Source organism: Microbacterium luticellae, assembly GCF_050408645.1.
Lineage (GTDB): Bacteria > Actinomycetota > Actinomycetes > Actinomycetales > Microbacteriaceae > Microbacterium.
Genome location: NZ_JBNTKE010000001.1, coordinates 1,095,760 through 1,139,337, shown reverse-complemented (window position 1 = coordinate 1,139,337; position 43,578 = coordinate 1,095,760). Strand labels below are relative to the sequence as shown.

At 56.6% G+C, this 43,578-nt stretch carries 40 protein-coding genes (1 of these 40 only partly in view); 21 read left to right on the top strand and 19 right to left on the bottom strand.

What is annotated here, in order from left to right; all coding sequences use genetic code 11:
- The 3 genes from ACQUSW_RS05550 to ACQUSW_RS05540 all read right to left on the bottom strand — a co-directional run.
- The coding region (locus ACQUSW_RS05550; protein WP_428931234.1) for a cation transporter at nt 1–623 on the bottom strand (623 nt) is incomplete at its 3' end.
- Complete coding sequence (locus tag ACQUSW_RS05545; protein ID WP_428931233.1) at nt 620–2,689, bottom strand: cytochrome c oxidase assembly protein; 2,070 nt, start codon at nt 2,687–2,689, stop codon at nt 620–622. The genes ACQUSW_RS05550 and ACQUSW_RS05545, both read right to left, overlap by 4 nt.
- Complete coding sequence (locus tag ACQUSW_RS05540; RefSeq protein ID WP_428931303.1) at nt 2,686–2,895, bottom strand: heavy-metal-associated domain-containing protein; 210 nt, start codon at nt 2,893–2,895, stop codon at nt 2,686–2,688. Before ACQUSW_RS05540 ends, ACQUSW_RS05545 begins: the two co-directional genes overlap by 4 nt.
- Before the next feature lie 210 nt (nt 2,896–3,105).
- Here ACQUSW_RS05540 and ACQUSW_RS05535 point away from each other — a divergent pair, with 210 nt between their 5' ends.
- The 3 genes from ACQUSW_RS05535 (at nt 3,106) to ACQUSW_RS05525 (ending at nt 4,923) form a co-directional block, all read left to right on the top strand.
- Nucleotides 3,106–3,492 carry a BlaI/MecI/CopY family transcriptional regulator gene (locus ACQUSW_RS05535; protein ID WP_428931232.1) on the top strand — a complete coding sequence of 129 codons (387 nt, stop codon included), beginning with the start codon at nt 3,106–3,108 and terminating at the stop codon, nt 3,490–3,492.
- A gap of 6 nt (nt 3,493–3,498) precedes the next feature.
- Complete coding sequence (locus ACQUSW_RS05530) at nt 3,499–4,311, top strand: M48 family metalloprotease (RefSeq protein ID WP_428931231.1); 813 nt, start codon at nt 3,499–3,501, stop codon at nt 4,309–4,311.
- 135 nt (nt 4,312–4,446) lie between these two features.
- A complete protein-coding gene (locus tag ACQUSW_RS05525) occupies nt 4,447–4,923 on the top strand; it encodes a DUF2867 domain-containing protein (protein ID WP_428931230.1) in 477 nt (158 codons plus the stop codon).
- Between the two features lie 127 nt (nt 4,924–5,050).
- Here ACQUSW_RS05525 and ACQUSW_RS05520 read toward each other — a convergent pair whose 3' ends face one another.
- Both ACQUSW_RS05520 and ACQUSW_RS05515 read right to left on the bottom strand, forming a co-directional pair.
- A complete protein-coding gene (locus ACQUSW_RS05520) occupies nt 5,051–6,637 on the bottom strand; it encodes a hypothetical protein (RefSeq protein ID WP_428931229.1) in 1,587 nt (528 codons plus the stop codon).
- Nucleotides 6,634–7,485 (bottom strand): glycosyltransferase, encoded by an 852-nt coding sequence (locus ACQUSW_RS05515; RefSeq protein WP_428931228.1) that lies wholly within the window; start codon nt 7,483–7,485, stop codon nt 6,634–6,636. The genes ACQUSW_RS05520 and ACQUSW_RS05515 overlap by 4 nt, the downstream gene beginning before the upstream one ends.
- Before the next feature lie 53 nt (nt 7,486–7,538).
- Between ACQUSW_RS05515 and ACQUSW_RS05510 the strand changes: the two genes are divergently transcribed.
- Nucleotides 7,539–8,012, top strand: coding sequence for a GtrA family protein (locus ACQUSW_RS05510; RefSeq protein ID WP_428931227.1), 474 nt, complete (start codon nt 7,539–7,541; stop codon nt 8,010–8,012).
- A 95-nt stretch (nt 8,013–8,107) separates the two neighbouring features.
- Entirely contained in the window at nt 8,108–9,685 is a 1,578-nt protein-coding gene (locus tag ACQUSW_RS05505) for an AMP-binding protein (RefSeq protein WP_428931226.1), read from the top strand.
- Between the two features lie 222 nt (nt 9,686–9,907).
- Here ACQUSW_RS05505 and ACQUSW_RS05500 read toward each other — a convergent pair whose 3' ends face one another.
- A complete protein-coding gene (locus ACQUSW_RS05500; protein ID WP_428931225.1) occupies nt 9,908–10,780 on the bottom strand; it encodes an IS3 family transposase in 873 nt (290 codons plus the stop codon).
- On the bottom strand, nt 10,777–11,127 hold the full coding sequence (locus tag ACQUSW_RS05495) for a transposase (RefSeq protein WP_428931224.1): 351 nt from the start codon (nt 11,125–11,127) through the stop codon (nt 10,777–10,779). Before ACQUSW_RS05495 ends, ACQUSW_RS05500 begins: the two co-directional genes overlap by 4 nt.
- Before the next feature lie 133 nt (nt 11,128–11,260).
- Here ACQUSW_RS05495 and ACQUSW_RS05490 point away from each other — a divergent pair, with 133 nt between their 5' ends.
- Nucleotides 11,261–11,548, top strand: a complete 288-nt coding sequence (locus tag ACQUSW_RS05490) for a hypothetical protein (RefSeq protein ID WP_428931223.1) — start codon at nt 11,261–11,263, stop codon at nt 11,546–11,548.
- Nucleotides 11,549–11,564: 16 nt separating this feature from the next.
- Here the strand turns inward: ACQUSW_RS05490 and ACQUSW_RS05485 are convergent, their stop codons facing one another.
- The 3 genes from ACQUSW_RS05485 to ACQUSW_RS05475 form a co-directional block, all read right to left on the bottom strand.
- Nucleotides 11,565–14,363 carry an AAA family ATPase gene (locus ACQUSW_RS05485; protein WP_428931222.1) on the bottom strand — a complete coding sequence of 933 codons (2,799 nt, stop codon included), beginning with the start codon at nt 14,361–14,363 and terminating at the stop codon, nt 11,565–11,567.
- 486 nt (nt 14,364–14,849) lie between these two features.
- Complete coding sequence (galE, locus tag ACQUSW_RS05480; RefSeq protein WP_428931221.1) at nt 14,850–15,869, bottom strand: UDP-glucose 4-epimerase GalE; 1,020 nt, start codon at nt 15,867–15,869, stop codon at nt 14,850–14,852.
- A gap of 113 nt (nt 15,870–15,982) precedes the next feature.
- Nucleotides 15,983–17,872, bottom strand: coding sequence for a DUF4012 domain-containing protein (locus tag ACQUSW_RS05475; protein WP_428931220.1), 1,890 nt, complete (start codon nt 17,870–17,872; stop codon nt 15,983–15,985).
- Nucleotides 17,873–17,932: 60 nt separating this feature from the next.
- Between ACQUSW_RS05475 and truA the strand changes: the two genes are divergently transcribed.
- The 6 genes from truA (at nt 17,933) to ACQUSW_RS05445 (ending at nt 24,630) form a co-directional block, all read left to right on the top strand.
- Complete coding sequence (truA, locus tag ACQUSW_RS05470) at nt 17,933–18,784, top strand: tRNA pseudouridine(38-40) synthase TruA (RefSeq protein WP_428931219.1); 852 nt, start codon at nt 17,933–17,935, stop codon at nt 18,782–18,784.
- A 10-nt stretch (nt 18,785–18,794) separates the two neighbouring features.
- On the top strand, nt 18,795–19,511 hold the full coding sequence (locus ACQUSW_RS05465) for an endonuclease/exonuclease/phosphatase family protein (RefSeq protein ID WP_428931218.1): 717 nt from the start codon (nt 18,795–18,797) through the stop codon (nt 19,509–19,511).
- A 1,501-nt stretch (nt 19,512–21,012) separates the two neighbouring features.
- Nucleotides 21,013–21,459 carry a 50S ribosomal protein L13 gene (rplM, locus tag ACQUSW_RS05460; RefSeq protein WP_428931217.1) on the top strand — a complete coding sequence of 149 codons (447 nt, stop codon included), beginning with the start codon at nt 21,013–21,015 and terminating at the stop codon, nt 21,457–21,459.
- Between the two features lie 26 nt (nt 21,460–21,485).
- Nucleotides 21,486–21,971 (top strand): 30S ribosomal protein S9, encoded by a 486-nt coding sequence (gene rpsI, locus ACQUSW_RS05455; RefSeq protein ID WP_428931216.1) that lies wholly within the window; start codon nt 21,486–21,488, stop codon nt 21,969–21,971.
- Nucleotides 21,972–21,988: 17 nt separating this feature from the next.
- The gene (glmM, locus tag ACQUSW_RS05450) at nt 21,989–23,350 is read left to right on the top strand and encodes a phosphoglucosamine mutase (protein WP_428931215.1); all 1,362 of its coding nucleotides are present in this window, start codon (nt 21,989–21,991) and stop codon (nt 23,348–23,350) included.
- Between the two features lie 143 nt (nt 23,351–23,493).
- Nucleotides 23,494–24,630 (top strand): nucleotidyltransferase family protein, encoded by a 1,137-nt coding sequence (locus ACQUSW_RS05445; protein ID WP_428931214.1) that lies wholly within the window; start codon nt 23,494–23,496, stop codon nt 24,628–24,630.
- A 34-nt stretch (nt 24,631–24,664) separates the two neighbouring features.
- Here ACQUSW_RS05445 and ACQUSW_RS05440 read toward each other — a convergent pair whose 3' ends face one another.
- Complete coding sequence (locus tag ACQUSW_RS05440; protein ID WP_428931213.1) at nt 24,665–25,672, bottom strand: Stealth CR1 domain-containing protein; 1,008 nt, start codon at nt 25,670–25,672, stop codon at nt 24,665–24,667.
- Nucleotides 25,673–25,809: 137 nt separating this feature from the next.
- Between ACQUSW_RS05440 and ACQUSW_RS05435 the strand changes: the two genes are divergently transcribed.
- From ACQUSW_RS05435 to ACQUSW_RS05415, 5 genes are read left to right on the top strand one after another with little or no spacing between them, the layout of a single operon-like run.
- Nucleotides 25,810–26,961, top strand: a complete 1,152-nt coding sequence (locus ACQUSW_RS05435) for a glycosyltransferase (protein WP_428931212.1) — start codon at nt 25,810–25,812, stop codon at nt 26,959–26,961.
- Nucleotides 26,958–27,968 carry a hypothetical protein gene (locus tag ACQUSW_RS05430; protein WP_428931211.1) on the top strand — a complete coding sequence of 337 codons (1,011 nt, stop codon included), beginning with the start codon at nt 26,958–26,960 and terminating at the stop codon, nt 27,966–27,968. Before ACQUSW_RS05435 ends, ACQUSW_RS05430 begins: the two co-directional genes overlap by 4 nt.
- An 8-nt stretch (nt 27,969–27,976) precedes the next feature.
- Nucleotides 27,977–29,266: an O-antigen ligase family protein gene (locus ACQUSW_RS05425; RefSeq protein WP_428931210.1), complete on the top strand. Its 1,290-nt coding sequence runs from the start codon at nt 27,977–27,979 to the stop codon at nt 29,264–29,266.
- Nucleotides 29,263–30,747: an MOP flippase family protein gene (locus ACQUSW_RS05420; protein WP_428931209.1), complete on the top strand. Its 1,485-nt coding sequence runs from the start codon at nt 29,263–29,265 to the stop codon at nt 30,745–30,747. The genes ACQUSW_RS05425 and ACQUSW_RS05420 overlap by 4 nt, the downstream gene beginning before the upstream one ends.
- Nucleotides 30,713–31,882, top strand: a complete 1,170-nt coding sequence (locus ACQUSW_RS05415; RefSeq protein WP_428931208.1) for a glycosyltransferase family 4 protein — start codon at nt 30,713–30,715, stop codon at nt 31,880–31,882. The genes ACQUSW_RS05420 and ACQUSW_RS05415 overlap by 35 nt, the downstream gene beginning before the upstream one ends.
- Before the next feature lie 28 nt (nt 31,883–31,910).
- Here the strand turns inward: ACQUSW_RS05415 and ACQUSW_RS05410 are convergent, their stop codons facing one another.
- The 5 genes from ACQUSW_RS05410 to ACQUSW_RS05390 form a co-directional block, all read right to left on the bottom strand.
- Entirely contained in the window at nt 31,911–32,978 is a 1,068-nt protein-coding gene (locus ACQUSW_RS05410; protein ID WP_428931302.1) for a glycosyltransferase family 4 protein, read from the bottom strand.
- 64 nt (nt 32,979–33,042) lie between these two features.
- Nucleotides 33,043–34,080 carry a glycosyltransferase gene (locus ACQUSW_RS05405; RefSeq protein ID WP_428931207.1) on the bottom strand — a complete coding sequence of 346 codons (1,038 nt, stop codon included), beginning with the start codon at nt 34,078–34,080 and terminating at the stop codon, nt 33,043–33,045.
- Between the two features lie 8 nt (nt 34,081–34,088).
- Nucleotides 34,089–35,192 (bottom strand): glycosyltransferase, encoded by a 1,104-nt coding sequence (locus tag ACQUSW_RS05400; RefSeq protein ID WP_428931206.1) that lies wholly within the window; start codon nt 35,190–35,192, stop codon nt 34,089–34,091.
- Nucleotides 35,193–36,503, bottom strand: coding sequence for a UDP-glucose dehydrogenase family protein (locus ACQUSW_RS05395; RefSeq protein WP_428931205.1), 1,311 nt, complete (start codon nt 36,501–36,503; stop codon nt 35,193–35,195).
- A 54-nt stretch (nt 36,504–36,557) separates the two neighbouring features.
- A complete protein-coding gene (locus ACQUSW_RS05390; RefSeq protein ID WP_428931204.1) occupies nt 36,558–38,036 on the bottom strand; it encodes a sugar transferase in 1,479 nt (492 codons plus the stop codon).
- A 253-nt stretch (nt 38,037–38,289) separates the two neighbouring features.
- Between ACQUSW_RS05390 and ACQUSW_RS05385 the strand changes: the two genes are divergently transcribed.
- A complete protein-coding gene (locus ACQUSW_RS05385; RefSeq protein WP_428931203.1) occupies nt 38,290–38,736 on the top strand; it encodes a VanZ family protein in 447 nt (148 codons plus the stop codon).
- Here the strand turns inward: ACQUSW_RS05385 and ACQUSW_RS05380 are convergent.
- Entirely contained in the window at nt 38,705–39,352 is a 648-nt protein-coding gene (locus ACQUSW_RS05380) for a helix-turn-helix transcriptional regulator (RefSeq protein ID WP_428931202.1), read from the bottom strand. The two genes, ACQUSW_RS05385 and ACQUSW_RS05380, sit on opposite strands and share 32 nt — an antisense overlap.
- 17 nt (nt 39,353–39,369) lie before the next feature.
- On the opposite strand from ACQUSW_RS05380, the gene ACQUSW_RS05375 reads away from it, so the two are divergent.
- Nucleotides 39,370–40,011 (top strand): hypothetical protein, encoded by a 642-nt coding sequence (locus tag ACQUSW_RS05375; protein ID WP_428931201.1) that lies wholly within the window; start codon nt 39,370–39,372, stop codon nt 40,009–40,011.
- A 73-nt stretch (nt 40,012–40,084) separates the two neighbouring features.
- Here the strand turns inward: ACQUSW_RS05375 and ACQUSW_RS05370 are convergent, their stop codons facing one another.
- Nucleotides 40,085–40,753 (bottom strand): hypothetical protein, encoded by a 669-nt coding sequence (locus ACQUSW_RS05370; protein ID WP_428931200.1) that lies wholly within the window; start codon nt 40,751–40,753, stop codon nt 40,085–40,087.
- 118 nt (nt 40,754–40,871) lie between these two features.
- Between ACQUSW_RS05370 and ACQUSW_RS05365 the strand changes: the two genes are divergently transcribed.
- Complete coding sequence (locus tag ACQUSW_RS05365; protein WP_428931199.1) at nt 40,872–41,966, top strand: MauE/DoxX family redox-associated membrane protein; 1,095 nt, start codon at nt 40,872–40,874, stop codon at nt 41,964–41,966.
- Here the strand turns inward: ACQUSW_RS05365 and lepB are convergent.
- The gene (gene lepB / locus ACQUSW_RS05360) at nt 41,929–42,642 is read right to left on the bottom strand and encodes a signal peptidase I (RefSeq protein ID WP_428931198.1); all 714 of its coding nucleotides are present in this window, start codon (nt 42,640–42,642) and stop codon (nt 41,929–41,931) included. The genes ACQUSW_RS05365 and lepB overlap by 38 nt on opposite strands.
- A gap of 303 nt (nt 42,643–42,945) precedes the next feature.
- On the opposite strand from lepB, the gene ACQUSW_RS05355 reads away from it, so the two are divergent.
- Nucleotides 42,946–43,578 carry the 5' portion of a helix-turn-helix domain-containing protein gene (locus ACQUSW_RS05355; RefSeq protein WP_428931197.1) on the top strand. Its footprint extends 228 nt past the window's final position, so only the first 633 of its 861 coding nucleotides appear in the window; it begins with the start codon at nt 42,946–42,948; the stop codon falls past the right edge of the window.

Genomic DNA, 43,578 nt, shown 5'->3' with positions numbered 1-43,578 from the left:
ACATCGAGGTAGATCGAGTTCGCGCCCTCAGGTGCGATGCCGAATCCAAGCCAGTACCCGGCGCCTTCGACCCCAACCCCGAAGAGGAGCGTGACGACAGCCCACCCGAAGGACGCGGCGATACCGAGCGACACGAGCGTATCCATGCTCACGTTGCCGTGTCGGAGATTTCGCACGGTCGCTTTATGAAAAGGCCATGCCGCCCACGTGACAATCGGCACCGCAAATGCCACACAGAGCCATTCCCAGCCCGGGAAGCGCCAACCAGGAACGAGAGCGAGAACAATCGTGATATCCATGAGCGGCACGGTAAGGATCGCGGCAACGATCAGCCGTCGTCGAAGCGAAGTAATCCGCACTTCGGTAGCGCGGCGAGACCACGCATCATCCGCGTCATCATGGAGACGCGCCGCATACCCTGCCTTTTTCACCTGCTGAAGTGCTTCGGGTATTTGGTCACCGCCCAAACCTGTGACGAGTGCTCGTTCGGTCGCATAGTTAACACTTGCGGTCACTCCGTCGAGCTGATTCAGGGCACGCTCGACCCGACCTGCGCACGCCGCGCAGGTCATTCCCGACACATCCAACTGCACCGGTTCAGCGAGATCCTGTTGCAAAGTCATGAGTTCGTGTCCTTCGTAACATGTGGTCCGCCCTGCATCGAGTGGGAGCGGGCTTGTCGGTCGGTGAGAGTTTCGAGCATCCGGTTATAAGCGTCGAATTCATCGTCTCTGCCGGTGTCAAAGTGGCGATCTTTCCGACGAGCGTCTTTCTTGTCCTGACGAGACCATTGAACTCCAAGCGTGAAAATCACTAGCAGTAGCGGCAGCTCGCCGCCGGCCCAGGCGACCCCGCCCCCGAAATACTGAGACTCGGCGAGGTTTGCCCAAGGTAGGTCGAGGTAACGGTAGAAGTTCTCGGCGATTATTTTCCCGCCGCTGGTCATGAGGATTACACCGAAGAAGGCGTGGAAAGGCATCGCCGCCAACACAAAGCCGAGCTTGCCGATATGCGGAAGCGGGCGCGGTGGTCGGTCGACGCCGATCACGAGACCGTAGAAGAGATACCCGGCGATTAGGAAGTGCACGTTCATCAGCTGATGCGCCCAATGGAACCGCATGTACTCGCCAAATATTCCAGAGAAATACAGTCCGTAATAGGAGCTGACAAACAGGATAAACACGAATAGTGGGTTATAGACGAATCGGAGAACCTTCCACTGCAACACCCAGAGGAGCCAATCATGCACTCCCGCCGGCAATGAAGGGTTCGAACTGGTCGCACGCAGCAACAGCGTGACCATGCCACCCATGACTAGCAGGATCGGTGCAAGCATGTTCAGGCTCATATGCACGATCATGTGGATCCCGAAATCAGGAGCAGAGTATTTCCCGAGCCCAGAACTCGTCACGAACACGACCACGAACCAGCCGAGGATCCATGCGATGATGCGCCCAACTGGCCACGCGTCGCCACGACGGCGAAGGGTCTGCACGGCAGCTAAATAAACGGTGACAGCAGCAGCGGCAAGCACAAGGAAAAGAATGTTCAGCCGCCAGTGTGTGAGTAGCACTATCGGTGTCGGGGCGGCATCAACCTCGAATCCCAGCAACACCTGAGAGATGCTCGTTGGAACGAAGTATTGTGGCGGCGGAATGCGAGTCATCGCCGCAGTTACACCCACCCAGCCGGAAATAGCGATCGTGGCGATAAAAATCAACACAGTGACGTGGCGTTCCACAAGCCGAAGTCGTCGCCAGTTCAACCATCCCATCGCGAGAACTCCGACCAAAATTGTGAAGAACAGTCCACGGCACGCGATCTGCCAACCGGTCGTTGAGTCGAGTAGAATAGTGCCCGCTAGCTTGAACCACGTCAGGAGAGCATCTGTGGCCATTGTCATGATCACTGCGATCGACAGAGACTTGAACAAGCGGATCAGGTTCTCTGGTGCTACGAACCTTCCAGATGCGACGCGAAGAGCGGCAACCAGCACTGCGCCGAACGCTGCATTCGTTACAAGTGCTTGATAGACACCCGCATCCCAACCAAAGTCGTGCTCCGGCCCAACTAGTATCTGCCCGACAGCGACCGGTGCCAGTATCCCGAAACATGAAGCCCACAGTGGAATCAGCAGACCGGTCCAACGCTCGACCACCATGCTTAGCAGGAACGTCACTAGCGCGGCGGCAAGCGACACGGTCCATGCCTTCGGGAACGCGCTGGCTTCATAAAGGAATGACCAGGCACGCCCAGTCAGCAAAATGGAGAAGGGAAACCCGTTCTTGCTTAGCATTTCCAGTATGATCATCGCCGCCGATGACGTTGCCCAAATACCGGATGCAACCCGGAGCACTGACAGCTCAAATAGGGAACCTAGCCGGTCGGCTGACCTCCCCCGCGCATCCCGAAGAAAAAGCAGCGACAGTAGCGCACCTATGGTTACCATTGACGACAGATCGGCTATCCCTTGCCCGACAGCAGTGAGGATGGCAACTGTAAGTCCCGGGAAGCTCGTGCGAAGCGCCTCATAGGGCGCTGGGCCCGCGACCACTGCGGTGACCGGTGCGGGTAACAGCACCAGAAGGGCTGACGCTAATGCACATACAACAACAAAACCCCGGTGGCGGGCGATCACAGGACGATCGGCGGGAACCAGTGCCTTCGACTCGACAGCCTGTCGACTCAATGGTCGTCGTCTCCTGACTCTAGCTCGTATCCAGCCTCTGCAACGGCGGTCGCCAGTACGGAACGTTCTACGAACCCACCGACGCGAACGGCCACTCGACCGGTAATCGCGTCTATCTCTGCATCCAATACACCCGGGGCACGGCCCAGCTCTGCGGCCAACGCCCGCTCGCAATGCGAACATGTCATCCCATTGATTTGGAGCACCAAATCACTCACCACGCCATACCGTCCTTTACGTTGGCACACCCGTCGCCCGCAAGTCTACAAGATGTCGAGTTGGGTCGCACTGAGAGTCGGGACAGTCACCCACTACACGTTGTAGACTAAACCTTGAAGCCAAAGTCCTCACATATGCAATCAGAGGTCAATGGACTGAGGGTCTACAGCTGTAGATGTCTAATGGAACCCAAGGAGATGAGAGAAGTTACCGGAACACGTACCCGCAGACCGGGAGAACTCGAAGAAGAAATCATGCGACTGTTACGTCAGCATGATCGCCCGCTAAGCGCGCGAGAACTACAGGACATGTTCACGGGACGTACGCCCGCGTATACGACGCTCATGACCGCGCTCACTCGGCTGGAACACAAAGATCAAGTCATCCGTTCAGGTGAGTCTCCCCGGAAAGTACGGTTCCATGCTGCCCGCTCCGACGAGCAGCACGCGAGCGAGACGATGCTGACCGCCCTTGGCAAAGCAGGAGACCGGAAGGCGGCGTTGCTCGCCTTCGCTGGAAACCTCGACGACGAAGAAGTCGCTCTTCTTAGTGCCGCTTTTGGGAAATCTCGCGGGAAGAGCTAGCCTGCAGTGCTTTGGTGGATTCTGCTGTGCTTCACTGCCGCTGCAGCGACTGCACTCTTATCGCCGTGCGTGCTCACTCTCGGTAGATGGCAGCTCTTGCGCCCCCGAATCGCATTGACGGCATGGTTCGGGGCATTTTTTCTCGGCCTTCTCTTTATCCTCGCTGGACTCGTAGGGAGTGTCCTTGGTGCCATTGGCGCGTCGGAGGCAGTCTCCACGAGGGAGTCAGTTCTTCTTACCGTGGCCGGCTGGCTCGGGCTCGGAATTTTCGGGGCAATCATCGCGCTCGTTTCAGTCTCGGTCGAACCCCTAGTCGAGCTGAACAAACTGCGAACGGTTGCTCTCGTACCGATTGCATCATCTCGTAAGCGCCACGGTCGCCTTACGTTAGTGAGGTTCCATTCAACTGAACCAATCGCGTTCGCATTGCCAGGACGGAGACCGGAAATTTTTCTATCCTCCGCAGTGGAACAGCTTCTTACCCCAGCGCAGATTCAGGCCGTAATCGCGCACGAGTACGCACACCTGCGGCAGCACCACGGATGGGCTCTCCGAATAGCTCACATCAACACAATGTGCCTCGCCGGACGCTGGCCTGGGCGAGCATTCCAACCCGCCATCACGCTTCTTGTCGAGCTCGCCGCCGATGACGCTGCCGCGCGCCAAGCTGGCGCAGCGCACCTCGCGAATGCTCTCACCATCCTCGGCGAAGCATCCGGTGACCAGGGCATGCGCCTCCGAGCCAGTCGGCTCACTGAAAGGCGCTGGCCGCGAGTCTCACAACGACGCCTCCCCGAAGTAATTCAGCACATTGCTTAGTCCTGAGGGCCATTACAAAACGTGACCTGGTCAGTAAAATCTACCTGTTGACTGCACTTGATTTGATCCCTGGTGACGCCCGTGCCGCGCCAGATTGCCAGAACTCTCGTGGAGTCCTTGCAGAACGATTGTGTAATGAGTGAGCAGGAAATAGATCAGCGGATCAGCCCACCGCCCCCAGGGCTGACAAACTATCGCGCGGTCGTAAGATTTGCGCTCGGCCGTATAGCTGTTGACAGCATCGAGACCAGCTGGGTCGACACTCGCGTCCCGCGAGCCCCAAGCGACCCGTTGCCAAGTGATCCCGTTTGGGCGGGGCGCAAATTTTTCACGGACGAGCGGAGTCTTGAAACCTCAGTCACGCAGGAGGCGTTGTGGCAAGTCATCTCGCAGATCGGAGGCGCGCAAGGCTGGTACTCAGCTCAGACGCTGTGGTCACTGAGAGGAATCCTGGACCGCGCTCTCGGCGGAGTGGGACTGGCGAGAGCACGACGCACGAGCTCACAGGTGAGAGCCGGTGATGCAGTTGATGTGTGGAGAGTGCTCCCGTTTCACGGGCTCATTTTTCGCAGCATGGCTCACCGAATCGTCTCGAAAGCAGAACAAACATAGGAATAGGTTGTTCGGGCCAATCCGCAACGCTGCCGTCGAGGTTCTACCTACGCAGACGAACGGGGATCTGTCAGACAAGTGACGGGCCGCGGGCGCAGCGACAGCCACGGCACCGGATGCCGCACCTTTAGCGGGCGCAGATGCGGTAGACGCGACCCTCGACGAGTATGTCGGCGGGGCAGGCGCCGTTGGTGAGGGTGGGGGTGTTGCGCATGGCGGGGGCATCCCACAGGCCCACGTGGGCTCCGGTGAGGACGACGGCGGCGACGTTCGCGCCCCACGGGTTGGCGGCGAGCCATTCAACGTCGTTGGCGTGCACCCATTCGGCGAGGGGTTCGATGGCTTCGCGTTGGCTTTCGAGGGTCATGGCGAAGGGGCCCGGTGAGCCGACCTGCGCGACGCGACCCACCGCGCCGGCGGTGAGCGGTGTGGCGACGGCGAGGGCGGCGAGGGCGGCCAGCATCCGGAGCGTGAAGCGGCGGCTGCCGCGCAACGGCGATCGCGCTGACACCACGAGTACCCGTATGGCGTGTACGGCGGTGGCGGCGATGATGGGGGTGAAGGCAAAGACTCCGACTGCCGGATGCCGCACCCACAGCGGCGTTTGCGATGCCTGTGCCCACCACCCAACAAACGCGAACAGGCCGACCACGGCTCCGGCTGCCAGGGCGATGCGTACGTCACGAGCAGGCTCGGCAGAAGGAGCAGAATCATCTGACGCAGCATCCGGATGCTCGTCCTGAGCGTTTGACTCGAATCCAGCCCTGCCCGCGAACCCGCCAACGCCCATGCCCACGCCAACGCGAACGGCCACGCCCACGGCCACGGCAATCACGATGGCGGCCGCGAACACGATGATGCTGGGCAAGAACCAGGCTTCGGCGAAGACGACGATTTTTTGGGGGATGGTGGTGGGTTCGCCGATTTGTCCGCTGCTGAGCATGAACCAGGCGAGGTCGCGCAGATGCTGGTAGTAGCCGGCGAGGCCGAGTGTGGCGAGGGCCGCGAGTTCGAACAGCAGGGTGGGAAGGGCGACGAAGGCGAGGGGTAGGAGGCTGCTGCGGAGCACCCGGGCCCATCGCTTGCGTCGGGTGCCGGGCGTGAGAATAAAGAGCGCGACGGCAAAAGCGGGCAGTGCTAGCAGGGCGATGAGTTTGGTTTGCACGGCGAGGCCTACGAGGAGCCCTGCGAGCCACCATCGGCGTCGTGTGCCGGTGAGAACGACCAGTGCCCATACGATAAATGCCGCGGCGGGAATCTCGCCGAGCAGGTCGGCGGGGCCTTGAATAGGAGATATGCCTTCGGTGGTATTAAACGCCAGCGGGGTTGCTGCGGCAACCAGTGCACCCCAGCGCCCGGCGATGCGATGCCCGAGCACGATGAGTCCGCCGAGCAAAACAACCCAGTAGGCGAGTGGAATCAGCCGTGCCGCCATCACCGGGTCGAGCCCTAAACCGAGCAGTGCCGCGACGGGCAGCAGAACGATGGGGCCGGTCGAGATTCGTGTATCAAATGGTGTGAGCTGCGAGCCCGACAGCGCCCCGTCGCTCGTGTATCCCCAACCGGCAATGAGGTTGCGCGGCACGGTGAGGTTGAAGGCTTCGTCTTCCCAAAAGTGCATGATGGTCAGGCTGTGCCACATCACAGCAACATTGGCGGCAACGAGCAGTGCCGCGGTCAGCCACAGCAGGGTTCCGCTGAGCCGGGTTTTCATGGCCGCGATGCCCCGCCGTCGCCACCACCAGAAGCACCAGCCCCAGAAGCACCAGCTCCAGCCCCCACGGGTAGCCGGATGCTCCGCAGCGGCGCCCCTGCTCGCAGTGACTGCTGCCATACTTCGCGCAGTGCGTTGCGGGTGAATTCGCGTAGGCGTGCGGGCGGCAAGGCGATGCGTACTCCGCTGCCCCACATGGTTCCTGAAGTCGATGATCCGCGGCGGGGGATGCTGCGCACTTTCACGTAGCGGACGACGGCGTTGCTGCGTACTTCGGCGAGTGAGAAGTGGATGTGGGGGACGAGGGCGTCGGGGCCGACCGCGTCGACGAGGGCCTGGGCGATGGCGGGCTGGTATACGCGCAGTGGTGTGTTGACGTCGGGTACACCTCGGCCGATGGCTGCGGCGACGAGTAAACGCACGGCCGCGGTGAGTGCTTTGCGGTACCAGGGGTCGGTGCGTCCGCGGCGTACTCCGTGCACGACGTCGGCGCCCGTTGAGACGAGGGCGCGTACGGCGTCGGCAATATCGGCACCAAGAAATTGGCCGTCGCCGTCGACGTGCACGAGCACGGTGGGGTCGAGAGCGAGGCCTTCGCGGTAGGCGGCGAGTGCTGTGGGGCCGTGGCCGCGGTTGCGAGTTTGGGTGTGTACGGCGACATCCGGGGTGGTGGTGAATAGTGTTGCGGTGGTGTCGGTGGAGCGGTCGTCGGCGATGACGAACGAGAGTTTGTGGGCGAGGGGTGTGAGCGAGAGCCGGATTTCGTCGATGAAACCGGTGATGCCTTCTGCCTCGTTGTAGGCGGGCATCACGATGACGATGTGGGGTAGCGGCACGCTGGTCCTCATGGGAATGATTCGGAACGCGTGGTGGGTACGCGCCCGGGTAGTCTAGTTTAGTTATGAATTTTCGTGCTCGATTGCGGCGGCTTGTTGGTGTTGGCAGTCGTTTTCTTATTGTTGGTGCCGTGAGCACGGTTATTGAGGTGGGCGTTTTTAATCTGCTCGCTTTTGTTTTTGGCTGGGGTGTGGTGTCGGCGAAGATTGTGGCTTCGCTGGTGGCGCTGATTAATGCCTATATCGGTAACCGTGAGTGGGCTTTTCGGGGCCGTGATCGGCGGGGCCGCACATCAGAGATTGTGCTTTTTTTGGCGGTTAATCTTGCGTGCACGGTGTTTGGTGCGGCGCTGGTGTGGGCGGGTGTTGAGGGTTGCCGGATGCTACTGGGTAGCGAGCCGGGTGTTGTGCTGGTGAACATTATTAATCTTGCGAGCATTGTGATTGTTGTGCTGGTGAGGTTTGTGCTTTATCACAAGGTCGTTTTTCGGGTAACGAAGCCCGCAACTGAGGGTGGCACTGCGTCTCATTCTGTGTGAGACTGAATCGCACAGCACGACGGCGCTGTTATCTCGAAGCAACGATGCACAGATACGAACAGGTGCCGGCGACTTACTCGATCAAAGGAGATCGCATGGTCCGCAGTACGTTTGACGACATTGAGATTCCTGAGCTGTCGATCTACGACTATCTTTTTGGTGACCTTGATGAGGCCACTCTCGATCAGGTTGCCGTTATCGATGGCATGAGCGGGGCCGAAACCACGTTTCGCCAGTTGATTGGCCAGATCAACCTGTTTGCGGGTGCGCTCGCAGCACGCGGCGTGGGCGTGGGCACGGTGTTGGGTGTTTTGTGCCCGAATGTGCCGGCGTTTGCGACTGTTTTTCATGGCCTGTTGCGGGCGGGTGCCACGGCCACCACGATCAATTCGCTGTATACGCCTGATGAGATCGCGAGCCAGTTGAAAGACGCCGGTGCTGAGTGGCTGATTACTGTTTCGCCGCTGCTGGAGGGTGCGAAGAAGGCTGCGGCGGCGGTGGGTCTCGACGACGACCATGTGATTGTGTTGGATGGTGCCGAGGGGCATCCGAATCTTATGCAGCTTTTGCAAGAGGGTAATGCTGCACCCGCGGTGTCGTTTGATCCGGCGACGCATTTGGCGGTGTTGCCGTATTCTTCGGGCACGACCGGAACACCCAAGGGCGTTATGCTCACACACCGTAATCTGGTGGCGAACGTGCATCAGTCGCGGGTGACGATTAGTCTCGGTCCGACCGATCGCGTGTTGGCGGTGCTGCCGTTTTTCCACATTTATGGCATGACAGTGCTGTTGAACTTTGCGTTAAAGCAGCGTTCAGGTTTGGTCACGATGCCGAAGTTTGATTTGCAAGAGTTTTTGCGAATTATTGCTGAGCATCGTACGAGTTGGGTGTTTATTGCTCCGCCGATTGCTGTGGCGCTAGCGAAGCATCCGGTTGTTGATCAGTACGATATGTCGGCGGTTAAAGTTATTTTCTCGGGGGCTGCGCCGCTGGACGGTGCGCTGGCCGAGGCGGTCGCGAAGCGCCTTGATTGTATTGTTGCGCAGGGTTATGGCATGACCGAGACGAGCCCGGTTGTGCATGCGATTCCTTATGACCGTGCCGATATTGACCGTTCGAGTATTGGTTTATTGCTGGCTAATACTGAGGCTCGCGTCGTTGATCCTGATTCGGGTGCCGATGTTGAGGTTCCGGCCGAGGGGCAGAGCGCGCCGGGTGAGTTGTGGGTGCGTGGGCCGCAGGTGATGGTCGGCTATTTGAATCGCCCGGATGCTACGGCAGAAATGCTGGATGCTGATGGCTGGCTGCACACGGGTGACATTGCAACAATGACGGCCGATGGTGTGTTTTATTTGGTTGACCGACTGAAAGAGCTTATTAAGTACAAGGGTTATCAGGTGGCGCCGGCTGTGCTGGAGGCTGTGCTGCTCGATAACCCGGCGGTTGCTGACGCCGCGGTCGTGGGCACTCTTGACGATGATGGCCAAGAGGTGCCGAAGGCGTTCGTGGTGTTGCAGCAGGGTGCTGAGCAGTCGGCCGAGCAGATTATGGAGCACGTGGCTGCCCGGGTTGCCCCGCACGAGAAGGTGCGTGTGGTGGAGTTTATCGACGTGATTCCGAAGTCGAGTTCGGGCAAAATTTTGCGTAAAGATTTGCGTACGCGAAACTAACGTCGGCCTGGTTGGCTGCGGTTCTGTGTGAGGTTCGGGATGCCGCAGCGGCCAGTCCGCGCCCTACGGGGCCAGGCGCCGCACACTCGGGGGTTTGTGCGGCGCCTTCATATTTCCGGCGGGTGCCGTACCCCCTCATTTGTCCGACAGATCTGCATTTGTCCGACAGATTTGGTTGGGGTGGCCCGCGTGTCGTGGAGTGTTGTCGTGTTCCTTTCTTTGTTAGGCCGGGGCCGGGTTGGTCGGGGCGGTGAGACGGGCCATGGTCTCGGCTGGTGTTGCGTAGCCGAGTGATTGGTGGCGCCGTTTGTGGTTGAAGTTGTTGATGTAGTCGCGCACTTCCCAGGCTGCGGCTTGGCGGGTTGTGAAGGTGAGCCAGCGCAGCCGTTCGTTTTTGAGTTTCGCGAAGAAGGATTCCGCGACAGCGTTGTCCCAGCATTCGAACTTCGCTCCCATGGAGCGGCGGATTGCGTGCTGTCCGCAGAAACGGCTGAACCGTTTCGAGCGGTATTGGGTGCCGTGATCGGAGTGGAAGATCGCGCCTGCGGTGACAACCCCGGTGCGAATCGCTCGCTGTAACGCCGTCACGACCAGGTCCACGGTCTGTCGTTTCCCGCACGCATATCCAAGGACCATGCGGGTTGCCAGATCGATCACTGTGGCAACATGCAGCCACCCCTGCGCGGTCGGAACATAGGTAATATCACCGACCAGCACCGTTCCAGGAACCGTGATCTGGAACCGACGATCCACCAGGTCAGGCGGATCAGAAACCACCCGTGCTCGCTGCGCAGCCCGCCGAAACGCGGCCTGCGCAGCTGGGGGCATCAACCCCATACCCCGCATCGCTTTCAGCACCGTCTTCCGATTCACCACCAGACCATGATCAGCAGCAAGCGTTGCCGTAATCTTGCGATGCCCGGCAGCACGCCCAGAACCAATGAACGCACCCAACACTTTCGCCAACAACACCGACCGACGCCTGCTCGACACCGACGGCGAACGGCCCCGCCACGCATAAAATCCGGACTCAGAAACCTGAAACCGTTCACACAAATACGCCACCGGGAAGTCTGCCTTCGTCCTCTCGATCACCGCGAATCGCTCCGCCGGTGCAAGTTCTGCCGGATGAAGGCCTTCGCTTTTCTCTCGAAATCAAGATCCCTCCGCAGCCGAGCATTCTCCCGCTCTAACTCACGGATCCGCTGCTTCGCCGCATCCGACATCGACCCATCAGGATCAATCTGCGCATCACGAGCCCGACGAACCCAACGCGCCAACGTGTCTTCTTTCAACCCAAGATCCGCCGCAATCGACCGAATCGTCCGCCCCGGCGACTCCCGCACAATCTGCACCGCAGCCATCCGCACCTCAACCGGATACTTACGCCGATCCGTCAACCGCGGACGCCGATCCACCCGCCGCTTTCTCTCATCACTCATCACATCACCAAGACAAGACTCCACCATCCAAGGGCCACACCAAGCCCAATCTGTCGGACATTCGGGGTTTTGTCTGACGTTTGATGCGCCTCTCGGCAAAGCCCGCCGCCCGGCCCGCCATTGAGGCTCCCGGATGCTACTCACCCAGCCATCTCCCGAGCCGCGCCGTTTTTGGTCGGCAACCGTAGCGCAGCGGAGGGCGGCAGCCTTCGCGGGAGTGGGCAGCATCACGTTTCCGGATGCTATTCACCTCACCGGCGCAGGTTTCTTGTCGGCCCACATTTTTAGTCGGCAACTGCGCCGCTACGTCATTTTGGTGCGATTCGTGCAGAAAGAGTTGGGCCCCTCCGATTTCAGGAAGCCGAAGCTCGAGCCTTGGCGGGGCACTGTCTCGAATCATCTTATGCGGAGGCCCTCCTGAGACTGCAATGCGCGTGTTATATTTTGTGGCCGGTGTTCAGTGCCCATTCCAGAAAGTCTTCGGCGGCGATAATCGGCTTACGCCATTCGGCAGCTTTCTTCGCTTTGCCGGATTGGGTGCCTCGCTCAGCAACGACCAGGACGTCTGTCTTAGTCTTGGTCATGTTTGGTGAGATGACTAGCCCACGTTCTTCGGCGAGACGGTTCATCTGATCACGGCTGAAAACACCGTGCTTCGGTGACAATACTTCGCCGGTAAAGCAGACTCTCGTGTTGGGAACTAGAAGTACCTCTGCAGATATATTTAAGGCGAGCTCGAAGTCTGTAGGTAATACCTGCACACCAAAGTGCTTTTCGACGTCGCGCAACCAATCGACGATCTCGCTTTCGGGATCAACTATTCGGGCCCACGCGTTGGTCAGGTGCTGAGTCAGAATCTGGGCGGGGTCGTCTTCGACAGCGAGATTGCCTCCGACTGTGAGGGATTCAGGGCCGGGCCGATGGTTTGGCGCAGGTGCGCGCTGCAGCAGATAGCCATGGCCAGCAGAACTACTGTTGAAGGTAGTTCCTTCGGTCAAACAGGGCACGCTCGGTGACTGTGAGTCCAGCCTACGGGCGATGTCGCGAAGCGCTCGTGCTCTAGTCATTGCATCGGGCGCTTGTAACAACAGCCGTTCGGTATCTGTGAATGAAGCTTCAGGCAATTCGGCGCCGAGTGGCATCTTCTCCACTGTCCCGTTGCGTTTCAACTCGTAGTCGATGATTCCAAGTGTGTTGTCTATATCAACCCCGGTAGGCACACGTCTGTTGATTAACGGAGCAAGAGCAGCCCAAGCTTCAGTAAGAACAGGGGCAAGAGCGACATCTCGAACAGTGATACCAAAATCGCGCTGTGCGGAGAACAGGTCACTCATCGGGTTGATGACTGTACTAGCTTCATCGCAGTCATCGGTGATGACAGCGATTTCAATGGGGCGAGGCCGATAACGATCTCCCTCATTGCCTACTTTCAGGACCGAGATAAATACTTTACCCAGCGAGTCCGGAGCGGTTTCTCCTGTTTCAAGAAAACGGCGTACGAGGATGTCAGTCTTTAGATCACGAGGTAGCACATCACGCTTCAGTACAAGGCCTGCCAAACTCGTGCAGCGGCTGAGCGCGACATAGAGCTGTCCGTTGGCGAAGGTGCCGCCGGTAAGGTCAACAACTACTCGGTCGAGTGTCTGTCCTTGGCTCTTATGAATCGTAATTGCCCATGCGAGTTTCATCGGTAACTGCGTAAACGATCCAATCACCTCGTGGCGGAGAACCCCGCCCTCAACGTAGGGGCTGGTGATTTCCCAAACGTGGGGGCGAACATCGACGCGGCTTCCGTCGCGCAGTAACACTATGACGACTGCTTCGTTTCCACTTTCATCGATCTCTTCGATTTTTCCGATGGTGCCGTTGACCCAGCGGCCCGAGTCATCATTATTGAGCAGCATTATCTGAGCACCAACAGCAAGATACAGAGTCTCGTCAGTTGGGAATTCAAAACCATCGGTGTCGCCCGAAATTATTGCGGAGAAGACACTGGGCTGGTCGGTTATCCGCTCGAGCATTTGACGGTTTCTCGCGCTTACTATGCGGTTGGTCGTCGCAAGAGTCAGCCAGAATTCGTCGAGTGAAGGATCAAAGTCCGGGTTGGTCTGTCGATTGAGATCCGTTCTGGCCTTTTCGAGTAGTGCGCCTGAGCGCACAGCATTGAGCAGGTCTACAAGACGGCTGTCTCCGATTTGGCGAAAAACGGTGGTGAGTTCAACGGTTGGAAATTGGTTACGATCGTATGATTTTGCGGAGAAAAAGTACGGGGTGCCGTAGGTCTCTGAGATGTAGGTAGCTTCGCGCTCGGTGACAACAGGGGGTAGTTGGTAGAGATCGCCAACGAGTACGAGTTGCACACCTCCAAAAGGGGTGCCGGGTTTTGGTCCGAAGCGTTCGAGTGCGGCGGCAAGTGTGTCAAAGAGGTCGGCTCGTACCATCGACACTTCATCAATGATGAGAGTGTCGAGTTCCCGGAGAACCTTGGCAAAACGACGCGGGTAATACTCGCCGTTTCGTATTTCGTCCTCGTTGGACCCAGCCCAAAATGAAAATAGTCGGTGGATCGTGTATCCGTTGACGTTAAGTGCAGCTATACCGGTTGGTGCGACGGTAACTGTATTGCGTGCCGTTGTGGAGACGAAATGGCGGATAAGCGTCGACTTGCCGGTACCGGCCTTTCCTGTGAGGAAAATATTGCTGCCACTGTGCAGTAGTTCGAGGGTATGTGCGAACTCTGGTGTGATTTCAATACTCGGAGTTACTCCAGTGCGCTCTTCAGCAGTACTCACTGAGCGCGGCACAGGCTCACGTTGACTTACTCGTGAATGGCTGGTCTGGAGGCCTCGGTATAGCGTGTGAAAGTGATGCCGGTAGCACTGTTCAAAATAGTTGCGCGAGGCGTCAATGGCCTCGTTAATGGCCTTGGCGGTAACGGCAATTCTGCCCTGGGTGAGCTGGGAGAGAAACGTCTGAATTATTTGTTCACTTTGATTTACTGTGTGGTCCAATGCGGGTGGGTCATACTTCAACGCTTCTGCAGCGAGTCTGAATGCCTCTGCGTCCAGATCAACGTTGAGTGCGCCATACAGTTTCTCAAAGTTCATGATCGCGCATCCGTGATGAGAATTACGCGCTGAATTGAGCGGCTTCGTGATTGTTGCGCTCCCGGGGCTTCGCCCGATGTTAACAACGTCGCCTGCACCTTTGCTAGGCTCATCATTTTCAATCAGCACTCCCTTGCCGAGTATCTTATTTAAGCGTCCTCGCCCGGTGTCCTCTGCGACATCGAGCGGTTCTGAATAGTTTCTTCGACTCTATTCAGAACAGCGTTTCTCATGAATTACTGGGATCTTAGCGCTGTATAACACTGGATCAAGGTTTCAGAGAGAGTAAAACTCTATTGTCGCGTGCATGCGACGGGCGCTTTCCACCGCAACTCCTGTATTTACAACTGCCTTGACTATGCAGCTGCCCCGGTTTTTGGTCGGCAACCGTAGCGCAGCGGAGGGCGGCAGCCTTCGCGGGCGTGGGCAGCGTCAAGTTCCCGGATGCTACTCACCCCGTTTGTCCGACACTTTCTCGTTTGTCCGACAAATATGCCCCAATTTGTCGGACATTCGGGGTTTTGTCTGACATTTGATGCGCCTTTCGGCAAAACACGCCAAAAACACGCCAAAACGCCCCCCAAAAACCAACAAAAGCCCCCGGATGCTACGCCCCTACGCCCCCGCGTACCCGTCGGGGTTTTCTGATTGCCAGCGCCAGCCGTCGCGGGCCATGGCGGTTATGTCGCGGGTGGCTTTCCAGCCGAGTTCTTGTTCGGCGCGGGTGGTGTCTGCCCAGCTTTGGGGGAGGTCTCCGGCGCGGCGGGGTTTGATGCTGTAGGGGATGGGTTTGCCGATGGCTTTTTCGAAGGCGGCGACGACGTCGAGTACCGAGGTGGGGGTGCCGGTGCCGAGGTTCCAGGCGTGGGCGCCGGTGGTGGTGGCGAGTTTTTCGAGGGCGGCGACGTGGCCTTCGGCGAGGTCGACGACGTGGATGTAGTCGCGTTCGCCGGTGCCGTCGGCGGTGGGGTAGTCGTTGCCGAAGATGCCGAGTTCGTTGAGGCGGCCGACGGCGACTTGGAGGATGTAGGGGGTGAGGTTGTTGGGGATGCCGTGGGGGTCTTCGCCGATGAGTCCGCTTTCGTGTGCGCCGACCGGGTTGAAGTAGCGCAGGATGCCGATGCTCCAGTCGGGTTCGGCGTGGGCGAGGTCGGCGAGGATTCTTTCGATCATCACTTTTGTTTGCCCGTAGGGGTTGGTGGCGTTGAGGTGTCCGCCGTCTTCGGAGTAGGGGGGTTGTTGTTCGTCGCCGTAGACGGTGGCTGATGATGAGAAGACGAGGCGGTGCACGTTGTGTTCGCGCATGACGTCGACGAGGTTGAGTGTTGTGCCGATGTTGGTGGCGTAGTAGCGCAGGGGTTGGGCGACGCTTTCGCCGACGGCTTTGAGTCCGGCGAAGTGGATGACGGCGTCGGGGGTGTCGGCGGCGAAGACGTTGGTGAGTGCTTCTTTGTTGAGTAGGTCGACGGCGGCGATGGTGGGCCGGGTGCCGGTGATGCGTTCGATGCGGTCGACAACGACGGGTGAGCTGTTGTCGAAGTTGTCGGCGATGGTGACGCGGTGGCCGCGTTCGATGAGGGTTACGGCGGTGTGTGATCCGATGTATCCGGCGCCGCCGGTGACGAGTACGTGCATGGTTCTCCTGTGGTCGGGCCGGGTCAAAAGTCGGGTCAAAAGCCGGTTACGAATCGGGTCAAATGTCGGGCGGAAGTCACGTCAAAAGTAGCGCAATTTCCGGCACACGCGGGCTACTGGCATCCGGGTGCGTCGATTGCGGTGGGTGTGTCGCGCACCATGGGGGTGTGCCGGATGCTGAGGTCGCCGTATTCGCCCGGGGCGCCGGCGTAGGTTGCTGTCACGGTGGCTGTGGCGCCGGGTTTAGTGATCACGTTGACTTTGATGGCGGTGCGGCCGAGGTGGGGGTAGGCGGTGGTTTTTACGGTTTTGCCGTTGACGGTGACGGTGTCGATGGTGGCGTCGACGGGGCCGTAGATGACGAGGTCGGTGGAGACGTCGCCGGGGGTGAAGAAGCGGCCGGGGGCGATGTATCGGGCGAGGCCGTCGACTTCTTCGGGGGTGAGTGTGTTGGTGAGTGTTGCTGTGGTGGTGAAGGTGGGGGAGTCGGGTGCTTCACACTGTGTTGTTGTGGCGGCGATGTCGAGCTGCATGTAGTAGTCGAGTTTGCCTTCGGTGATGTCGTTGACGTAGACGGCGGTAATGGTGTCTTCGCTGTTGTCGGTGGGGAGGGTGCCGCTGACTTTTGTTCCGGCGATGAGTGCTGCTTCGGCGTCGTTATTGGGTGCGTACATGAGGCGGCCTTCGTCGGCTGCGCGGATGAGTTGTTCGAGTAGTTTTTTGGGTTCGGGGTTGTTGTCGAGTATGGCGTCGAACACGCTGGCTGCTGCGGCGGCGAAGAAGATGTCTTGTTCTTGGTTGGTGGGGTAGTCGAAATACACCTGGTTGAGCAGCAGTGATACGGCGTTGTCGCTTGTGAGGGTTTCGCCGGTGGGTAGTTCGACGGGGCCGGTGGCTTCGAGTAGGTAGCTGAGTGCCACGGGGTCGAACGAGGCGACGCCGTCGACGGGCGTGCCGTATGACTCTGCCCAGAAGGCTTGTACGAGTTCTGAGGTGTAGGGGAAGTCGGGTGTGAGGGTGGTGTCCATGACCCAGCGGCCGATTTTGTCGCCGTAGAGCGCTTCGGTTTCGGGGTCGAGGGGGACGATGGGTTGGTTGCGTTGGTTGTTGAAGTCTCCGGATGCTGCTTGATCGGCCATGGAGATGTGTCCGTCGTTGGCGGTGAGCATGGCGATCGCGGCGGGGTTTCCGCCGGTGCCGCGTGATTCGGCGTTGTTTTGAAACAGCAGGAGGTAGTTGCGGGGTCCGTCGCCGCCGAGTGCTGCGGGTAGCACGCTGAGTGCTTCGTGGGCGGGTTCCAACACGGGCTCGATGGTGTCGATGGCTTTGTCGAGGCGGCCGACGGCTGTTGATACTTGGTCGATGAGGGCGTCGCGGTTGATGGTCGCGAGGTTGTTTTGTGCGTTTTCGACGCTGGTGGCGGCTTGGGCGACGGTGTCGGCGAGGCCGCGTACGGTGTCGATGTTGATGGCGCCGTCGCGGGGTGCGAGGGCGTCGAAGCTGATGTCGGTGAGGGGGACGACGGCGTCGCGTACGAGCGTGTTGGCGGTGGCGGCGGCTGTGCGTACGGCGTGAAGGTTGGGGCCTGCTACGGGCACCCATTCCATGTTTTGCCACAGGTCGCTGCTGGTTTTGCGTGCGGCCGATGCCGTGTATTCACCGATTTTTTCGGCGGTGGTGCGTGCTTTTTCGCTGTCGCCTTCGAGCATGGCTTCTTGCACGGTGTCGACGAGCGGAAAGGCTTTTTCGAGGTCGTCGCGGGCCGAGAACGCGTCGTCGGCGAGCTGTTTGGCTACCCATGCTCCTGCACCGAGTATCACGAGCAGTATGAGAATGATCGCGGTCGGCACCCAGAAGCGAGCACGGCGCAGTAGTGGTTTGCGGGGGCGATCCGCACGATCCCCACGATCCGCATGATCGGTACGGTTGTGGCGCTCGCGGCGTCGGGTGCCTGAGGTGTCGTCATGCTGTTGCGCCTGGCGGGCCTCGCGTCGGGTAGTCACGCACTGATTCTAGAAGGGTGCACTGACAACTTGCGCAGAGTGCGGGCTTAGTCTGGCTGGGTGCGTATTCGGTTAGATATTGCTTATGACGGCACTCATTTTCGTGGGTGGGCCAGGCAGCCTGGTTTGCGTACGGTGCAGGGTGTGCTCGAGGCTGCGGTGGAGCGCATTGTTGGTGGCGCGGTGCAGTTGGTGGTGGCGGGGCGTACGGATGCTGGTGTGCACGCTTCGGGCCAGGTGGCGCACGTTGATCTTAATGATGAGCAGTGGGCGCGTGTGGTGGCGGCGTCGGCGCGGTCGGGTGTAGACGCGGCGGGTTCGGCACGGTTGTTGGCGGCTCGCATCCGGGGTGTTTTGGGGCAGTACAGCGATGTGACGGTGCGTTCATCTGCGGTGGCGGCCGAGGGTTTTGATGCCCGTTTTTCTGCGGTGTGGCGTCGGTATCGGTATCGGGTGGCCGATGGTGCGGTGGGGTATTGGCCGCAGATGCGGCATGACACGACGTGGGTGCGGGCTGATCTTGATGGCGATGCGATGAATGCGGCTGCGAGGTCGCTGGTGGGTTTGCACGATTTTGCGGCGTATTGCAAGCCTCGCGAGGGTGCGACAACGATTCGTACGCTGCTTGATTTTGGTTGGCGTCGTAATGACGAGGGTGTGCTGGTGGCCGAGGTGCGGGCTGATGCGTTTTGTCACAGTATGGTGCGTGCTTTGGTGGGTGCGTGTGTGGCGGTGGGCGAGGGCCGTTTGGCGGTCATTGATGTGGCGCGTTTGCGTGATGAGCTCACGCGCACGAGCGCTTTTAAGGTGTTGCCTGCGCGGGGTTTAACGTTGATCGAAGTTGGGTATCCGGCTGATGATCTTTTGGCGGCGCGGGCTGTGCAGACCCGGCGTCGGCGTGATCGGGAGTAGGTTGAGAATTGTGCGCATCATTTCGTACAACTTGCAGAAGCATCGTGCTGCGACCGAGTTAGACGCTCTGGTCGAAGAGCATGCTGCGGGTGTGTTGTGCCTGCAAGAGGCCGATGTCACGGCGCTGCCAGAGTCGATTGGCGGTTTGGTGTTGGCCGAGGCGACGCGCGAGAACCGGCTGGGTTTGGCGGTCTATTACCGTGCCGATATGTATCGTGCGGTGGAGTCTCGCGTTTTGTCGCTCAAGAAGTCTTTGCATGACCGGATGCTGCGGCCCGCACATGAACGCGTGGTTGCTGTGCGTTTGCACGATATTGATGATGGTTATGACTTTGTGGCGGCGTCTTTTCATGCTTCGCCGTTGACGGCGTTGAATTCTTTGCGGCGGCATCAGATTCGCGTGGCTTTGCAGCAGTTGTCGTCGATGGGTGAGGCGTTGCCGACGGTGATGGTGGGCGACTATAACTATCCGGTGTTTAAAGAGAGCTTGGGGCAGACGATGCGTCGCCGGGGCTACATGCTTACCATCAGCGATGCGCACACGTATACGCGGTATCGCGTTTTTCGTGGTCATTACGATTTTGCGACGTCGGTGGGTTGCCGTATTGATCAGGTGCACACTCTGCCGCAGGGCCGCAGTGATCACCGCCCGATTCTGGTGACGGCCACTCCGGCGCGTGCTTCGCAGGTGCGTGGCGACGGCGAGCGCTCTCACAGGAGCGTGTGAGTCGGGCTGAGCTTCACTTTTATCCGGACAGATGCGATTCCCACAACGGCCAATATTGGTATCGGCGGTCGGGTGCGCGCGACGAGCGGAAAGCCGAGTGCAGAACGTGAAGGCACTATCACCGCCCCGGGTGACAGCTTCGAGATGTCGTACTTTGGGTCCTTGAATGGTGGAACGGATAGTCGTCCGTATGGCGAGGGGACGATTGGCCTTCGTGCTAGACTTTGCGGTGACGCCCCGGTGGAGCGCTGGCTCTGGCAACAGAGCTACATCTCGCCGGGGCTTTGACATACCCGCCGCCCATCGAGAGTAGCCGGATGACCGAACCTGCGCCCGACCGCCAAGCGGCGGCAGCGTGGATTGAGACATGGCTTTCACCCCCAAGGTTCGCCCGGTACCTACGGGAAGCAGGGGGCGACCACGAGCGCGCACTGGCGCTCTATGAATGGAACTTGCAGCTCGGTGCCGCACTCATGCGCGACATCGCGCACGTCGAGGTCGCTGTCCGCAACGCCTACGACTCCGTCATGACGGCGCGGTGGCAAGGCGCGCAGCACTGGCTCTTCGACCCCGCCTCACCCGTGCTTGCACCGCTCTGGCGCACTCGGCGTGGCCATCGCGCGGACTTGAACGCCCGGAACCGCGCAACTGTCGCTGAGGCGATCCGCCGCTGTGGTGGTGCCTCGGCCAAGCCGGGGGAAGTGATCGCTGAGCTCTCGTTCGGCTTCTGGCGGCACTGCACCGATGCTGCACACGAGAAGACGCTGTGGGTGCCCTATCTGCATCTCGCCTGGCCGAAGAAGACCAGCCGCGTTGTGCTCGAACGCTCGCTAACAACGATCAACAACGCTCGCAACCGTGCCTCGCATCACGAGCCGCTGTTCGGCACACGGCCGGGACGCGACCTCGCTGCTGCGCACCGTGAAGTGCTGCACCTGTCGGCGATGCTCATCCCCGAGTTGGGCGACTACATCAAAGACACCACCACGGTACCCACGACTTTGGCGCATCGCCCGTNCACCGTGAAGTGCTGCACCTGTCGGCGATGCTCATCCCCGAGTTGGGCGACTACATCAAAGACACCACCACGGTACCCACGACTTTGGCGCATCGCCCGTGACCGCTACTCGCCTCGGGCTGTTCGCGTCTTCGCCCACACCGTGCCCCGGTGAACCCCGTACCGGCGCGCGAGCGCCGCGACGCTCACCCCTTGTGTGCCGGCTGTTCGCATCACCTGGATAGTTCCGCAGAAGGTGCCCTTCACGCTTCGAAGCCTTTTTTCGTGCGAGTGTAACGCTGGCAAAAATACACAAGAACAAGCCCTGTTTGGGGTCTGACGATTCATGCCGTAAGCTATACCGTTGGCGACGGCACTCTGCCTGGCAGTAGTGTGTTCGCACGAACGTGAGCCCTCCACTGGCACGCTTCTTCAGGTTTTCTGGTGAAGCACCCCGGAGCGGGATTCACGAACCTCTCCGTTCGATTAGAAAGCAGCACTATTGTGACTCGCACTTATTCTCCGAAGGCTAGTGAGATTCAGCGCAACTGGGTCGTTATTGACGCGACTGATGTTGTTTTGGGTCGTCTTGCTTCGCATGCGGCAGCTTTGCTGCGTGGCAAGCACAAGCCGACGTTTGTTAATCACCTCGATTCGGGTGACTTTGTCATTATTGTGAACGCCGACAAGGTTGCTCTTACCGGTCAGAAGCTTCAGAAGAAGATCGCTTACCGTCACTCGGGTCACCCGGGTGGTTTGAAGGGCGTTAATTACGCTGAGCTTCTTGAGAAGAACCCGGTTCGTGCGGTTGAAAAGGCCGTGCGTGGCATGCTTCCGAAGAACTCGCTGGGTCGCCAGCAGATTGCGAAGCTCAAGGTTTACACCGGTGCGGAGCACCCGCACGCTGCTCAGCAGCCCCAGCCGTACGCTCTCGACCAGGTCGCCCAGTAAGCGCCGAAACGACGAAGGACACACTCGTGGCGAACATCGATTCCACTGAATTTCCGCAGAACTATTCCACTGAGAGCCCTGAGGCTCCTGCCGCTGCCGAGGCTGCTCCGCGCCCTGTGCTGAGCGTTCCTGGTGGCGCTGTGGGCCGTCGCAAGCAGGCTATTGCCCGCGTGCGTCTGGTTCCTGGCTCGGGCAAGATCACGATCAATGGTCGTGAGTTCGAAGACTATTTCCCCAACAAGCTGCACCAGCAGCTGGTGACCGATCCGTTTACGGTTCTTGATCTTTCTGGCGCTTACGACGTTATTGCTCGTATCGCTGGTGGTGGCCCTTCGGGTCAGGCTGGTGCTTTGCGTCTGGGTATTGCGCGTGCTCTTAATGAGATTGATGCTGAGCACAACCGACCGACGCTGAAGAAGGCTGGTTTCTTGTCGCGTGATGCACGTATCAAGGAACGTAAGAAGGCTGGTTTGAAGAAGGCCCGTAAGGCGCCTCAGTACTCGAAGCGTTAAGAAGCGGGCATCGTCCTATGCCTCTTTTTGGCACGGATGGTGTGCGGGGGTTGGCCAATGGCACCCTCACCGCCGAGTTGGCGCTTTCCCTGGCCCAGGCGACTGCGGTCGTTCTGGGCCAGGGGCGTATTGCCGACGCACGTCGTGCGGCCGGTAAGCGTATTACCGCTGTTGTGGCTCGTGACCCTCGGGTTTCGGGACATTTTTTGAGTGCTGCTGTTGAGGCGGGGCTGGCTTCGTCGGGTGTTGATGTGCTCGACGCTGGTACGTTGCCCACTCCGGCGGCCGCTTTTCTTATTGCCGATATCGATGCCGATTTCGGTGTGATGATTTCTGCTTCACATAATCCTGCGCCCGATAATGGGATCAAGATTTTTGCGCGCGGCGGCAAGAAGTTGCCCGATGCTGTTGAGGCTCGTATTGAGCAGGCTATGTCGGGTCCGAAGCTGATGCCGACGGGTGCTGATGTGGGGCGGGTGCAGCGTTTTGCCGACGCCGAAGACCGCTATGTGATGCATTTGTTGTCGTCGTTGCCGCACCGGCTTGATGGCGTTCATGTTGTGCTCGATTGCGCGAATGGTGCGGCTTCTGGTGCTTCACCCGAGGTTTTTCGTGCCGCGGGTGCAAAGGTGACTGTTATTGGTGCTGAGCCCGACGGGATCAACATCAATGATGGTGTGGGTTCGACTCACATGCAGAAGCTGTCTGCCGAGGTTGTGCGTGTCGGCGCAGATCTGGGTATTGCACATGATGGCGACGCCGATCGGTGTTTGGCTGTTGATGCTGCTGGCCGTGTGGTGGGTGGCGACGAGATTATGGCGATTCTTGCTGTGGCCATGAAAGAGCGTGGCCGTTTGCATGAAGACACCCTTGTAGCAACGGTTATGAGCAACTTGGGGCTGCATTTGGCGATGCGTAAGCATGGCATTAATGTGCGCCAGACGGCTGTTGGCGACCGCTATGTGCTCGAGGGCATGAATGCCGGTAACTTTTCTTTGGGCGGCGAGCAGTCGGGCCACGTGATTATGAGCGAGTTCGCCACAACAGGTGATGGCTTGCTTACGGGGCTCCATTTGGCTGCCGAGGTGGCGCGGCAGGATAAGTCTCTTGCCGAGCTCGCGTCGGTGATGACGGTTTACCCGCAGGTGCTGGTGAATGTGCCCGATGTTGACCGCGACAGTGTTGACACGAATGAGGCCGTTAAGGCCGAGGTGCGGGCTGTTGCCGACGAACTGGGTGACACGGGCCGTGTGCTGCTTCGTGCTTCAGGTACCGAGCCGCTTGTTCGTGTGATGGTCGAGGCCCCGGATGCTACATCGGCGCAGCACTACGCTGACCGCCTCGCCGAAGTCGTTAAGAAAGAACTATCCTGTAACTAAGGAAGGGTTTCGACGATCAGGAGCGCTCTCTGCTGGCCTCAGCCGATTCTGTAGTCGAGTAATACTATACTTTTGGGGACTGTCTATGGTTGATGGAGAGCAACTGTGTCGTGTGCATAAACACGTATTAACGATTACGGTGCATGCTAACGACCACTAACCAGAATTCTGAGGGCATCATGTCGTGGGTGGCGATATCAAACGGCGCATTAGCTTTGGAAGACTCAGGGATTATGGGGTCAGAGTATAGCTTGCTCGTATTGCCGACCAAGCCGAGCCCACCGCTTGCTCTGAACGATCTCGGCGCGAAGTCCTGGCTACAGCTCTTGGAACCCCGGACACCAGATCAACGGGTAGGCGATGAGGAACGTGTGCTCTTAGAAGAGATGAGAGAAGTTGGCCTCGTTAGTGATAACTCTGACAATTCGGCGCGAGTCAAGGAAGTTGCTAAGCCGTGGTTAGCCTCACCGATCCATGAACTAGTGTACGCGTTGATTGCACGGGTAGCTGAAGAACGAGCTATCCCCTATTTTTTCATCAAAGGACCGATGCTGAGCGAATACGGATTACGAGTTAAGAGCCATTCCGCTGACGTCGATGTCTGGGTAGAGCAGTCAGCAGTCGAAGAGCTTCGTTCAGCATTAGAAGCCTGGGGATGGTCGCTTCAGCCAAATGCTTGGAACGGAACTGATGTAAATCACTCAGTTACTCTAGAACCTGGTCTTTGGGGTTGCGAAATTGATATACATCGACGAATGCCGGGTATGACTGAAGTCGACTCGTTAGTATTCAGCAGCTTATATGCTCATACACGTAAGCGGGTTTTTGCGGGGGTCGAATGTAACGTTCTTGATCGAAAATCTGCTGCCTTAGTGTACTGCATGCATCTTGTACGACCAGAAATCGGGCGTGTGGCAAACGAGACGACTGGAAATATCGTTGCGAATGCTTTAAGCGCCGCTGGGTTGGGCGTGGTGGATATCGCCAAGGAAGTGGGCGCCGTGACCGTTCTGAGAGACAGCTTAGAAACAGCCTTTCCGTTAGCGACGCTGGACGTAAGTGATGGGACTCCGCGGGACTGGGCGTGGCGTACCAAGAGAACGAAACTAACCGCCTATTGCGCTGCTCTTAGGACTCTTCCATTTAGGCAGCGGGGTGGAGTAATTCTGCAACTTATTTGGCCATCGAAGGAAGCTGCTTTACGATCCGAGAAGCTTTCGGGTGGAAGAACGCATAACAGCACTCTTGCCAGAATCAAGCGGTTGTTTCGAGCAACATAAAGAAATGCCGATAAGCGACGGTCAATAGATTACTTCAGTCAATTTCGAATGAGCTTTTTTCGGGTAGCAGAGAAGAAAAAGCGGCTAAAAGCTCATGGCGGGCCCTGTCAACATCAGAAATATCTCCGTCGTTTATACATAACATTTTATACCGGCCGGAGCTGACTGCTGAAGTTATTGTGTCCAGGTTTTCTTCAGTATGTACCAAATACTTTCCATAATGCTTGATAGAAGACGGTGCAAAATAACCCGAGCAGATGTTCCACCAAACTAGCAAGAACGGGTTGACGTCGGATAGGCTCCGAAATTTTGAGTGGGATGTTTGGCTCAACGTCTCGTTTTCGACCTGCCAGATGTGCTCCGCAGTCGAACGAAGCATCGGTAAGGGTAGGTGGTGATTATGGAATCCGGTAAAACGCTTCCATGGAAGCAGCGCCAAGTTCTGCAAGGCAGCTGCGCCGTACTTTAGAGAAAGCCAATTCCACCATGATTGAACGAACGACTTCTGCTTCGAAAAATTTCTGTTCAGCACTTCGAGATTGTTCAGCATTGCATGATGGAAGTTGTTACCTATGCTTAAAGTTGTTGAGATCGCGAATGCGCGCGGCTTAGCTCGGTAAAAAAAATGATCCTCCGTAACCGGTGCTGTAATGAACATGTCGTCATTAAAATAAACAAAATGCTCGGATATCCCAGGGAGTCTATGGAGATTCAATTCTATTGCCCGGGAATTAAATGTGGGCAAGTAGGGGGCAGGTATAAACTGGGCGTGCCGCACTACCTCGACTTTTGGATGAAGGGTATTAAGCCAGCTTGGCACTGGATTTTCTGTAACAAGAAACACTTTCCGTACCCAAGGCGCGAATAGATCAACACCGCGGAACCAATAACGTAGTAGTCCCCAATCTCGGAAACGGATCTCTGACACCGCTTCAGGATCTACCGGTACTGAGCGGTAGCTGTCTCGAAGTCTACGCCAGTCGTCGTCAGTGTCATCGACCCACGTAATAACGAAGTCTATCGGTGGCGTTGTTGTGTTCATTGTTGCTCCAACGGAAGCGTTGCTTCGGCAATCCAACTCGCTCATTGTTACGATGGATACTTATAGTTTACGTATGCTGGCGAGCGATGCTTCGTTCTCTAGGGGGCCAGCGTCGTTCTTAGTATGGGGGTAAGAAGGTGCGGGTCGCAAAAAAGCCGGGTGAAAAGCTCGTACTTGTTTGGCGGTGGAGCATTCTGCCGGGTTCCGAAACATTTATTCGGAACCAAGTTGATTCACTGCAGACTTGGGGCGCACGCTTGCTCGGGGCTCGCCGCACAGAGTCCACATTGAGTCGTGATGATGACATCGTGTTATACGGCGAGTCAAGGCGTGCAAGGGCTCGTAGGAGGTTGTTTCAACTCACGGACTACTCACAGACCCTCGCAAAGGAAATTGTTCGAAGTGAACCGAACGTGATCCATGCACACTTTGCGACGGACGGAATACGTCTGATGCGAATCGCGAAGCGGCTGTCTATTCCCCTCGTGGTCACTCTTCATGGTGCTGACATCACGTCTAAACCGAGCCGGAAAGGCGTAGTCGGCTGGCGCTATCGTGCGCGGCTGCGCGCTCTTTTCAAGAGTGATGTCGAACTAATCGCCGTGTCCAGTTTTATCCGTGCACAGGCCATACTTAAAGGGGCCCAGCCAGATCGGATTTCTGTACACTACATCGGTATCCCATTACCGCTCGCACAGGAGTATCCACGGAATCAAGATCGCCGACGTTGGGATATCGTGTTTGTCGGTCGACTCGTCGAAAAAAAGGGCGTGTCAGACCTACTTGCCGCAGCCGCGCTGATTAAACGACAAGAGCCTATCAAGATCGTAGTCGTTGGTGACGGCCCGCTCCGTGAAGATCTCGAGAACCGTGCCCGAGAGCACCGACATGAAATTACCTTCTTAGGTTCCTTGTCGCCAGAACAAGTGGCGGGCATTATGCAGCAGGCGCGGATATTTGTGGGTCCGTCCAAGACGGCCAAAAACCGGGACGCGGAAGGCTTCGGAATGGTCTTCTTAGAGGCAGCTGCTGCGGGCCTGCCGGTCGTGGCATACGGCCACGGCGGCGTCGTTGAAGCAGTGGAACACAATCACAGTGGATTCCTCGCTCCTGAGGGCGACGTCGAATCATTATCAAGATACATTCAAGTTCTACTAGACGACCCTGAACGGGCCGCAAGTATGGGCAACTATGGACGAGAACGCGTCGTTCGAGACTTCGACATTAATAAGCAAACGCAGAAGCTCGAATCTATATATGACTCTATATACACTCGGAACGTAATGTGAATACGCCGGCTGACGTGGACTTCGTGGTCACTTGGGTTAATAGTGAGGACACGGATCTATTAAAAAGACGCAATCGAGCTAGAAGTCAGTGGCAAGTGGACGGGACAGCTAACGCGGGGGATGAACGTTACCGAGACTGGAATCTGCTGAAATATTGGTTTCGATCGGTAGAGCAATATTGTCCCTGGGTGCGGAAGATATATTTCCTGCATGCCGGCGCTGCGCCAAACTGGTTAAACAGGACTCATCCGAAGGTTGAACTTATAGCCCAGGATGAATTTCATCCAGGGCCTAGCGAGACCTATAATTCGCATGCAATCGAGGCGAAATTACACTTACTGCCAAACTTAAGCGAAAAATTTGTCTACTTTAACGACGATTTTTTCATATGTAAGCCACTCGCGCCTGAATTCTTCTTCCCCGACGGCAAGCCCTATGGTGTGAATGTGCCAACTCTCCTTGCAGATGGTGACGACCGAGCGCACGCCATGTTGAACGCTGCTGGGCTAATAAATAAGCACTTTGAGAGAAGTGAATATTGGCGGCAACTCGTTCAGCGTACTATCCGACTTTCATCCGGAGCGATGCTGGCAAGAGTCCCTCTCTACTTCGCGTCATCGAAGATTCCTCCGGTGACTGATCATCATGTGGCAAGCCCGCTCTTAAAGTCTGTAGTCGAGACTGCATTTCTGAAGGAGTCCGCGACGCTCGAATATACGGCGCACGCAGTCTTCCGAAGTGCTTTAGACGTAGCGCCAATATATTACGCCACAATGTGGCATTTAGCCACCGGTCAATATACAGCCCGATCAAAAAGGGCCGTTGGGCAGTATTTCAGTGTCTCCACCGACTTGAACAGGATTATTACAGCAATCCACGATCAAAAAGCGCCGCAAATATGTATAAACGATGGCAGAATCTCTGACTTCAACAGCTCTCAGCAAGCCTTGGATAAAGCTTTTCGAACGGTTTTTCCTACCAAGTCATCATTCGAGATCGATTGGTGAAGCTGTTGATGATCGAAAAGTTACAGACACAGGAATGCCAGACCCCAATTCACAAAAGTGGCGCGGGCATTACCTCACGTGTGTTTTATATTGTTCTAATCGCAGTGACGTTTTCTTATACATCGCTGCCGGGGATTATCGTCCTGATTCGGAATGGTCGTACGGTTGATATTAGGAACTCGACGGGCACCATCGAAATTGTCGGTGCGGCGGCAACACTCCGGACTCTGCTCGGCTACTTAGTCCTGGCCTTTTGCCTGACGGTAGTGCTAATTCGATTACCTGCGATTTTTCGCCGAAACATTGACCTCAGAATACTAGTTCTAATAATCCCGCTGGCACTTATATTATTAGACATCGCCGCAACGGGACGCCCCAACCTGTCGGCAATCACTGTGATTTCTGTTGGGCTCGCGATTTGGTCGTTGAATATTTCCCAAGATTTCTTGAGATACATTGGTGCAGCGGCGGCCCTTATCGTATTTATTTGTTTAATGATGGCGGTTTCAACGGATAGAGCATGGCAGACCGAGGAAGAGAAGGGAATTCTCTTTGACGACGTACTAGCCGGACCGTTTTCTCAAATGAATGTGCTCGGAATTGCGCTTTCAGTTACGTTACCGTACGTCTCCCTTCTGAAGAGCTTAACGCTTCGCTTATTTTTTGTTCCTGGTGGCATAATCGTGCTGCTACTATCATCTAGCCGCACTTCTATTATTGCATTCGCGGCTGCTGCTGTGATCATGCTGGTGTGCGCTTCCGGACTACCAGCTGCACTTAAGAAGCTTACGTTTTGGCTGTTAATCGTCATCGGTGTCACCGTTGTCGTAGCACTTCCACTAACGACGACCGACCGAGAAGCGTTTACCCGTAGAGGTAATATTTGGATCAATGCTCTGGAATATGCGGAGGGATCGAAACTTCTTGGACGTGGTCTCAGAGTGTTTGGGATAAACGGCGAACTCTACGCGCACACACATTCCGCGGCTGCACATGGACATAACATGCTCGTGCATTACTTTCTCACGAGCGGTCTCCTCGGTGTGCTTGTGATAGGGGTGATGCTGTATCTGGTCGCACGCAATGCAGGCACCCTGATCTCAACTGTTCCCGCCATGTCGGCTTCGGTCGTCGTACTTGTTTTCTTAGGAATGACTGAGGTTCCTTTGCGTCTCGAGACTTTTGACGGGCCAGCATGGGCAACTTGGGTGGTCTTGTTCTCGATAGCATTTATTCGCAGAGACGACGCCCCAAGCGTCGAATTCACTGATGCTGAGGGACGGGGAGCTCGGGAATGATGAGCACTCGAAAGAGCATCATAAAGGGCGGAAGCTGGATCGGCGGCGCGACTGTAATACTCGCCGCCGTGCATTCAGTTCAGCTAATCCTACTGGCGCGGTTGCTTGTTCCCGCTGAGTATGGAGTAGTTTCGATACTTATGCTGGTGCTCTCGTTTGTGGAGCTCTTGATGCTGTCGGGGATAGCTAACGCTATTATTCAACGATCCGCGGCAACACGAAACGAACTGAGTTCACTTCACTGGTTGAATACTTCAGTTGGCGTAGTGTTGGGCGCTCTTCTAATGCTATTGTCGCCCGTAATTGCGCGTTATTTTGATGCTCCTGAATCCATCACGCCGCTGATGATTCTTAGCTTGGCGGTCCCGCTGAATTCACAAACGCACGTAAAACGCGCCTGCATGGAAAAGACGATGGCGTTTCGTGAAGTCGCTACGATCGAGCTAACTGCCGGGCTCATGCAGTCGGCCGCACTTATTCTTGGTGCAGGCATTTGCGGAGTTCGCGGAGTGGCAATTGGACTGGTGCTCGGGTTCGGCTTGCGCGCTCTACTTTTTCACATGATTGGTAGGCGCTACGTTAAGCTTCGATTCCACTTTCGATATGCTGATACAACCAGGTTTCTGTCCTTCGGCGTTTATCAGATGCTAAATTCGTTTGTTGGCTTTATCGATGGATCACTGGCTTCTTTGGTAGTGGGACGCGCGCTGTCAGTCGCCAGTCTTGGGGGGTATACTCTTGCCTACAATGTTTCCGTGAATATTCCGGGAAAAATTAACCCGATAATTACGCGCGTGATGTATCCAGTCTTGGCAAAGACTGGTGACGATGCGGGGAAATTCTCTCGTATCGTATTGCTGCTGATAAAGACTACCGGACTGTTGAGTTCACCTCTTTTGGTGTCGTTATGCGTTACGGCACCGATTGTTGTTCCTATGATTTTTGGTGAACCATGGCGTTGGACGTCTGTCCTGGTTCAGATACTTGCTGTTGCAGGCATCTGTCGCGCAATTAACAATCCAATTGGTATTATTATCATGGCAAAGGATCGGCAGCGCCTTGGACTTGTGATCAATATTTTTAAGACCGTATTCTCCCTAGTTATTATGCTGACCATGGTTTCACATTTGGGCGTAATGGGAGCAGCGTTTAGCATTGTGCTGCTGGGATTTGTGACTATGGCTACAAATATCGTTCTTGTGCGTCGTCTTGCTTCTGTGAGGTGGCGCGATGCACTCTCGTCACACCTCATTCCGATCGCGCTATGTATTCCTGCGTCGGCGGTAGGATTTGGTGTTTACAGACTCGCGCTTGAGGGTTTGGGAGGCGTTTCGACTGCAATCGTGTGCACGGTGCTGGTGTTTGCAACATATTTCGGGGTCGCTCGTATCTTTCGAGTCGATGTAGTGATTGCGGCATTTCGGGGGCTCCGGGAGAAGCTCACAGATGGCGCCCAGTCTTTTAAATACGCGAGGAAGTGATGCGTGGATGCGTGTAGCTGTGGTGGCACCAAGAGCTGAACGTCTCGACGGTACGGGTGGAGCGGTCGCGACTTGGATCACGGAAGTACAGGCCCACTCATCATGGCGCGTCCTCGGTTCTGCCGTTTCGGCTCGAGATGGCTGGTATCAGCCGCATGCCATGATCAAGCGGGTAAATGCTTTGTTGACTTTCATCGCAAGGCTTTTATCCCATGTTACGTCTGTACCTGAGAGCAGGATCCATGCGCGACTATGGCTGCGTGATCGACTTTATGTCCTTTGCCACTGGCCTTACCTTCGTGGCGCTGACATCGTTTACGTTCATAATCGGCCGGAATATTGCCAGATACTTCGTCGGTTGGGTTACAAAGGTCGTTTGTTGCTTCATATGCATAATGACCCGCGGCCGTATTTTCATAATATAACCAATAACGATATTCAATCCATCGAGCGTTTTATATTTTGCAGCCGATTCATACGCGATATCGGAGTCACGCACTTAGGTCTACCTGAGAAGAGATGTTCCGTTGTCTACAACGGCGTGCGTTCCCATACGCCAACTCCAGCGCCTATGAGTCCTCAAATTCTGTTTGCTGGTCGCTTGATACCTGGGAAAGCGCCTGATTCGGCTATACGCCTGGCATCTCAACTGCGGGATCTAGGCGTCGCTGCGTCGCTTACTATAGTCGGAGGCGTAGCGACAGGTACCGCTGGTGGCGATTCGGAGTTTGCAGCGTCTCTCAGGCGTCAAGCAGATAGCCTAAACGTACGATGGGGCGAAGAAGTGGTGCGTTTCGTTGGTCCGCTCGGTCTGGATCAGGTGCTAACGCTAATGGAGGACTATCCGATTATCATCGTTCCATCGACAGAGATTGAGGCATTCGGCATGGTTCTCGCTGAGGGCATCAGTCGCGGAGCAGTGCCCTTAGCTCCAGATAATGGCGGAATGTCGGAGATCCTAGAAGTCGCTGGATATTTTCCGGTGGTAAATCAAGAGTACGTTGAAAGAGCTCTGTCGGTGCTTATGGGGTCGAGTTTAGCTGCTCGTAGGAGGGCGGCCGAAGATGTACTCCGTGAATTTAGTTGGGAGCAAATACGAGCCGACTACCTATCTGTTCTGAGACTTCTCGGATAAGAAATACGCCGAGCCGCGGCCGGATCCTTCAACGCGTGTAAATTGTTTTGAGCATCTGGGCGTAGGCGTCAATGCTGAAGTCGGCGGGTTCCAGTATGTAATTCGGATATTGGGCGTGGAGTGCGGACTCCACAGCATTTCTGATTTCATTCGGCTTCGTAGGGTCGTAGGAGTTTACGTTTGCTGCTAGCGATGCCATTTCGTAAACACCGCCAATTTTGGGAACAACGAGGGAAAGGCCGCGTTGTGCGGCCTCGATGAGCGCAATGGGAGCATTTTCGAGCCATGTCGACGGATAAACTAATGCTCGATGCTTCGACAGTATTTCAGGAACGTCTGCATGAGCAACGTGTCCGTGGACGTTGACTTTCACGTACTCGCACGTTAGCCCTATTTCGTTTAGCCGCGAGCGCTCAGGGCCGTCTCCATAGATATCCAAGCTGCATTGGTATCTTTCTGCTTCGAGCGCCTGAATGAACTCTGCAAGGCCTTTCTCCGCATGTAAACGAGTCAACGCGACAAGACCTTCTCCGGGGCTGCCCGTCGGTGGCCCGACGTCTACAGGGTTGCGTACCAGATAGATGGGGGCGCGAATACCCCAGTTTATAAACGTCTCTTTGATTAACTCACTAGGAGTAATAATTCGATCGAAAACACGATCCAATTTCAAAACAGTGTACGCGAGGAAGTGCTGTAGAGCCTTCATAGACGAATGTACACGGGAGCGTCGATCGAAAGAGTGATACCACTTGATGCCTCGCTGAAGGGAAGAGTAATTTACCGGTTGACCGTTCTTAAAATACTGAAGGCCGCTGTTTGGGCATATAAGGTGGTAATCGTGCGCGGTAAACACGACACGAACGTTGGGATTTGAATTTTTATACCGCGATATTGCCCAAAGAATGCTGGGAGACAGATAGTGATAATAGTTGTGAACATGGATTACGCGGGGTGTATGCTGTCTTAGTTCTCGTCGGACCTTGAGCAAGTTACGAATCGAAAATACGTATGACGCAGGATTCCGAGACATATTCGATGTGATCGATCGCGTTCTATAGCCGAGACTCTGCGTGACGTTGCGGGATGTCTCGAACATGACCTCGGCACCGCCGCCCCATGGCGCAGACATGCCAAAGTCAGCGATATGTATACAAGTTTCGTTACTGCTCGTCATTGTTGTCCACAACGGCGCTTTTTCGTATGAACGTGACTACTTCATCATGCCAGCGACCAGCTTGCTTCTCGATTACAGAGAGGTTCTCTTTGCACCGGACTTCAAATTCATGTGGGCTCATAGTGACAGCTTCCATCGCGCGAGACGTGCCTGCACTAGTATTACCGGACTCAAACGTCATGACCCCCGTACTTATTTGTGCCATATGGGGCATCAAGCCGACATCACTTACGATCAAGAGCGCTCCCTGTGACATCGCTTCCTGGGCAGTGAGGCAGGCGGCTTCGTGTCGAGAGGGGACTATGAATATATCCCCGGGTGCTATCCAGTCGGCGGTCTTCGGGCTGTCAGTTAACCAAGGTTGGAGACGTTCACGTAGATAGTGCTCGTATTTGGTGTTATCGCTGAAACCTGTTCCCAAGGCAACAGAGCAGTCAATACCCATGTTGGACAACTGTTTAAATATGTCCGGGAGCAAATCGAGGCCCTTTTCATGGTCCGGTCGACCGAATGCTTTGGCCTTATTCGTTCGCTCAATCACGCCGTTGTGTGAGGCGAATCGAAGTGGTCTGTTTAAGCTCAGCCAGCCAGGCGAAAATGCGCGTGGGGCAATCTTTTTTAAACCGGGCTCAACAACTATGGCATGGTTAAACATACGAGCGAGCAACGGGGTTGCGAGACGAGCAGCCACTCGCGCGGGGTAGTTATGGATGATGGCAATAGTCACTACAGTGTAGCCGGTACGTCTCAGACGAAATGCACTACGTAAAGTTTCGGGCATACCCGAGTTTGCGTTGCAAACAAGCACGACTGATTTGTGCGGATTCGATTGTTCGAACTCCCACAGACTATGGTGCTGTTTAACCTCCGATGGGACCCGAAGCTGCTTCAAGCCGATTTCCGGCATAACTACATGGATATCCTCAGTTGGCAGAAAGCGCGGCATCAAGTCTTCTAGAACGACCTGTCCGCCACCTCGAGCATACTTGGAGTCGTAAAATACGATGCTCGTCGATGTTTTCATTTTCCCCATTAGTTGGCCACAAACCTCTGTATCTTGTTGTGGAAAGTCAATTTCGAGAATCTACTTGTGGATTCATGCCTATCAAATGGATCAAGACCAATTGCCTTCTTGACCGCTTCCGATAGATCTTGCGGTGAAGTGCTGTTCGCGGTAACTCCGGTGATGCCATCGTAGTATGTTTCCATTTGTCCGCCGAGTGGGCCGGTCACCACGGGAGTTCCGCAAGCCTGAGCTTCGACAGGCATTATGCCGAAGTCCTCAACTGCGGGGAACACAAAGGCTAGAGCCGCTTGCATTATTGCATATAACAAGCTGTTTGACGGGGCTATAACAAGAGTGACCGGGACCTTTGCCGCCTTTGCCAAATCCGACAAATGCTGAACATCCGGGCCGTTCCCTGCGAGGACAACGGGGATGCCAAGTATTTCGCCGGTCTTGATCACTAGGTCAAGCCGTTTGTACGAAACAAATCGAGAGGCCCCCATGACGTAAGACGGAGGGAGGTTAGCTAACACCTCGTACTCATCATTATCAGTGACACGGCTGAGCCAGTCATCGGTGCTCAAAATCGTGTCTACTGCGACGGGAGGATAAATGACCTCCGAATCAACGTTCCAAACATCTTGAATTCGATCGCGAATGAACATACTGTTTGCAGCGATCTTGGTTGCCTCAGCAGCTCGTCGACGATCGACCGAGCGCAGTGCAGGAGACAAGGATCGGGCGCCCAGGGACCGGCCTCTTCCGTCGAGATCGGGACGCCAGATGTACCGGGCCGGCGTATGAGCATATACGTATTTTGGGATCGATTGGTCTTTGAGCTGAACATGATGGGCAAATAAGTGGGAACTCACGAGCATCCACTCGTAGCGCTTATCAAGTTGAATGTTCCGCCACGCTCGGAGCATGAATGGCAGCGCCAGTGCTTTCTTCTTACGTAGAGGAGTGTGTGACAGCCATGATTGGATAACTTTGCGATCTGCGAAGCGTCCTGGGGCATCGTCCCATAGACATAAAATATCTGACTCTGAGAAAACTTCGCTGAAGGATTCGAGTACATTTTCAGCGCCACCAGTTGCCTCAATCCATTCGTGAACAAGCAACCCGCTCATTTATCTGCGCCCCATACCAAAGTATTGCCAGCCACAAGAGATCCAGTCTCCGGGTGTCAAGGCATTCCTGCAATCTACGATGATACGGCCATCTGTTAGATCCGAAACTTGCTCCGGGTCGAGTTGACCGCGGTACTCATCCCATTCGGTCGCGACCACGATCACATCTGCGTTTTGGATCGCAAGATCGCGGGATTGTTCAAAGGTGAGTTGGGGTGCGCCCTTGCGCGCCTTATCGATTGCTACAGGATCGGTTACGATGACGTCTGCTCCCTTGTTATGCAACCGAATGGCTACTTCGAGTGCGGGAGAGTCTCTGATGTCATCACTATGGGGTTTAAACGATGCACCCAGGACGGCGACCCGTTTATTCCTGACTTCGCCACCGAGCGCTTGCGTTACCATATTTACGACATGCGTTCTTCTCCGCTGGTTGATCAGATCGACTTCTTTGAGGAAATTCAAGCTTTCCCCAACTCCTAGCTGGTCGGCTGTCGCGATAAATGCTCGAATGTCTTTGGGGAGGCAGCCGCCCCCGAAGCCAATTCCGGCACCCAAGAATTTTCGGCCTATGCGGGTGTCATGCCCAAGAGCATCAGCCAGCTGTACGACATCGGCGCCGACTGCATCCGATATTTCTGCCATTGCGTTAATAAACGATATCTTCGTTGCTAAGAAAGCGTTTGCCGCGACCTTTACTAACTCTGCAGTCGCGAAGTCGGTCTCTATATAAGGCGTACCTGTAGTAATCTGCCGCTGATAGATCTGTCGCACGACTTGAGCGGCAGACTTGTCTTCCGTAGACGCGCCCGTTCCGACAACAATTCTGTCCGGAAGTATAGTGTCTCGGACAGCCCATCCCTCACGTAAAAACTCCGGATTCCATACTAACCGCGCTCCTGTGGGACGTATCATTGTTGCTAGTTTTTGTGCGGTGCCAACGGGGACAGTCGACTTCCCTATGATTATGGATTCCGCGGTCAGCAGTGGAATGAGACTGTTGACCGCGGCATAGACTTGTGTCAAGTCGGCGGCAGTTCCATTTTCTTTCTGGGGCGTTCCTACAGTCAGGAAGTGCACTGTCGACGTTTCCAAGTCCTTGACGTCGGTGGTGAAGGTCAGTTTTCCAGACGATAGTCCCTCGGTTAAAAGGTCTTCCAACTCGGGTTCATAAAATGGTGCGGTGCCGCTAGATAGTGTGGCTATTCTGTCGACGCTGACGTCGAAACCCACGACTTCGTGTCCCATCGATGCCATCGCACATGCGTGCACAGCACCAAGGTAGCCGCAGCCGAGCACTGAAAGTTTCAAGAGTTCCCCTTAGTTGAGTTCAATGGAAATATTGCTAAAAGCAGAAAGTCGCACTTAGTGAGCCGTATTTCCAGGAAAGAAAACGGCGCGGAAAGTCTTCATTAGAATATTTAGGTCACCCGTTAGAGACCAGTTTTCTACGTAATATAGATCGAGACGTATCGCGTCTTCCCAGCTCAGAGAAGAGCGTCCGCTGACCTGCCAAAGGCCACTCATCCCGGGCTTTACGATCAGGCGTCGTCGTGCGGCCGAGTCGTATAGGGCTACTTCACCTTCTCGTTGAGGGCGGGGCCCAACCAAGCTCATTGAACCGACCAGAACGTTGAATAGCTGTGGGATCTCGTCGAGAGAGTACTTGCGCAAGACTCTTCCTACGCTGGTAACGCGTGGGTCATGGTCAATCTTGAAAAGGGGGGTGTCAGAGGTGCCCTGTTTCGCTAGCAGTGCATCGAGCTGACTGTCTGCATCGGCAACCATGGAACGGAACTTCAGCATTGTAAAGGGCTTGCCATTCATCCCGATTCGTTCTTGACCATACACGATGGGCCCTCGGCTCGACATCTTGACACTGGCTGCGATGATTAGGAGCAAGGGAGATAGTAGAAGTATCAGTGTGACGGACCCAATGATGTCCAGGGCGCGCTTTGCGATAACTTGTGGGCCGGTGTACTTCGGGGTCTCGACATGTACAAGAGGCAGGCCAGCGACCGGGCGCATATGGATTCTTGGTCCACCGATGTCGGTCAGGTTTGGTGCCATGATCAGGTGCTGTTGCCCTGCTTCAAGTTGCCAGCTGAGTTCTCGTACAGTTTCGGCTGCTAAGCCGCTTTCGCTGGATACCAGGACGGTATCGGCACCACTCACTTCTAGGGCCCTCATTAAGTTGTCGACGCCACCAAAAATAGGAATATCTGTTGGTCCGAGCGTGCTAGCACGTGAACCGTTAGGTACACAGGCGCCAACCACTAAATAGCCCGCCTCTGGTTGCCGAGACAACTCGGACATTATTCGGAGGTTCGCTGAAATATCACCGATTAATAAAACTCTAGAAACAAGATTGTTTTCTGCCCGTTGGCTTATTAGCCAGCGACGCCACAGCCAGCGAGTAGTGAACAGCGTAATTACTCCAAGCGGAAAACCGATCAATATATATCCGCGGGAGACGTCGGCCTGGGCAAGATAGGAGACAATCGCCACCAAGCCGAATAGTCGGAGCGCCCCGCTAATGATTGCACGATACTCGGCGCTGCCATAACCAACGACTCGAGGGCTGCGGGTGTCATATATTGACAGAGTGATCATCCAGCTGGCCGCAAGGAGTAGCGAGAGGCCAGTGTAATCCAAGTATGAAATTCCGACGACGTTCAAGCTATGCGTACCCAGCCATACAAACTGAGTCCCAAATACAACCGATAAAATCACGAGTAGATCTGTGATTATGAGCCGTTTGGCGTATCGATTTTGCCATGGGCGGCGATCCGCGGTCATGGCTGCGCCATTCAAAAGAGCCGAATCTGTGTCCACGTTAGACACCAAAATTTTCCCCCTGGTGATTACGTGCAAGTAAAGCAAAGCGTGGTGTAATGCGGCCGTTTCCCCGTGGCGGCCGTAAGAATCAAGAATAGCAGCAGCGGCTACGTCCTGTTAGCTCTGATTTCACCCCGTGTTAAAGAATGCAATCATAGTTTTCTCCTGGCCAAGGTACGTGCCAGCGGGTTGTAGTCATGGTCCGGCGCTACGTGCGACTAAGTTCGGCATCCACCAAAGATGGGCTATGGTCTACGTCGTGAAACAAAAGTCGGGCAGTTCTTTAGACCCGTACTCACGTCCACGAACCTGGCTCACGCTATATGTCGTGGCTCTGTCACTCATCGCCTTTTGGCCACGTCATGTTGATGAAGCCTTGTCGCCGTGGATACGTCGCGTCGTCAAGTACGTACCGCTGGTCACCTACGACCGCATTGAGTTCGCCGCCAACGTTGGTCTGTTCGTGCCGTTTGGTTTGCTCCTCGCGTTTATGCTCGTGCAGCACCGTTACCTGGTGCTGCCGATAGCTTTTATCGCCACTGTCACTATCGAATCGGTGCAAGAAGTGTTGCTCGACAACCGCACGTCAAGCATGCGCGACATCATCGCCAACACGGCGGGTGCTTGCATCGGGCTCGTGCTTGCCGTCGTCATCGAGACTGCACAACAACGCGCTAAACAGCGTCGAGCCACCCCTGATCAATAAGGGCGGCGCGCAGTGCTTCGCGGTTGCTGGTGTGCCGGCCCGAGAGCTTGCGGCGCACGTTCGCTAGGTGCACACGCACCGTATTAACGCTGATGCCAAGCTGCGCCGCAACGTGGTCGGGCGTAACGGTGTCGGCGGCAAAGTAGGCATCAATGACCTCACGTTCGCGGTGCGACAGATGCTCCACTGGATGCTCCAACGCCCGCGACCAGTGCTCCGCAAAACGATCACGCTCCCAGCGGTCACCGCTGATAGCCGAGCGAATCTGGCCCACCAGCATCCGCTGATCTTGCCGCACATCGCACGCATTCCACGCGCCCAAATGCATGGCAGCATCAAGCAGCTCACGCTGAGGGCGTGCACCGTCGTAAACAACAACAGTGCGCGAACCACGAGCCACGCTGGCGCGAATAAGACGCGGAATAATCTCGGCCGATTCATGCACAGCAAGCACAACACTCACCGTTGCATCGAGTGCATCATCAGCCGGATGACTCCACGCCACATTACGCGCTAACGCGCGCCCCAAAAAGACACTTAAAGCAGAACCCGCAAGACGGTGACTCGTAATAATGCGTACGGCCAACGCCCCGGTCCCCAACCGGGCATTCCCCATGCCGCTAGTATAAAGCAATGGCCACTAATCTGGGGAAAATTGGGCCGGTCACCGTCGATATTATCGACGACGCGTTTTTTATCGGACCCGCTCTGCAGTCGTTCACAAACCACGCGCGACCGCCACTCATTGTGCGGCGAACAGAATCAAACTGGATTCCCTATATTGCAGACTTTGACGATGCCAGCGGAGTTGTCATAGTGCGCAGTAATCTGGCCGACCACGTTCCTGCCGTACTCAAAGTTAGAGCCCTCAGCAGAATCGGTGCGCGCCCCATTGTGCTCACCGATAAAACAAGTGCAGCATTCACCTACCGGCTCGCCGAGGCCGGAGCAGCGGCCGTCTTCAACCGCACGCACCATATTGACGACATTGTCGCGGCAATCACACAGCCCCGTGGGGCAGAAACGCTGTCAGTGAACCGCGGCGGATGCAGCGACGCCAAGCTCTCGGACCGCGAACTGCAAGTCGCCTGCCTCTATGTTGGCCGGGCGGCGCCATCGACCACCGTGCTCGCACAACTCTTAGGCATCCCAGCGCTCTCGGTACGCACCTACCTCCAGCGCGCCCGCACAGCGCTACGCGCCGTCGGCCCCACGTCAACACGCCAGACCCTGCGCCAAACACTCATCACCGACGGGTGGCTCGAAGGGGAGTAGTGCGAATACCGGATGCCGCGGGCAAGACAAAGGGCGTGGGCCTCTGCGAGACCCACGCCCTTAATCAAAACGATTACCGCTGTGGCGTAGCGGTTCCGGTGTAGTTGACGGTACCCCCCAACCCAGTCATGCCTCCGATCCCAAACTCACCGTTGAGATTCCACGTCAATGCAGGGTTGCAGTCGACGGGAACCTTAATAGGCGGAATGCCGATCTCGGCCTGCAAGGTAATTAGCGGAAAAACCGTAATGCTTGTCGGGCGCGGCTTATACGGAATTCCGATACCGCCAATGTTGAATCCACCGCCATTGGGTAGCTCGACGCCAGTAAAGTTAAACTCCCCGACGAGTGCGCTGATTGTTCGCAGAGTGCCAGCGCCAGCTGCAGCACCGATTGTTGACGTGTAGCTGTTTCCGTCGCTCATGGTCAAGACAGCGGAGACGCCAGCAATCACATAAGCCGGGTCGAAGATGCCCACGCAGTTAGTAGCATCAATCGAAGCCTCAAACAGAACAGCCACGGTTCCGTGCCTCGACGATCCGGGAAGACGCACGGCTTGTGCCGTAAACGCGCCCGGAAGAATGCCGAGACCAAGAGCCGGCTTAAAGCAGTCCGGGCAGTCCGGTACTTCAACACTGTTAGCAGCGTGTGCCGGTGTAGCAACAGCTGCGGCAACAACAGGAGCCGCCCATGCAGCACCCTTCAAAACGGTACGGCGCTCAATTTGGCGTTTTTCAGCCATATTTCTTTTCCTCCCCATGAAAAGCCCCACGACAACGTGGGATAACAACACTGATAGTAGAAATGCCACCGAGTGGCATCCGGTAACGTGCGTGAAATAACTAATTCCGGTGAATACAGTGCGTAATAAGAAAGAGGCCATTCATCGTTACGATGGGCCTGTGTATGCCGCCATAGCAATAGCACTGCCCATGCTCTTAGCCGCTGTTTTTGCCACAGCAGCCGTGGGCAGCCTGCGCCACCCCGACACCCTCGAAAACTGGGCACAACTGGGTGTGCCACGCATGTTTCGTCACCGCATCGCGCTCGCCCTGCATCCGTGGGCAGAGCTCGCACTCGCACTCGGCCTCGTCGTTATCGGCGGGGTGCTTGGGCTGATTGTGGGCGGCATCGCACTCGTCGTGATGGCCACCTACCTCACTCTCATCGTCCGCGCCTACCGCGCCCACAGCGATGCCACCTGCGCATGCTTCGGGCAGCAACAAACGCTCACCCGCCGTACCATCGTGCGAAACAGCTGGTACGTGCTGCTCGCCGCGGCCAACCTCGCCGTTGCCATGCAGCATCCGGCACTCGGAGGCCCACTGCACACACTCGCAACCAGCGCCCCTCATCTATGGGCAGTGCCGGTGCTGCTTGTGCTGGCGGCCGTCACGGTAGTGCTCACTGTGGACTCGAGTGAGGGTGGGGGAGCAGCATCCGAAACCGCCACCTCGGCCGACCCCACCACCCAGCCCGAACTCGACTACATTCGCACCCGCACACCCGCCGTGCCCGTGACTCTCGCCGATGGCACCATAGTCAACCTGCGCGACCTCACCCGCCACGCGCCCCTGATCCTTATCGCAGTAAACCCCGGATGCCGCGCCTGCACCGCCGTGCTGCAAGCCCTACCGCAGTGGCGTGCTCGCCTGCCCGAAGTACCCATACGACTACTACTCACCGCCAGCCCCGAAGCAAGCGCCAGCACCGAGCACGCCGAACCACAGTCGGTGCACGACACCCACCGTTATGTGCGCGACTCGATCGCCGAATGGTCAACACCCACCGCCGTGCTCTTCGGCGCCGACGGCATGCTGGCCGGAGGCCCAGTGAGCGGCGAAGTCGCCATCAGCCGGTTTATCGACGACATCTATGCCAGCCTGCACGAGGGCGACGAGGGCGGCGTGGCTGACGTTACAGACCCGACCAGCGCGATACCGGCCACAGAATAACGCTCGCACGGCCCACTACGCCGTCGTCGTGCGCCCACCGCCAACAGGACTCTGCCGCGCCCGGCCGCGCACGACACAGCGCCGCGCTATCCGACGACCGTGAACGGTGATCGCCCAGCATAAGATACGAGCCCTCGGGCACCGTTACCTCATCAAAACAGCGACCCGAAACCGGCTGCGACGAGCAGTCGAGCGTGCCCGGCTCAAACGGAAAATTCTCAAAAATATACGGTTCGTTAAGCGGGGCACCGTCAACAACAACATCGCCCTCAGGGCTGCAGCAGGTCACCGTCTGCCCCGGAGTGCCAATCACTCGCTTAATGAGCGTATGTGGTCCCGAAGGGCCAAAACCCGAGACCTCGCCCACCCAGCGCGCAAACTTCTTGAGCGACCCTTCATTGCGCTGCGCGTTCATACCCCACGACTCATCGGCATCAAAAACAATCACATCGCCCGTTGTGGGCGCAGCAGCACCCACAAAGGCCAGACGGTTGACCAGCACGCGATCACCCACCAGCAGAGTCTCTTCCATCGAACCCGAGGGAATGGCATAGGGCTTAGCCACAAACGACAAAAACGCGCCCACCAGCACAAAGGCAGCAAAAAGATGAAACCAGGTGCTGCCCGCCACGCGCCGCCACAGCGGTCGTTCGGCCGATGCCGACTCAGAAAACATAGTCTCTATCTTGCCCCGACCGGCAGCCAGGGTGGTGAACGACTCGACACCACGGCGCGAGCAAGTAAGGTTGCTCGAACCGTCGAGGGGGAACCCGAAATATTACGCACTTCGCAACAAATGTCGCCGGATGAGTGAGCTTTTGTCGTAAAGTGTGTGATACTGACGACCGGGTGGTTGAGTGCAGTCTGGGGACCAAGCTCACAAACATCCACGTATTTTGTACGCGCCGTGCAGCGCTCGCGACACAGTGAGCAGCGCGCGGCACGAGTTATACAACGGGGAAAGGTGTTGGGGAACACCATGGACGCAGCACAAGTGAGCCGCCTGCTCAAAAACGGTGGCGAAACACCTGTTGTGGCACGCACATATCGTGCCGCGCACGTAACACGACACTCGTTCGAGGCCGGAGCCGAATGGCTCTGGCAAGACCAGCCGCCCGGGCCCGACAACACGGCAGCCCTCGTCTTTGCTCAGGGCCCCGTTAACCTCACGGCCACCACGGTCGCGCACACGCAGCTCGACACTGGTCTCACTCGCGGTCACACCGGCTTTTTGCATCCGCACCGACCCGCACGCCTCTACTCGCACAGCCCGGCAACCATCGTTGTTGTGTGGCTTCCGTGGCGCACCCTCGAAGAAGTCGAGGTCGGAGTACGCGAACTCGCACCTATCGCCGCGCCCACGCCCCTCGCGGCCGGGCTCCGAGCCTTCGCTACGTCGCTGGTGACACAGGCCACCCAGCCCACGCCCTACACCGACTTCATGGTTGAGCGCGTGCTCGTCGAAATGTCATTCGGCGTGCTCGTCGAAGTAGCCGCGAACGGTGCCACCGCCGTACGCGAACCACGAGTTGTCGACCGCGCACGATCACTCATGCTCATCCGGCGCGAAGACCCAGACTTTACCGTCGAAGAGCTCGCCGACGAACTGCAC

Excerpts from the sequence above, each read along its gene's own strand:
- ACQUSW_RS05535 (WP_428931232.1), top strand. The coding sequence starts at position 3,106 with ATGAGAGAAGTTACCGGAACACGTACCCGCAGACCGGGAGAACTCGAA.
- ACQUSW_RS05525 (WP_428931230.1), top strand. The coding sequence starts at position 4,447 with ATGAGTGAGCAGGAAATAGATCAGCGGATCAGCCCACCGCCCCCAGGG.
- ACQUSW_RS05520 (WP_428931229.1), bottom strand. The coding sequence starts at position 6,637 with ATGAAAACCCGGCTCAGCGGAACCCTGCTGTGGCTGACCGCGGCACTG.
- ACQUSW_RS05515 (WP_428931228.1), bottom strand. The coding sequence starts at position 7,485 with ATGAGGACCAGCGTGCCGCTACCCCACATCGTCATCGTGATGCCCGCC.
- ACQUSW_RS05510 (WP_428931227.1), top strand. The coding sequence starts at position 7,539 with ATGAATTTTCGTGCTCGATTGCGGCGGCTTGTTGGTGTTGGCAGTCGT.
- ACQUSW_RS05505 (WP_428931226.1), top strand. The coding sequence starts at position 8,108 with ATGGTCCGCAGTACGTTTGACGACATTGAGATTCCTGAGCTGTCGATC.
- ACQUSW_RS05495 (WP_428931224.1), bottom strand. The coding sequence starts at position 11,127 with ATGAGTGATGAGAGAAAGCGGCGGGTGGATCGGCGTCCGCGGTTGACG.
- ACQUSW_RS05490 (WP_428931223.1), top strand. The coding sequence starts at position 11,261 with ATGCTACTCACCCAGCCATCTCCCGAGCCGCGCCGTTTTTGGTCGGCA.
- galE (WP_428931221.1), bottom strand. The coding sequence starts at position 15,869 with ATGCACGTACTCGTCACCGGCGGCGCCGGATACATCGGATCACACACC.
- glmM (WP_428931215.1), top strand. The coding sequence starts at position 21,989 with ATGCCTCTTTTTGGCACGGATGGTGTGCGGGGGTTGGCCAATGGCACC.
- ACQUSW_RS05445 (WP_428931214.1), top strand. The coding sequence starts at position 23,494 with ATGCTAACGACCACTAACCAGAATTCTGAGGGCATCATGTCGTGGGTG.
- ACQUSW_RS05440 (WP_428931213.1), bottom strand. The coding sequence starts at position 25,672 with ATGAACACAACAACGCCACCGATAGACTTCGTTATTACGTGGGTCGAT.
- ACQUSW_RS05425 (WP_428931210.1), top strand. The coding sequence starts at position 27,977 with ATGATCGAAAAGTTACAGACACAGGAATGCCAGACCCCAATTCACAAA.
- ACQUSW_RS05420 (WP_428931209.1), top strand. The coding sequence starts at position 29,263 with ATGATGAGCACTCGAAAGAGCATCATAAAGGGCGGAAGCTGGATCGGC.
- ACQUSW_RS05415 (WP_428931208.1), top strand. The coding sequence starts at position 30,713 with ATGGCGCCCAGTCTTTTAAATACGCGAGGAAGTGATGCGTGGATGCGT.
- ACQUSW_RS05410 (WP_428931302.1), bottom strand. The coding sequence starts at position 32,978 with ATGTTCGAGACATCCCGCAACGTCACGCAGAGTCTCGGCTATAGAACG.
- ACQUSW_RS05405 (WP_428931207.1), bottom strand. The coding sequence starts at position 34,080 with ATGAAAACATCGACGAGCATCGTATTTTACGACTCCAAGTATGCTCGA.
- ACQUSW_RS05400 (WP_428931206.1), bottom strand. The coding sequence starts at position 35,192 with ATGAGCGGGTTGCTTGTTCACGAATGGATTGAGGCAACTGGTGGCGCT.
- ACQUSW_RS05380 (WP_428931202.1), bottom strand. The coding sequence starts at position 39,352 with ATGGGGAATGCCCGGTTGGGGACCGGGGCGTTGGCCGTACGCATTATT.
- ACQUSW_RS05375 (WP_428931201.1), top strand. The coding sequence starts at position 39,370 with ATGGCCACTAATCTGGGGAAAATTGGGCCGGTCACCGTCGATATTATC.
- ACQUSW_RS05370 (WP_428931200.1), bottom strand. The coding sequence starts at position 40,753 with ATGGCTGAAAAACGCCAAATTGAGCGCCGTACCGTTTTGAAGGGTGCT.
- lepB (WP_428931198.1), bottom strand. The coding sequence starts at position 42,642 with ATGTTTTCTGAGTCGGCATCGGCCGAACGACCGCTGTGGCGGCGCGTG.